The sequence below is a fragment of the Vagococcus allomyrinae genome, from assembly GCF_017829975.1.
GTDB lineage: Bacteria > Bacillota > Bacilli > Lactobacillales > Vagococcaceae > Vagococcus_D > Vagococcus_D allomyrinae.
Genome location: NZ_JAEEGA010000009.1, coordinates 171,777 through 229,447 on the forward strand (window position 1 = coordinate 171,777; position 57,671 = coordinate 229,447).

Genomic DNA, 57,671 nt, shown 5'->3' on the forward strand with positions numbered 1-57,671 from the left:
GCTTAACTGGGGAAGCTTATTAAATTCTGAAGTGTCGTTCAGCCAGTTATTTCCTCAGGTGAACATTGAAAAACAATTAGCAGAGGCTCGGACATTTAAAGAGAAAATCAACCTATGGTTAGCCTTCGCCACAAAATTTTTGTTGAAAAGCACTGAGGCTAATTCCTTGGTAGGGAAATCAGAAGTTCTGATATGTGGGGCGAAAGGACTGATTAAAATTGAGCGAATGTGTCAATTGTCAGGTTATACAGAGCGACATTGCCGCCAAAAATTTAAAGAAGTTCACGGTTTTACAATGAAGAAATACAATGATATCATTCGTTTTCAAAACTCGGTTCGTTTGTTGTTAGCCAGTTCCACATCCGCTGATAGGGACAGCCAGATCACGTTTGATATTATTTTTGCCAATGATTATTACGATCAATCGCATTTTATTAGAGAATTTAAAACCTTTTCTAATTTAACGCCGACCCATTTTAAACGGATTTACAGTATTGACAAATGATCAGAGAAGATACCTTAAAACAAGGCAGATAGCTTGTTTTAAGGTGTTTTTTTTGTAGAAGTGCTCTATCAATTGTTATCCAGTGACAAGCAGAGAGTGATCGATGAGTATTAAACTCGAGTTTATATTCCCCCAGGCTAATTAGCCTGAGGGGTTTTTAGTTTAAGAGATAAAGTTAATAGGCCCCGTTTTGACCAGTAGCTCTCAGGGACAACCTCCCTCAGATGATTGTTTGCATGATTAATCATGCAAAACATCGTGCCGCATGCTGTGAAAAATCCTGTATGCTAAAGGTAGATAGAGAGAGAAAGAAGGATTGAACATGGAATTAGTGAATGGCTTTAAATTGATGGAATACGGAAAGGCAAAAGGAATCGTTTTGCCGGCTTTTAATACAACTAACCTGGAGTTGACCAGTGGGATTATTAGAGGCTATCAAAACATGAATTTAGGCGGATATATCGCCATTTCCTCCAATAACTTGAAATTGTCAACACCTCAGATGATTGCCGATTTAGTCAAAGCAGAAATGACAACTGCTTCGACACCTGTCGCTTTGCATTTAGATCATGGTAAAAGTTTTGAAGATGTAAAAGCTTGCATTGCCGCAGGGTTTACCTCAATTATGATTGATGCCTCTCACTTGCCTTTTGAAGAGAATATTAAAGAGGTTCAACGAACCGTTGACTATTGTCACTTTTTTGGCATACCTGTTGAAGCTGAGCTAGGAGCGATTCAAGGAAAAGAGGACGATCATGTGCTAGCAACAGACGCTAAAACAAAGGTGGCAGATGTTGCTGAATTTGTTGAAAAAACGGGTTGTGATTTATTAGCTGTTTCAATCGGCAACGTTCACGGCATGGATTTAACGCCTAACTTGGACTTTCCCTTGCTAGCAGAAATCGCCCAAGAGTCGACAGTGCCACTTGTTCTCCATGGCGGATCGGGAATACCTTTTGATCAGGTGAGACGGGCAAAGGGGCACAATGTCATCAAAGTCAATTACGGGTCTGATTTAAGACAAGCCTTTATCAGTACTTTTGGACAAGCCTACGAAAAAAATCACAAGACATTTGATCTGATGGCATTGTCAGGGGATGCCATTGCCAATGTCACGGCACGAGTCAAGACCATTATTAATGAGGTTAATATGAGCTAGGAAAGTGGGGATGACAGGTGTTAAATCAGCGACAGTTAGAGATGGTTAGAGAATTTGAAAAAAATAGTCCATCGTACCTTAGTGCCAACGATTTAGTGAAGAAATTTGACGTCAGTATGAGGACGGTGCAATCGGACATAAAAAACATACGAGAGTTTTTCAAAGGAGATAAGTGGGGGGAATTTATTTCCACTGCATCAAAGGGAAGTAAACTCGTGATTTTCGATCAGTCTCAGTTCGACGATCGAATAAAGGAGGCTTGTGGAGACACGATTGTCTCGAAATTAATTGATCAAACAGATCGTGTCCGCAAATTGATTGTGACACTCTTAAATCAAAAAAAATATGTAAGTCGTCAGTTTTTAATGAACAAGATATTTGTTTCTGTTTCGACCCTTACATTGGATTTGAATGAAGCTAATCAATACGTTCAATCATATAATCTGCAGATTGAGCGCAAACCTAAATTGGGCATTAGAATAACGGGGGATGAAAGTGATCGGCGTAGGTGTCTCGTAAAGTTAGGCAACTTGGAACTGATTACTGACGAACATCGCATTCAAGCTCAAGAAAGCGACCGCCAGGAAATCGAAAAGATCTTGGTAGGTGTTTTATTGAAGCAACAGCATCATATTTCTGATACTGTCTTTCAAAATTTAATTGTCCATATTGATATGGCGATTAAACGAATGGGTCGAGGATTTTACTTGCAACATGATCGAAAAGAATTAGGAGAAGAATTTTCAAGTGAATACGGAGCGGCCAAAGAAATTTTTGAAAAACTGAGCCATCGCTTGCACTTTTTGATACGAGAAGATGAAATAAACAACTTGGCCATTTATTTAAAAGGAAAAAGTGACTATGAGGAGAACGGGTATATATCTAAAGAAGTGAATAATTTTATTTTATTGGCTCTTAGAGAAATTAACGATAAGTTTGACATTGATTTCACTCAAGAAATCGATTTGCGAATCGCTTTGGCCCTACATCTGATGCCATTGATGACTCGCTTGGAATACGACATGCAAAATGAAAATCGTTTACTGGATCAGATTAAGCAATCTTTTCCTTTAGCGTTTGACATCGCAGTGTACATGTCCTTGCTATTGCGAGAATTTTACGGAAAACAGATCGAAGAGGGCGAAATAGCATATCTGGCCATTTATTTTAATCAATATTTGGCCAAGTACAATAATATTACCGGGAAACAACGAGTCTTAATTATTACCAGTTTGAAACGCAGTGAAAGCATTCTATTGCGTCAACGCTTTGTCACGTGGTTTGCCAATGAAATATCAGTCTTAACTTTAGCAAATGTCACAGAATTAGCGGAAATTGCGATCGAAGATTACGATGTCCTGTTTACAACCGATCAAAATAAACTGACAGAGAATTTAGGCGCAATCTTAATCAGCTTTTTTCCAAGCGAAAGTGAATATTCAAAGATTAAATTAGCGATTGATGGCTTTAAAGGAAAAATGGAAATCGTCAATTTATTTAAAAAAGAGCTCTTTTACTATGGTCATTTAGCTACTAAAAAGGACGTCCTAACCAAATTGAGCAAGCTTTCCAAAGAACAGGTCAAGGGGGCAGAAATGGAATTATTAACTGCCATTCAATTGAGGGAAGACCACGGCAGTAGTTATTTTGGAAATCATATTGCCTTGCCACACCCCATTAATCCCTTTACAGTGGAGACCTTTGTGTCAGTGGCTTTATTGGATCAAATGATTGACTGGGATCGGGATCAGAACAAAGTACAGCTGGTTATGCTGGTGGTGATCGAAAAAAATAATGCGAAAGTCTTTCAACTTTGGAATTATTTAGCCAAAATTATTCAAGAAAAAGGATTTGCTGAAAGCCTATTGAAAAATCCTAGTTTTGATTATTTTCAGCTGAGGTTAAGCCAAGTGTTGGACGACTACATTTAAGAACTGCGGAATATAGAATAAATAACAGGTGGATAACAGGAGGAAGAGTAGATGGAAATTGTATTAATTTCACATGGTGAGCTGGCAAAGAGTATGCTGGAAAGTGCTCAGATGATCATAGGTGAGCAGGAAAAGGTGGTAGCCTTTGGTTTATATCCTAAAGATGATATCAATCAATTAAAGGAAAAGTTACAGCAGACGTTTAGCCAATTTGAACAAGGGGAAGAGATTGTCTGTTTAACTGATTTATTTAGTGGCAGCCCTTTTAATGCGGCAGTATCTTTGATGGGTGACTTTCCTATCTACCACATGACCGGAATGAACTTAGCCCTTGTTCTAGAGACCCTGATGACGAGAGCGGGAGGGCAATCCATTGAAGAACTGAGGACAAAGTTGCCAAAGCAGATTCCCACGATGATTGTCGACGTTAACAAATATTTAGAACAAGAATTAACAGACTAAGAAAAGAGGAACTAAGGATGAAAAATATTATTTTTGCACGAGTTGATGATCGCCTCATTCATGGAGAAGTTGTGACTGCTTGGGCACCTACTTACAGCATCAATCACATCATCATCATTGATGATGTAGTAGCCCTAGATACCTTTCAAAAGCGAGTATTAAAGGCTTTGGCACCAACAGGAGTCAGAGTGGATGCCTATACGACAGAGGAAGGTATTGCTGAATTGAGTAAAACTTATAACGAAAAAGAACGAGTTCTGTTACTCACTAAAACCCCTATCACTTATGCCAAATTAGTTGAAGGAGGAATCGAATTACCGCAAGTGAACTTAGGGGGCATGGGAATCAGGGGAGAACGTCAAACCTTTATCAAGAATGTGGCCTGTGATGAAGCAGAAATTGCTGCTATTCGCAAGATGGTTGATAAAGGGATTCATGTCTTTTATCAGTTGGTACCGGAGCAGCGTTTAATAGAAATCACGAATCTACTTTAGGAGGAAGGAACATGACAATTTTTCAAGCATTTTTATGTGGTCTGATTTACTTTTTTGCCATTGGCAATTTGCCCTTTGTTGGCCTTTGGACCCTTCAACGTCCCTTAGTCTGTGGCTTTATTACTGGGATTGTCTTAGGCGATCCATTGATGGGAGCTATGACAGGGGCGACGATTAATTTGGTTTATCTAGGGTTCATCTCTGCTGGTGGCAGTATGCCAGCGGATATGGCATTGGCGGGAATTCTTGGAACCGCCTTCGCTATTACTGGCGGACTCGATGCTCAAACCGCTTTGTCGGTTGCGGTGCCGATTGGTTTACTGGGAACCTTTGTCTGGTATGCCCGCATGACCTTTGGTTCGATCTTTGTTCACGTAGCTGATAGCTACATTGAAAAAGGAGAATACAGCAAAATTTGGCGGGCTAATGTCTTGTACCCACAGCTTTTGACAGCCTTAATAACGGTGATTCCGTGTGGCTTAGCTGCTTATTTTGGCGCCAGCTACATTTCTGGTTTAATCGAGGCCTTAAGCGGCAATGTGCTAACCATCTTCACTGTTATCGGTGGCTTGATGCCAGCGCTAGGGGTAGCGATTACCTTGCAATACATTTTTAAAGGGGAAGCCAAAGTCTTCTTATTTTTAGGCTTTATCTTGGCAGTCTATTCTGGTCTTGATTTATTACCGTTAGGCATTATAGCTGGTTTAGTTGCCGTTGTTTACGTGCAGTTAAAAGGAAATAAACAAGAGGAGGAAGATCACTATGAGTACGAATAAACCGGAAGAAAGCGTCATTCGCAAAAAAGATCTCGTTCGTTCATGGTTGATTTGGGAAAACTTGCCTCAGACCTGCTACAACTACGAACGGATGATGGGACAGGCTGTCGCCCACGTTTTTGTTCCTATTGCGAAACGTCTGTATCACGACGAACCCGAAAAGAAGAAAGCCATGATGAAACGGGAAATCGAATTTTTTAATGTCCATATTGAATTTGGTTCGTGTATCATTGGCATGATTATCGCCTTAGAGGAGCAAAAAGCCAAAGGCAAAGAAATACCCGATGAATTTATTACTAGCTTAAAAACCTCTCTGATGGGGCCTTTATCAGGCATCGGCGATACCATTTTCCAAGGTGTATTAATTCCTATTTTGTTGGCAATCTGCATAGACTTAACTTTAAAAGGAACGATTTGGGGGTCAATTATTTTCGCTGTCACAATGATTGCCATTGCTTGGAGTATGAGCTACGCCAACTTTATGTTTGGCTATCGAGCAGGGGCAGAAGCGATTATGGATTTCCTTGAAAAGGGAATTTTAAATAAAATTTTGTTAGGTGCTGAAGTTATGGGATGTATGGTGATGGGAGGCTTGATTTCGAACTACGTCAAGATGCACGTGGCTTTGGAAATAGTCAGCTCTACCACAACGTTTAAGATCCAGGAGCAATTCTTGGATAAGGTCATTCCTAATATTTTACCGTTTGCTTTTACCATGCTAGTCTACTTTTTAATGAAAAAAGGGTGGTCTTCTCTGAAAGTAATTGGAGCGATCATTGTCATCGGGATTATTGGCGGCTTATTTGGTATTTTAGGCGCCTAAATTGAGAGAGGAGAACGTAAGATGAAAGCAATTGTCATTACTGACGTGAAAACAATTGAGATTCAAGAATTACCACTGCCCGTCATAAGAGCCGACGAGGTATTGGTTAAAATACGGGCTAACGGCCTTTGTACTAACGATGTTCGTGACTATCTAGGAGAGACAAAGTGGTCTTATCCGCGGGTCGGTGGTCACGAATTTAGTGGGGAGATTGTTGAAGTGGGAGTTGAGGTTAACCCAGCTCATTTTCAGGTAGGAGACCATGTTGTCAAGTACATCATCCCGGCTTGTGGCGAATGTCATTATTGCAAAACAGGCAGAGAAAACTTGTGCGTGCACATTTATACCAGCCCTACTTTTAAAAATACGGAAGGTCTATCTGGTTTTTTCGGAATGGCAGAGTTTATGGCTGTTAAAAGTCAAGATTTATATAAATACCCGCAAGAGCTTTCTTTTATCACCAGTTCCTTTACAGAACCTTTAGCCTGTGTTGTTAATAGTGTGGAGCGAGCAAAACTGCTTTTAGGACAAGATGTTTTGGTCATGGGGGGCGGTGTGATGGGATTGATGCACGTTATGTTGGCTAAGCTACAGGGGACCCGTGTTATTTTAAGTGAACCAAATCCAGAGCGTCGCCGCTTAGGCCAACAATTAGGGGCAGATCTTACGTTTGACCCAACCGTTGGCGATCCCATTGAATTTCTGAAGGAAAACACCCAAGGAAGAGGGGCAGATGTGGTCTTCAATACAACTGCTCATCCTAAATTGGCCATACAGGCCATGGCTTTTACGAGTAGTGGGGGTCAAACCTATCTCTTTAGTTCCATGCATCCCAATGAGTCAGTCTTAACAGATATGGGGGCTCTTCATTCTTTGGAAAAAGTGGTGACAGGAACAGTCAGTCCAACTATCAGAACTTTTTATCAGGCAGTTCAACTAATTGCCAAAGGGATCGTCGACGTTCAACCACTGTTGGACCAAACCTTTGACTACCGAGAAGCGGTGGCGGCTTTTGAGTATGCTGCTCGAGCAGAAACATTCAAAACGGTGATAACCTTTGATTAACAGTAAGAGAGGATGAGTGACATGCGTCAGAAATACATTGGGATAGATATTGGCACCTCTTCAATTAAATTTGCTGTTGTCACGAATCAACTAAGGTCCCTCTTATCTTTTCAAAAGGCTTATACATACGTAACACCACGAAAAGGTTGGTCGGAAATTGAGCCGGATCAGTGGATCATCATTGTCATGGAGGGAATAAAAGAGATTCTCTCCCAATTTCCTCCACAAGAGATTGCTGGAATTGGGCTAACTGGACAAATGCATACGACAGCCTTTATTGATGGAAAAATGCAATCCATTCGACCGGCAATTATGTGGAATGATATGCGAACCAAGGAATTGATTCCTCAAATAAAATCTGAGTTAGCCCAAAGTAAACAGACGACCTCATTGGCTAAAATCGTCTCAACGGGAAGTCCCTTAGCAAATGTGTTGTGGATGAAGCAAAATGAACCGGAGTCATTTGCTCAATTGAGTCATTTCTTAATCGCGAAAGACTACATTGTGATGAAACTAACTGGGGCGATTTCCACCGATCATTGTGACGCTTCCACAACGTCAATGTATGATGTTGAAGCGGAGAGGTGGTCATCAGCGGTCCAAACGTTATTTGGGTTAAGCCCCTCACTTTTCCCCCCCATTAATGCCAGTTCTCAATTGGTGGGAAGGTTAACGCCAGCCGTTCAAAAGGAATTAGGCATATCCGTCGCTATACCTGTAACAGCTGGCACGGGAGATAATGTGGCGGCCGCCTTAGCCTCGGGAAGCTTTGCCAATGAACAACCCTTATTGTCTTTAGGTACATCTGGTGTTGTGGCAGTTCCAAATAATCGGATGAAGTTAAAACCAGTTGGTAAAAATGTCGTAGTCAAAATTAGGCCTGAAGATCATCAAATTCTCACACAAGGGACCGTACAATCAGGTGCTAATACTAATAGCTGGTGGTTGGCAGATATTTTAAAGACCACTGATTATCAATCAGAGCAAAAAGCCATTTCACAAGGAGCTCTAGGCATCAATAAGGTGATCTTTTTCCCTCATTTGAAAGGGGAAAAAATATTGTTCGCCAATCCCTCACTTCGAGGTGCCTTTGTAGGACTTAGTCTAGAAACCACTCGAGCAGAAATTTATCAGGCATTGCTTGAAGGGGTTGGCTTTGGTTTAAAGCAGTTATTTGCAGTCATGAAAAATGAAGCCCCACCAGATTATTTTACTCTTGTAGGTGGAGGTGCGAAAAGTGAACTGTGGGGACAAATATTGGCTAATATCTTTAATTGCCCGATGAAGCAAGTCAAGGAGTCACAAGATGCCGTCTATGGAGCAGCTATCCTGGCAATTTTGGGTGTCGAAGGAGAGTTTTTGGCCTATGGAAAGAGCCATGTGATGATAGAACCTACAGAAGCATTAGTAAAACGATATGAAGTGAGCTATCAACGCTATTTAAAATTAGTTGAGGCCATGCTCTCTTATACAAAGGAGGTAGCACCATGACATCTTGTTTGATTTGCGATCGCCCAGTGAGATTTTTTAAGTTCAAATGTCAAAATGGATGTGTCTGTAAAAAGTGTTACGAAGTTGTCAGCCTTAATTTTACACAAATTATTACAGATAAAAACGAGGCGGAATTATTGAGGATATACACAGCTGCTCAAGCAGAAGAACATCAAGCGGCTTTCGATATCACGCGTCGAATAAACCAGTTCATTTTATTTGATGATCTGCGCCAGTTGATATGTTTACCCAATCATCCCAACTACGCTCATTCAGCCTTAGGGCCAGAATATTATTCTTTATCTGATGTGAAGAACTGTAAAAAAATAGAAGTGAAAACAAAAAAAGATGACAAGGTTCTGGGAACTATCAAGGTCCTCATCGAATTTGTCGATTCGCAACTTAAGCGGGAAATATGGTTGTTGAAAAAGCCAATTGCTTGTGACAGCCTTCCCTACCAAACCATGAGAGGCTTAGCTGAGAAAATAGTGCAAGAACTGGCTAACACAAATGAACGAGTGAAAGAAAGTGACCGTATCGTAAAATAGCTACAGCTTAGTCAGTAGTATGATTAAATTGATTGCTAAAAAATACTGAGATAGTCGTCGTTTTTTGATCACGATCTCAGTATTTTTTTCAAAAGAATAGCCCCCAGTCGGTAAACTGGAGGCAGGAGGTTTTTCATGAAAAAAGTTTGTTGGGAGGTGTTTGTTGGTATACTTATATACTAAGCAAATTATTTGAAGAAGCTGTGAAAGAGATTCTATAAAAAGAAGACGAATCGATTAAAAAAAAGTGACTATATATATCATGTTAAATAATCAGACCTCAAGAGTGGCACTTTCAGCTTTTTACTAGCCGCAAGTTTAACGGTAAAGAAGGATTATTTAATAGGAACTATCTATATTGAATAATACGTGTACTCAGGGCAACTAAGGCAGGCGAAGAATAATGTCGAGAAAATATAGAAACCACTAAAAAGTCTTTGACAACGCTTTCGACATATGTTAAATTGTAGGTAACAAAGGAATTAAATAGTTCGGATTTGTTACGGGTAAAGCTGGCAAGACCTAAAATACAGTGCATATTTAGTGTGCCTTGTATTTTGGGCCTTTTTTTGCGCTCAAAAATAGGTTCCTAGTGACTAGTGCTATACGTCCCCCCCCCCCACTTCTAAGAGCTAACACTCAAAGAAAGACAGTAGCACTTACCGATAGCAGAGACTTCATTAACATTACGATCACATCAACTTCTAAGAGCTAAAGCGCTAAGAGTTGAAGGTCGGACCCATTAGTAAAAGGAGGCCCTCTATGGTTAGTGCTTTAGCCGTTGTTCTAGCATTTTAATGCGTAGAAGCAAGGGACATCGAAGAGCACTTACCAATAGCGGAGTCTACATTAACATTACGATCACATCAACTTCTAAGAGCTAAATCGCTAAGAGTTGAAGGTCGGACCCATTAGTAAAAGGAGGATATCATGACAAATCGAGAGTTAGCTTTATTAATTTTGAAGGCAATTGGTGGTGAAGAAAATATTATTGATTACACTAATTGTGTCACACGTCTGCGATTTAATTTGAAGAACCTTGATGTGGTGGACAAGGAACAAATCGATCGAACGCCTAGTGTATTAGGGAGTCAATTTAAATCGGGACAGTATCAAGTTATTTTGGGAGGGAAGGTGAGTAATGTTGCTCAGGAATTTGGCAAGCTGGTAAGCTTGTCGGTGACCACTCAAAAATCGAATCAACCGAAAGAAGGGGTCATGAGTCGTTTAATTAATACCTTATCAGCCATTTTGACGCCAGCCCTACCTCCTGTTATTGCTGGGGGAATGCTAAAAGGTTTTATGTTTATGTTCGTCAATTTCGGTTGGATTGACGGTGCCAGTGATACAGCAATCTTTTTTAACATGTTATCTGACACCATGTTTTACTTTTTCCCTTTTCTTCTAGCCGTTAGTTCAGCAAAACGTTTTAAGACCAATGAATTCATGGCATTGACAATGGCTGGGGTATTGATGTATCCCATGGCATTGGCAGATGGACAGTCTTTTATTAAGCTTTTTGGGGTTTTGCCAATTGCTGTAGTGGATTACAGTTCTTCCGTTTTACCGATTATTTTATCGGTGTTATTATTAAAATATATCAGTGACTTTTTTAATCGTGTCATTCCAGAAATGGTAAGTATGGTGTTCTCACCGTTGTTTAGCTTAATAGTCGCTGCTCCGATAGCGATGTTAGTGTTAGCGCCACTGGGGTATTACATAGGAGAATATGTGGCCATTGGGGTCAAAGCCCTAATTACGTTTTCACCTTGGTTGGCAGGCTTAATTGTTGGGGCTTCGCGACCAATTCTAGTATTAGGTGGCATGCATCACGCCATGAATCCTATTTTTCAACAGGAACTTGCTAGTTTTGGTGCCTCTCAATTGAGTGCCATGGTATTGATGAGTACTTTTGCACAAGCCACTGCTGCACTGGTTGCTTATTTTAGAGCCAAAGATTCAGCGGATAAACAAATAGCTTTATCTGCTGTGATTCCAGGCTATATCGGCATCACTGAACCAGCTCTCTATGGCGTCCTATCTAAACAGAAAGAGGCCATGTTTGCCGCTTGTTTAGGGGGAGGAATTGGTGCTGCCGTCACAGCGATGTTGGGGGGACGAGGGTATGCTTTTGTGATGCCAGGGGTTTTGTCCATCCCGTCATTTATGGGAGCAGGATTTAGTGGTGTGGTCATTGGTCTTATCGTGACGATTGTGGCCACAGTTATACTCTATCTGGCTTTTCAGTTGTTCTTAAAAAAATCAACTGATACAGAGACGTCAGCGACGAGTCAAGAGATAACCGTAGAAAAAAAGGAAGCAGCGGTCACGATTGCATCACCAACTGAGGGGCGCATCAGAGAACTTGAAAGTTTGTCGGATGATACGTTTGGGAAAAGCGTTTTAGGTAAAACACTTGCCATCGAATCGTCTTCAGGAAAGATTGTGGCACCTTTTGATGGAACCGTTCAAGCATTGTTTCAGACAAAACATGCGATCGGATTAGCATCAAGTAAAGGGGAGGTTGAACTTTTAATACATGTGGGTCTTGATACCGTTCAACTTCAGGGGGCTCCTTTCGTCAGCCATGTAAGGCAAGGGCAAAAAGTTCAACAAGGTGAACTGCTATTAACATTTGATCAAAAAGCAATCCGTGAAGCCGATTATGACGATGTGGTGATTTTAGCAGTAACCAACAGCGATAAACATTTAAGTATTTTAGAGGTACCAACTAATCAAGACATTAGTTCAGGTCAAGCATTATTAAAAATAATTCACTAAGAGAAAAGAGGAAAAAGTAAAATGAAACTAATTATTACTAAGAACTATGAAGAAATGAGTACAGTAGCGGCCCAGCATGTGTTAGGATATATGTACAAGGAACAGCGAGTTAATCTCGCAATTACCGCAGGAAGCACGCCGATTAGAATGTATGAGCTACTCGTACTACAAGTCAAAGAGAGACGTTATTTTGACAATGTCCATTTCTATAACTTTGATGAAATTCCTTTTGTTGGCGAAACCGGGTACGGCGTCACTATGAAAAATCTGGATCGAATGTTCTTTTCTCCAGCAAAGATTGCGCAACAGAATATTCATGTGTTGACTGGTGATAATTATGCCACGCAGGACCAGCGAATCAAAGCCGATGGTGGTTTAGATATGATTTTACTGGGCTTAGGCGCCGATGGTCATTATTGTGGGAATTTGCCAGGAACCACTGCATTTGGTGATGAAACAGCGGTCGTTTATGAAGATGCCACACCAGAAATGAAGGAGATTCTTTTACAAGAAGTTGGCGGAATACCTGAGAAACGACCTAATTTCTATGTGACAATGGGGCCAAAAAGCGTGATGGCTGCTAGGCAGATAGTCTTATTCGCAACGGGCTCTCATAAGGCAGAGGCTATTAAACGTTTAGTTCAAGGAGGGGTGAGTGAGGCATTTCCAGCTTCTCTTTTAACTACCCATCCTCATTTAACGGTGATTATTGACGAAGAGGCGGCAGCTTTATTGTAAAAAAGTGTGGGTGTTGGTGCTACAGGGGGGATACAGATGTACGTGAAAAAGAGACTGAATAATAATGTGGTCCAAGTAACCGATCATCAAGGGAACAATCTGATTGTAATGGGGAACGGGATAGGCTATCTGGCCTATCCCGGAGATCGAGTGAAAGATTCAAAGATTGAACGAACTTATGTCTTAAAAGATGATGGGGAAAGTGACATCAAAAAAATTGCGATGATGATAGACAGTGTGCCACTTTCAGTTGTTTATACTTGCGAGACTATTTTGAGAGAAGCTGAAAGGCATCTGGAGCAGGCGTTTAGTCTAAGCTTACTGTTTTCCTTGGCCGATCACGTGGATTCTGCTATTCAGCGAGTGGCCCAAGGAATGGCGATTGTCAATCCATTGCATTGGGATATTAAGGAGCTCTATCCTGAAGAAACGGCTGTGGGGAGGCGGGCATTGGAAATTATTGAACAAGAGCAAAATGTCAAGCTTAACAAAGAAGAAGCAACAGCGATTGCGTTGCATTTTCTAGCCCAACAGCAATCCATGCAATCGATCGAGCAAGCGCAAAATTTTACAGAAATTATTTCCAAAATGATCGCTATTATTCAATATCATTTTCAGGTGGAAATCGATCAATCGTCGGTTAATTTTTCGCGTTTTATTACCCATGTTCAATATTTTTTAATTCGTCAGGTAAAAGGACAATCTTCTGGATTTGACGATGACCATTTAATGCGTTTGATTATTCAAAGCTATCAAGAAGAGTTCACTTGTTCTGAAAAAATCATGGTGTATTTAAAAGAAATCAAGCAAATGGAACCGACTATTGGGGAGCAAGTCTACTTAACCTTACATATCAGGCGATTGATAAGCTCTGACTAGGAAAGGCAATGTATCTGTGTAAAAGAAAGAAGAGTTATCAATTTGCCTTGATAACTCTTCTTTCAGTGTGCTGTTTAACTAAAGACAAGGCGGTTTACAGTAAAAATAGACTCATAAGTGTTAGAAAGATAAAAAGAATCGGTTAGCTGTTATAATTGAAGGCAGGACGGGAGAGGAGCAAGCAAGATGACAACAGAGATAATTGATCAAGGCCCTTTTTTTCACGGGACAAAAGCCCAGTTAAAGGTGGGCGAAGAGTTGACGCCTAAGTACCATTCAAATTTCGAAACGGGAAGAATTTCTAACTATGTGTACTTCACAGGCACATTGGAAGCAGCCAAATGGGGAGCAGAACTAGCCGTAGGAGATGGGGCAGAGCGTATCTATGTAGTGGAGCCTTTGGGTGAATTTGAGAATGATCCCAACTTGACAGATAAACGATTTCCCGGCAACCCGACGCGTTCTTTTCGGAGTCAGAAACCATTGAAAATTGTTGCCGAGCTTGCTACTTGGGAGAGGCATTCTGATGAGGTTATCAATCAAATGCTTGCTAATCTGGAGCAGTTGCGAAAAGCGGGAACTGCGGAAATATTGGATTAAATTCTCTACTTAAACTGATTTTTTTTAGTATAGACGATCATTAATTTAAAAAGACTACTTTGCTGATGATAAATCTAACGTAAAGTAGTTTTTTTGTTGTGTGGTAAATAGCAATTAGGGCAATGTAAAGATCTCGCCCTTTCTGTTTTCCTTTTTTTATTCAAAAAATGTAGAGCTAAGCTCTATTTTAGTTTATAATTATTGTAAATTAAAATGGCAACAGAGTAGAAAGTCTTTTTTGAAATATTACAATATATTCAAAACGCGGTAGTTGTTGCCTTCTCTCAGGAACAAAGAAATATTCAGAGGCTTGTTACGAACTATTATCGGAAACCATTAATCAGTTAAGTGGATGGAATCTTATCAAAATATGAGGAGGTAACAATAATTGAAGACAGTGGACAAGGCTAGACAGTTTATCTATAGAAATGCCAGACCCGTGGATTTAGCAATCTGGCGTTATCATTTTGAAAAAGGGGATCGGCAAGAGGTGCTGAAAGCACTGAGTTATTATCAAAATCCGGATGGTGGATTTGGCCATGGCTTGGAGCCAGACCTGTGGAACGTCAATTCCTCTCCATTAGCGACCTCTACCGCTATAGGTCTGCTGAAGGAGATTGACTTTTTTGATTCTTCAGATGACATGATTAGGGGCATATTGACTTATTTAGCCAAGACTCCCTTTCAAATGGAGAATGGCTGGTTCCTAAAAATTCCTACTAATAATGATGCCCCTCACGCCAATTGGTGGGGATATTCAAAGGAAACTGAAATGGGATTTTATGGCGAGGTAGGATATAATCCGACAGCTATACTGGTTGGGTTTATCATTAGAACAGAGGATCATTCATCACCGCTCTATCAGAAAGCGATCAGAATTGTGCAGCAAGTAATCAGAAAGCTTAAAGAGAATGGCAATATAGAGATGCACGAAATCAGCTGTTTTTGTAGCTTATTGGACTTTCTTGAAGGCACAGATAATTTAACAAATGAGATAGATCTGGAGTCGCTGAAGAGCTATGTGCAACGAGCTGTCCGCGATGGGATTGAAAAAGATGTCACCAAGTGGTCCAACTATGTAGCAAAACCATCGCAGTTTTTTAACACCAAAAAAAGTTTGTTTTATTCAGATAACCAGCAATTGGCCGAATACGAATGCGAACTTATCTTGAAGACACAAGAAGAAAGCGGTGCTTGGCCCATCACTTGGTCGTGGGGCCAGTATCCCAGCGAATTTGCCATAAGTATCCTTTGGTCACAGTCTCGTTTTATAATTGAGAACCTCCTGTATCTTCAAGGACTTGAACGAATTTAACAGTTCCAACTTTTAGGGCATTATTTCGTTAGTCAAAAAATGCCCTCAGCAAGGAGACTGAGGGCAAGCGGTTATTTGAGAAATGTCATCTAGACACTGATGATGGTAGCCATAACGCTATCCATCCGATCCATCATCTTACGGATCAGCGATTCTTCCATGGTGTTCTTGGAGTCATCTATTAGCTGTTTTGCCTGAGAACGAGTATGCTTACTTACATATTTTTTTAGTATCTTGCCCTTTTCCAACAAAGTGATCAAGGCAAGCTGTTCATCGGTACAGTCATGAGGAATCGTAATGATATCATTTAGATTGTTTGTTGCGTGAGTTAAGGCAGATTCGGTTACTTCATAAACATCCGATAGTCCTAAAAGTTGCTTTTTCGCCCGTTTTTGGACATAACCGTCAGACATTAGTGACGTTCCCACAAGTTGAAAGGCAGGCGTAAGGTTGTTTTTAAAACTTGTGACAAAATAATCGGTAATGGTAGCTAATTTAACAGGTTCCTTTTTTTTGATGAACTCGTAAACAATGGTCAGATACTCTTTGTTTGCTGGTAAGGATTGGGTAGTGACGATTCGATTTTTAGAATCAAAGGTGATCGTGCTATCGGCGGTTAACTCCAATAGTTGGCTGGCAATAAAGCAAATGCCTTTTTCTGAACTAGTGGAGAACGTCTCCTTTTTATCATGTCCGAGTGCAAGTATAAAGTATTGTTGAGTAATTGAAAGATTTGTCATAATGTATTCCTCCTGTGCTTTCTTGATAAATTAACTATATCAAGAAATGCTGAAGCAAAACATCGAATCAAATGACGATCCCTTACAGTTTTGAAATATTTGGTGTGATGTGATGCAAGAAAGAGTCATCAGTAACGGGGCTAGTTGTCAACGAAAGTCAAAAAAGCTAACACTTGATGATTGAATAAGCTACAATTAATGTTGTAAGAGATTAATGAATAGTGAATTTTTAGTACGAATAGGCCCCTTTTGGAGTAATTCAAAAAGGTAGAGAATAGGAAGTGATGATGATCATTATCGGGATTGACTTAGGCACATCTAATAGTTTAGTAGGAATCTGGCATGAAGGTGGTTATGAACTGATTCCCAATGAATTCGGCGAATTTTTAACACCTTCTGTCGTCAGTATTGACGATAATCAAGAAGTAATTGTTGGAAAAATTGCGAAAGAGCATTTGTTAACAAAACCGAATCAAACCGCGGCGGTGTTCAAGCGGTTTATGGGAACTGAAAAACAGTATCAATTATCCAACCGACAGAGTTATTCGCCAACAGAGTTATCTGCCATGGTCATTAAGCAATTGCATCAATCTGTAGCAGACTTCGTTCAAGAAAGGGTTGATAAAGTTGTGGTAAGTGTCCCTGCCTATTTTAATAATATGCAACGAGAAGACACTATCCAGGCCTGTCAGTTAGCAGGGCTGGAATGTATTGGTTTAATTAGTGAGCCAACAGCTGCCGCCTTAGCGTACGGAATTCATGAAGCGGAAGATGTCACACTTTTAGTTGTAGATTTAGGTGGGGGTACTTATGATGTGTCACTTTTAGAATTGTTTGACGGTGTTTTTCAAGTGAATGGTATAGCTGGAGACAATTATTTAGGCGGTGAAGATTTCACCTATTACTTAATTGACGATTTTTTAACAACAATAAATTTGACACGTGGGCAGCTAAGTGATCAGGATATGGCAGGAATTTACCGCCGTTTTGAGCAATTGAAGCAAACCATTGACTCAAAAGGACAGGTTTTAATAGAAATAGAAATTGAGCAAAAGAGATACGCCTATGAGCTGACAAAAGAAAAAGCTTTTGAGCTGTGGCAACCACTTCTAAGCAAAATGAGTGCGCCAATCTTACGTGTCTTGAGAGACTGTCAACTTGCGTCAACTGAAATTGATCAAGTGATTTTAATTGGCGGGGCAACTAAGCTGAGCTGCGTTAGACAGACCATCGGAAAAATAACGAAGCACTTGCCTTGTATGACGGTTGATCCTGATAAAGCCGTTGGTATTGGCGTAACGATTCAAACTGCTTTAAAAGAGAAACAGCTAGAAGTCTCAGAATTAGTCTTAACAGATGTTTGCGCTTTTACGATGGGAGTCGAGATTACCACAGATGTGGGGCGCATGGAAGTAGAAGGGGTATACTCACCGATCATTGAACGGAATTCGACGATTCCAATCAGCCGAGTTCAACGGTATCAGACGCGACATGATAACCAGACAGAAGTTAAGTTTGGTATTTACCAAGGGGAGCACATGATGGTAAAAGACAATCTCAAAATTGGTGAGCTAGAAGTGGATGTTCCGCCTCGTCCTGCAGGACAAGTATTGGAATGTCGTTTTACTTACGATATTAATGGGGTTTTGGAAGTGGAAATTCTGACGCTGGAAACCAACGAAATGACTAGAGGGATCATCACGAATGAACGAACAACCATGACAAAAAAAGAGATTGCTGCCAGTTTTGCTAAACTGAGTCATTTAAAAATTAAACCACAGGAGAGACCTGAATACCGCTTAATTCTGGCGAAACTTGAGCGACTCTACGTGGAATTGTCTGGTGAAAATCGTCAGCTAATCGTTGAGATGACCACACAATTTAAGTATGTCCTTAGCCAACAACATCAAGAGTCAATTGATGAATTAGCCAAACAGATTACAGAGATGATCAAGCAATTGGAGTGGCAACTGTAATGACAAAAAATTGGGAGATATTGGGGATAGCCCCTACTTTAGATAAAAAAATAATCAAACGGGCCTATGCCAAAAAGCTTAAACAATTGGATTTGGAAAAAGATTTACAAGCCTTTCAGGCCCTTAAAGCGGCCCTTGAAGCTTGTCTAGAGGTGCCAGTTGAATCAGAAAAGCCCGTTAGCAATCTTAATCCACAAAACGTCAGTCACTTAAGTGAGGTTTTTCTTTTTTCATCACCGAAGAGTTCTCAGAAAGAGAACAACTATCATTATCTTGAGCAACGATTACAAAGACTAACCTTGGAGGAGTGCACCCTTCTTTTTTGGCAACAGCTGTTAACCTCCCAAGAGTGGTCAGATACTGATTTACGTGCGAATCGTTTACGGATACAACAGTTTGTCAAAGAACGAGCGTATTGGCTGACAAAGGATATCATCAATTACATTGATCAGAACATTAGCTTATTTGAGTTTGACATGAAATCCTCAGAGGCTGTGGAAACATTGATAGAACTGGAACATTACAAAGAAGTGCTACTCACCTTGCCAAAATTCAATGCCATTTTTCCTACAATTCTTACGTCGAAAACCGTTGATTACTATACTTTTTTACGGTACCGATTGTGGATAATTCTAATCATGGGAAATGAAGACGAACGTTCAGCGAATGACTATTATCAGATCTTACGAAGTATCTATCAAGGTGATTTGGATGTTGAAGTGATATATTCGGCGGTTTATCTCCGTCAGAATCTCAGTCGCCTATTTGATAAAAAATCAGCGCCATTATTTGATAGTTACCGCTTTACCAAATTTGCCCAGAAAGCGACTGATCACCCGCCTTCTTTGTTATTTTATTATTTTAATGAAACCTTGCGTTTAGGTATTTTCCCTGAGGGCGCATTGGCCTTTATTGAGGTCGGGGATTTTGGTTTTTTACCACCTGACCTAAGTGCCTTTTTGGTTGGGATGATGTTTTACCAAATCAAAGATTACCAACAGGCTTTTGATTTCTGGCAAGCGATCGAAGATAGCACACTCATTCATGTCTATTATCGAAAAAGCTTAGATGTACGACGTAAATTAAACCGTCAGGCAAAAGGAAAATTGACCGAACTCAGCGGTATAAGCCGATTTAGACAGGTATGGAACGATGTTAAATATTGGCTTTATCCAGTGTTTATCATGGCTGGATTGGCGCTTATGGGAGGGTTTGTCGGAGAACAACCGACAACTACTGATAGCTCAGTTCCTGCTGAAGTTCTTGAGTTGTTTGGTGGACATGCCGCAGAGACTGATGAGACTGAAAGCCGTGTTGGAGATATTTTGTCTGAGCAGCACACAGAAGGCAGTGTTCACGGTTATGATTTTGCTGAAACTAGCAATGAAAGTTGGGTAAAACTGTTTCCAAAAGTGGGAGACCCGTTGCACAAGTTAGTAACAGAGGTACTGCAAACTGATGACATTAATTGTCATTATGATTTTATTAATCAATACATCAGTGAATCTAAGAGAGCTGATCTGCGACATTATATTTATTATGAAAAGGGCGATTATCCTGATTTGACTAGTGAAGGCCTACTCTTTTTTGAGAAAGAACATGAGATTTATGTTTATTCTGATCAAATCATTGCCGTGGCAACCTTAGATTATCAGGACAGTAGTCAATTTCAACAGTTGCACTTTTATGATCGAAACAAACAGGCATCGAGCTGGCTTGAAACCGAAATTAGCGAGCTTTTAAAGGAGTAGAAGGTCGGAGCTTTTTTGGAAAGGGAAGACAATTTAACATATGTTGCTCCTCCTTTGTTAAATAGTGACGGTGTAGATGTCCATTTAATTAAAGAGTCGAAGAGATATTTCCTATTTTTTGTATAAATGAACAGAAAAATGTGATAAAATTTAAGTTATAAAAAAGGCCTGTTAAAAGGAGGTAGCTATGTCAACTATTAAAAGTGATTTAGGTGATGCCAGCCTAAAAGCAACTGCGCTAAAAAATGCGACAGATAGTATCAGTCAATTGCCTTCAGTCGAAACTGATACGCAAACAACTGTTATGGGGAATGTTTCAGCACAACAAGCTATTCAATCAGCACAAAATACTGCTCAACAAATTGCAGATGCAGTATCATTGGCATCAGCTAATATTCGTAGCGTTGCCGAGCAATTCGAAGCGATGGATAACCAAGTGGAGCAAAATATAAAGAAAAATAGTGGAGGATTTTTCTAGTGGAACAATGGGATGAGTTACATCAAAAAGAGCAAAAGTTGTTGGAAAAAGAAGACAGGTTAAATCGAGAAATTAAACAAGTCAGGCAAATTAAAGATTTATACGAAGCCCACTTTAATGAATCGGGTGATTTTATGTCGGAATTGCACCATACATTTTATAAAAATGATGGGAATTATATTTATGAATCTATTCGCGATGATTATCTCCATGAATCTCGTAAGATTATCAATGGATTAGATGAAGATGAAGAAGCACTGATCTGTGCTAAAAAGCAAGTGCAACAGGAGATCACAACCGTTTTTGAAGAGAAGAAAAAAGTTGCCTTAGAGGAGGCTAGTTATGAGCGTTGATATGTACTTGTCTGCCTCACAAAATCAGTCAAGTAGCGTTAGCCAAATGACTAAACAGCAGGTTCAAAGTTACGAACAACTACAAAAAGCGATAACTGATTTTTCGCTAAACAGCCCTTTTTTAACAGGTGCTGCCTATGAGTCAGCTAAAACGTATTTTGATCAAGTGTTGTACCCATTGGTTCAGGGGGGGGTTTTGTTATCAGAGGCAGTGGAGCAGGCAGTAAAAAAATTACCAGAAGCGTATCTGGCCGATGTCGATAATGGGGATCTCAAGCAATCTGAATTAGAAGAAAAACTCCAGCAGGTCGATCGACTGATATCCCAGGCGGAAGAAATTGGTGGTTTACTACACTCATCTAGTACACCAGAGATGACAAAGGAAGGTCAGTTATCAGCTAATACTAGAATGATTGGGCTTTATCGAACTGTCAAGCAAGAACTGGAAGAAAAACTCTATAAATTGATGGCCTTTAATCAATCCTCAGCGACTATTTTCACTGAAATCGCGGCCTTGGAAGAGGCCGTTATTCAAGGGTTAGCACAGACAAAAACGGCGTTTAGTTCAAATACTGGGGTTTTTAATGTGCCTTGTAAAGCAGATTTGGCTTGGCAAACTGTAATTGTTACCAAATTACAAGAACGGGGACAAGAAAAAGATGAGCATCTTATAAAGACAGTGATCAATGATAAAGCGAGCTTTGAAGAGGAATTAGCAGATTAACTTGCAGGTGATTTTGTAAATGAAGGCATTAAAAGTTTTACTGAATTAATCAACAAAAACTTCAATAGGCCATCATCAGGCAAGCTGCTGACAATAAAATGGTTTTAGCGGTCTTAACAATAAATAAAAAAGCACTAGTTTGAGTCAAATCAGCTAGTGTTTTTTTGTCCTACTTCCTAACTCAAACCTTTGGTTACAATCCCCAACAAATCAGTCCGCCACAGAGGACATAACCTTATTTAATTTGGTGCTTCTTGCGATAAGCAGAGGGCGTTAGCTTCATAATGGCCGTAAAGACATTGGTAAAATAAGAGGCGTTGTTAAAGCCGGAGGCAATTGCCACATCAAGAATAGACCAGCTGGTGGTTACCAGTAAATAGGTGGCTTTGCTCACTCGGAAAGTCGTCAAGTATTCAGAGAAGTTCATCTGAAAATAGTTTTTAAAAAAGCGGCTAAAATGTTCACGACTAGTGCCGATTAATTCCGCCATATCCGCTAATGTAATCTTATTGGAATAATTGGCTTCTAAATAATTGACAATTTTTTTAATCCGCATGTTGATTGTCGGCGTTAAGTGATTGTCCTTTTGAATGGCAGGGACATCCTGTTGTAAAACATGAAAGAAAAAAGCAAAAAGATCACTGCTGACCATCAGTTCATAACCAAAGGGTTGTTCATAGTACAAGCTGATAATGTGGTTAACCAAAGCCAGTACAAGCGGGTTAGCAGGGTGCTGCTGATCAAAACAGTAAATACGTTGAGAGTGACCTAAGGCTCGCAAATATTTATTGTGAATGACCGTAGAATGGGGTGACAGCAGTAGCGAGAGTTGAAAAACCAAGGAGTAAAACTTACAATTTTGTGTGCCACTTTTCGTAAATTCATGGATTTGTTCAGGGGGAATTAACATGATTTCCCCAGCATTAAGAGTCCTTTTCTCGCCAGCAATTTCGATCCTCATTGCCCCACTTTGGACATAGACGATTTCTATTTCTTCGTGCCAATGGCGATGAACCAAGATTTTTCGAGTGTCTGTATTATGAATGCTATACAAAGAAAAATGAAAATCAGCGTCACCGTGATACGCATTTTCTCTGAAAAAAATGTGTTGATTGCCAGTCAATGAAAATTCCTCCCATATCAATATATTGATAGTTTTTAGTCAAGATATCATAAGCAACTTACAGTCAAGTCAATATAATTATAACTGAAAGTGCTTTCGAATACAAAGTGAAGAAAGGAAACATAAATGAATAAGTTAAAAGAGTGGTTCCAAACAATATTTTTAACAAAAATTGCCGAGTTTAGTAATAAAAAGTATTTAGTGGCGTTACGTGACGGAATGGTGATTACCGTACCGTTCACTATCTTAGGTAGTATCTTTTTAATCATTAACAATTTACCTTTTGAAGGCTGGGGTGAGGTAGTCAAACCGATTAGTGGCTTGCTAAATGCCCCCGTAACTGTGACATTTGGTTTGTTGTCGCTGATTGTTGTCTGTGGCTTAAGTTATCAAATGGCTAAACTGAACAAAATTGATGAGATTACCGGCACTGTCATTGGCCTAGTTTCCTTTATTTTGGTGATGTTGACCAATAGTTTAGAAATCGATACGTCTGTCTACGGTTCTGCCGGCATGTTTACCGCTATAATTGTGGCCTTATTATCAGGCGAAATAATGAGTTTCTGTATAAAACGCAACTGGGTGATCAAACTCCCTGATAGTGTCCCGCCAGCCGTGATGAAATCTTTTGCCGCTCTTATTCCCGGCTCAATCACAATTTTATTCTTTTGGCTGATCAGAGTTGTTCTTAAAATTGACATCAACGCACTGGTGACTAAACTCTTTGCGCCTTTAGTGGTCGGGATTAATACTTTCTGGGGTGTGTTATTAGTCTGTTTCCTGATGTGCGCTTTGTGGACGATTGGAATTCACGGCAATAACGTGATTGGCAGTATTTCATCACCGATCTTCTTAACCTATTTGGCCGCCAACATTGAAGCCGTTTCTAATGGTCAGCCGGCGCCGTATATTGCCGCTGATGGCTTCCTCCTTTTTGGGATGAATTTAGGCGGAACAGGGGCGATTATTGGGATTGCTCTATGCATGTTAACAGCCAAAAGCGAACGCTATCGAACTTTGGGAAAAATGAGTATTTTGCCTTCGGTCTTTGGCATTAGTGAGCCGATCATGTTCGGTATGCCGATTGTGCTAAATCCAATTTTTATGTTTCCATTTATCGGCATTCCTATTTTGTTACAAGGGATTACCTATTTATTGATGCAATACGATCTTATCGGCCGCGTCGTGGCTTCGGCACCGTGGACCACGCCACCGATTATTTCCGGTTTTCTGATTACCGGTGGGGATTGGCGGGCAGCTCTTTGGCAAGGGATTGAAGTAATCATTGCGGTGGCGATTTATTACCCATTCTTTAAAATGGCTGATAAACAGGCGCTTAAAGAAGAAACTAACTAACAGTGAGGTGAAAAGATGTTTCATAAAAAATTAGCGCCCTTTCCAAAAGATTTTCTATGGGGAGCGGCTTCTGCCGCTTACCAAGTTGAAGGGGCTTGGAATCAAGATGGGAAAGGTCCGTCTGTTTGGGACGTCTTTTCAAAGATAGAAGGAAAGACTTTCGAAGGAACCAACGGTGATGTGGCTGTGGATCACTACAATCGTTATCAAGAAGATGTGCGTCTGATGGCGGAAATGGGACTAAAAGCCTATCGCTTTTCGATCGCTTGGAGTCGCATTTTGCCTCAAGGGGAAGGAAAGGTCAATGAACAAGGGGTGCAGTTTTACGAAAAGTTGGTAGATGAGCTACTGGCCCATGGTATTGAACCCGTCGTCACCTTGTATCATTGGGACTTGCCCTTGTATTTACAAGAAACATATGGCGGCTGGGAATCAAGGCGGGTGATCGCCGCTTTTAAAGACTACTGTCGGATCTTGTACCAGCGACTTGGTAAAAAAGTGAGGTATTGGGTGACCATGAATGAACAAAATGTTTTCACCGCAATGGGCTATCGCTGGGAACTGCATCCGCCGAATGTTTCCGATTTAAAACGGATGTTTCAAGCCAATCATCACATTAATCTCGCCCAAGCAGAGGCGATTTTACTCTTTAAGGAGCTGGTCCCTACCGGTTTGATTGGCCCAAGTTTTGGCTACGGCCCAGTTTACCCAGCTTCAGCCAATCCAGCCGATGTGCTGGCTGCTGAAAATGGGGAGGCTTTTAACAATGGCTGGTGGTTAGACGTCTATTGTAAAGGCCAGTACCCTAAAGTGATTTGGCAGTATTTGGCCGAACAGGGCTTAACTCCAGTTGTCGAAAAAGGGGATCTCGAGTTGTTAGCAGCGGCGAAACCTGACTTTTTAGGGGTTAATTATTACCATGGTGGAACCGTTGCTCAAAATGAATATGAACAACAGGCAGCATCCCCACAAAGGGAAAAAACATTTTCGGGCATCGATCCGTATCATATTCAACCAGCCGATGAACAACAGGCCAGTCCCGAAAAAGCCTTGTTTACTAATGTGGAAAATCCCTATTTAACAAAAACTGCTTGGAATTGGGAAATTGATCCAGTAGGTTTCCGGATTGCCATGCGTCGCTTGCAAGATAAGTACAACTTACCCTTATTTATTACTGAAAATGGATTAGGTGCTATCGATGTGCTAACGGAAGATGGGACGATTGAAGATGACGAGCGCATTGCTTATTTACAAACCCATATTTTGGAAATTCAAAAAGCCATCAGTGATGGGGTGGAGATTATCGGGTATTGTACTTGGTCATTTACCGATTTGTTGAGTTGGCTAAATGGCTATAAAAAACGGTATGGCTTGGTTTACGTTAACCGCAATGAAGCCAGTGAGTTGGATCTGCGACGGATTCCTAAAAAAAGCTATTATTGGTATCAGCGAGTAATTGCAGCTAATGGTGAACTGCCACTAGATGACAATTAAACAGGAAAGGAAGACCCCTTAATGAAATTTACTAACGGATATTGGTTAAATCGGTCAGACTATCAGCTTCAGCACCCTCAAAGCTATCATTCTCACCGTCAAACCGCAACTAAACTGACAGTCTACGCTCCTTATGAGAAGATCAGCCAACGTGGGAATACCTTAAATACCGGGATGACCACGATGGAATTGAGTTCGCCTTTAGCAGACGTGATCAAGGTTCGCTTAACTCATCATGACATTGACCAACCTGGGCCTCATTTTGAGCTGACAGATTCTTCGCCAGCCATTGAGATCAGCGAAACAGAGGAGACTGTTATCTTTCAGTCAGGAGAGATTCAAGGGCAGATAAGCAAGTCAGGGAAGTTCAACTTGGCATTTTATGGCAACGATCGCTTGCTGACTGAGTCCAAATATGGTGCCCAAGCAGAAATTCAAGAAAGAGATCCCCGTTATTTTCAACCGGGGATCAATGAACTTTATCAAACCCAAGGCCCCCATTACATGCGTGAACAGCTATCATTGGGAGTGGATGAACTGTTATATGGATTAGGCGAACGCTTTACTCCCTTGATTAAGAACGGTCAATCGGTTGACAGTTGGAACGAAGATCCAGGCACGGGAAGTGAACAAGCCTATAAGAACATTCCGTTTTATTTGTCCAACAAAGGATATGGTATTTTAGTCAACCATCCAGAAAAAGTTTCTTTTGAACTGGCCTCAGAAAATGTCTCACGAGCACAGTTCAGTGTTGAAGGCGAAGTTCTTGAATACTTGGTGATCTATGGCCCAAGCACCAAAGAGATCTTGATGAAATATACCGCATTAACGGGAAAACCAGCTTTACCACCTGCTTGGTCCTTTGGTCTATGGTTGTCGACCTCGTTTACAACTGATTACAGTGAAGCGACTGTCATGAGTTTCATTGATGAGATGCAGAGACGTGAATTGCCCTTTGAGGTCTTTCACTTTGATACCTTTTGGATGAAAGAATTTGAGTGGTGCAATTTTGAATGGGATGATCAGCAGTTTCCCGATCCCCAAGGAATGTTGCAACGAATTCATGATAAAGGCGTTAAAATCTGTCTTTGGATCAATCCATATATCGGACAAAAATCCCCTCTTTTCAACGAGTGTCGCCAAAAGGGCTATTTCTTAAAAAGAGCAGATGGTCAAGTTTGGCAATGGGATCTCTGGCAGGGAGGCATGGGCATCATTGACTTTACCAATCCAGCTGCCAAAGAATGGTATCAAGATCATTTACGACGATTATTGGCCATGGGAGTCGACAGTTTTAAAACCGACTTCGGTGAGCGAATCCCTGATAATGCTGTGTATTTTGATCAATCTGATCCGAAAAAAGCTCATAATTATTATAGTTATCTCTACAATGAAGCGGTTTTTGAGGTTCTTGAAGCCAACAAAGGCAAGAACGAAGCGATTGTTTTCGCTCGGTCCGCCTCAGTAGGCTCACAAAAATTCCCCGTTCACTGGGGGGGAGATAATCTTTCTGTTTACAGTTCCATGGCGGAGTCGCTACGTGGTGGACTATCGTTTCTACTATCAGGCTTTGGTTTCTGGAGTCATGATATTGGCGGGTTTGAAGAAAATGCTACAGCAGATATTTACAAACGGTGGACACAATTCGGCTTATTATCAACCCACAGTCGTTATCACGGCAATATAGAGTATCGGGTTCCATGGAATTACGGGGAAGAAGCGGTGGCCGTTACTCGTCAGTTTTCACAGCTAAAAAATAAGTTAATGCCTTATTTATATCGTGAAGCAGTCGCCACGTCTAAGACGGGTGTTCCAATGATGCGCCCAATTTTTATGGAGTTTGAAGAAGACCCAACGACCTTTTATCTCGATAAACAGTACTTTTTAGGTAGTGCACTATTAGTGGCACCGATCTTTAACGAAACAGGTTCAGTGACCTATTATTTACCAAAAGGCAAGTGGACTCATCTATTGACGTCAGAGATCAAGGAGTTGGCTCAAGGCCAGTGGCTGACTGAAACCTATGATTATTTTAGTTTGCCCGTATTTGTCAAAGAAAATTCCTTGATTGTCACTGGGAAAAACGAACAACAGGCGGTATATGACTACTTAGACGAGGTGACCATTTCTTGCTATCAGCTAACTGAAGGAGAACATCATTCTGATTTAGTTAATCAAAAGGGAGAGTTATGCGGCAAGGTAAAAGTTGTCAGAGTTGGTGAAACCTATAGACTTTTAGCCGAAGGAATCACTGGCCAAGCTACCGTCGTCGTTTATCATCATGATAAGATCGAGCGTAATCGGCTAGCCGCTGACACGGAATTAAGCTTAAGCATTCAATAAGTCGCCGCTGAACTAGTCATTCCAGTGAGTTAAGTTAAAGTCAATTTAAACGAGAAGTAAAAAAACGAGAAAAGGGTCTCTTTTCTCGTTTTTTTGACTACCGGAAAATAGAGCCACTTCCACTTTTTTAGTGACTTCTTCGCTCACCTAATCAAACGAAATGGCAGTGACTTGGTAGCCAGCTTTATTTAATAGGTTGACAAGCCCTTCTTCCTCAATTAAATGAGCGGCGCCAACGGCAATAAAGCTGTGATTTCATCCTCTAAATACTGAGGTAAAACTTTCACCCAGCTTTTATTGCGAGAAACATTGATGATGTCATTAGGGGATAACAGTCGTTAGTAATCCGTCGATATAGTGCCTAAACTGCTAGTATATAGTTCCCATTAAATAATCATCCAATGGAACTATCTGTTTGATTATATATAGACTTAGCATCGTCCTCTTTTGTCATTAAGGCATCTACAAATTTCCACAGAAAAATTTTTTCTCAATTCTAAGACAATAAATTAACTAACGGGTCTCATTTTTAAGGGAATATGTATTAAAAAGAGGAGATTTTGATTGCGTGATCAACAATAATCTGAGTGAAACATGTAAAAATGAAATAAAGATAAGCTTAAATGTTATGATAGGTATATCAATCAATGCAATAACAATACTATATTTATGATAAGGAGTTTTCAGTATGTTTAGTTATGAAAGAGGAAATGAGACAGAGGCAGAATTTATTGAAGCGGAATTAGATCTGTTTAACAAGCGAGTGAAAAAGACGACACAAAAAGAAGACCATAAAAAATTTACAGTTATTGTAAAAAAAGATAACGAAATAGTCGGTGGTGGGATAGCCTATTCTTCTTTATATTATATTGGCTATCTCGAGACTTTGTGGGTTAATCCATTTTTTAGAAAACAATCTATAGGTAGTCAAATATTGTTATTACTTGAAAAAAGTTTACTGGAGTATGGTTGTGATATGTGCCATCTCGAAACATTTGATTTTCAGGCCCCTTCATTTTATAAAAAAAATGGGTATGAAGTTTTCGGCGAATTGCATTATCAAAAACAGAATTTGACTGAGTTTTTCTTAAAGAAAAATTTGTCTTAAGTAGTCTCGTTGTGAGTAATGGAGCAGGTGCTATCAGGTAATTTAATACAGTATATTAGCTATTTCCCAACCGGTGCTTCGCATCGGCTTTTTGAGTTGTTCATTAAAAAACCTCTTAAACGTTCGTTACCGTTTAGTCAAGTAAAAATGATAATAGGTAAGGTCAAAAAACTGCCATAACATTCGGCTCGTAATTGTTGCGGCAGCTAAGTCGCGTTAGATGATATTCATTAACAAAATGCTAACGACATATTGCTGGTCGACTACCCATTGTTCGTAAATGCCGTTGTGCTCTTCGATGACTCGTTTAATGTTTTTAAGGCCAATACCTTGAGAGAGTCGCGTTTGACGAGTGGTCAGTTCACTGATATCAAAGTCATTGCTAATGTCAATCAGCAAGTTATCGTTAAATAGTTTAATGGTGAGGGCAATGGTTTTCCCCTGAGGAGAAGGGAGACGTTTGACAGCATTTAGTGAGTTGTCGATTAAGTTTCCCAGAACAACTGCCAGAATATCATTGTTAAGTTTTAACTGTTGCGGCAGTAATGCTTTAACAGTCAAGTGAATACCTGCTTGTTCTGCTAGCCCTTTTTTTTCATTCAGTAAAAAATTTAAGACAGGATTGTTGGTGAAAAAGCTATCACTTCTTTCAACGTCTGTTAGTGACAATTGAAGATAGTTCGTGGCTTCCTGATACCTTTGTTGTTGGAGCATTCCTAACAGGAGGATGTATTGATTTTTTAAATCATGTTTTAGGGAAGCCATTTTTTCCTGAGAATGGATCATCTTTTTGGTATAGGCTAATTCTGATTCAAATAATCTCTGCTGGTTGGCGGCTTCGGCAATCTCGTTGATGTTCTTTTTAAGGGTGAGGTAGAGATAGACAATACAGAGATTGACATAAACAAGACAAATTAAAACGATGGTGACTAGTGCCTCAGGATTAGCCGTCAAGTTAATGTCAGAGACAAGAGCAATGCCAAAAAGAATTACTGATAGTAAAGGAATCGAAATTAGCGCCATTAAAAGGACCGGATTAGTGGAAACGGACTTAGTTTGAGAGGAGGGCTCTCTCTTAAAGTAGCTAAACACCTTAAGCTTGATAAGAAGACTTATCCCGCCAGTTAAACCACTTATCAAGACAAGTACCCTTGGATTGGGAATGGCCATACTGTTGATCAGTCCGATAGGAACCATGTCTGCCAAAGCAAAAAGCAGCATTGGAAGGAGGAAAGTGGTTTCTTTTATTGCTTTTTTTGGCAGAATTGATACGCCTAAAGTGCAGAAAAACAGGGTAACGAGAAAAAAGGATGGCCTAATAAAAGGTGAAAAGGATACAACCAAAAAGAATAACACTGACAAAAGTTTAATTGGTCTGGTGATTTTTCGCTGGGAGCCTATAGTTAAATACAGGAATAAAACAACGTCTGTAAAAAAGTTAACCATCGCCAAGCCAATCATCGTCATCAAATAATTTCCCTCAATTTCATCAAGATTTGTTTTTTCGCACTAGCTTTAAATTTACGACTAACCGGCAAAGATAAACTGTTAGCCTGTGGTAACAGAGTTATGGAATGACTGCTTAATTCTTTGATAAAACGGCTGTTCACAATAAAAGAGGTGTGAATTTGGATAAAGTGATCGTTCACCTTTGCAAGTAGTTGATCTGTTGTAAGTAGGGCTTCGTAGTCATGGTCAATCGTATGGATGAGGACACGTCGCTTATTTTTTTCAAAATAGACGATTTCCTTCAAAGGAAGATGGTAAAAAATTTTGTTAAAGCTAAAGTCAAATCGTTGGGAGTCCAAATCAAGATAATGACAGATTCTATCTAACACAGGAAATAATTTTTGGGCATTAATAGGCTTCAAAAGGTAATCGAAGGTATTCACTTTAAATACCTTTTCCATATATTTTTTATAACTCGTTAAAAAAACAATCGGGCAGCTAACGTCACGTTCACGGATTTTTTCGGCAATAGCAATACCCGAAGAGTCTGGGAATTCAATATCCAAGAAAAAGAGATCGTATGTTGTGGTGGGTAAAGCCTTGATCAAGCTAAAAGGGGTGTGGTAAACATCAACCTCAAACAAATCACTACGGTAATCGAATAAAAGTGATTCAAGAAGGCCGGTAAGTGGCAGTTGATCATCACAAATAGCAACTTTTAATGTCATTGATCTTATCCCTTCTTTCTGTGGCGTTGTCTCGAAATAGTTGTTTAGTTTATTATACCGAATGAGTCGGTTAACACAACCCTTTGTAAAATTAGTTCAATTATGACATATAAATGACCATTTGTTACCTTGGGAGAATCGGTCGTCTATCCATGATACATTAAAGGCATCATGGATAGACAAAGGAGCGAGACGGTAAGGATGGCACAGACTGACAAAACAATTGAGATTTCAAAACTTAACAAAAAACACAAGACAAAACAGATTTTAACTGATATTAGTTTTACCGCCAAAGCAGGGCGGATTACAGCCTTTTTAGGGCCAAATGGCGCGGGGAAAAGCTCCACTCTACGAATTTTATTAGGGCTAGATCAGGATTTATCAGGGAGCGCCACTTTTGGCGGCAAAAAGTATCGCGAGTTTTTTTCACCATTAAAGATGGTTGGTGCCGCCTTTGATGGTGTTGGTGGGGCTCCAAGAAGAAGGGTTAAAACTCATTTAAAAATGATCGCCCAAAGTAATCAGATCAGTCAAAGACGAGTCTCAGAAGTGTTGATACTCGTCGACCTGGTTCATAAAAGTCAGGCTCGATTAGGGGAGCTGTCTTTAGGCGAGGGCCAACGTTTGGGATTAGCTGTTGCCTTATTGGGAGACCCACAATATTTGGTGTTAGATGAACCGACAAATGGATTAGATCCCCTTGGAATTCGCTGGTTTCGCGAATTTATTCACCAACAAGCCCAAGCCGGCAAAACGATTTTATTGTCCTCTCATATACTAGGGGAAATTGAAGCGATGGCAGATGATGTGGTGATGATTAACCGTGGCCAACTAGTTGTTTCAGGAGAGCTTCAAGACGTTATGAAAAATTTATCGTCATTGGAAGAAGTTTTCTTTGCTCTTACGGAAGGGGGGAATGCCGATGATTAGCATGATCAAATTTGAATCGAAAAAAATCTATTTAAGTAAAAGCTGGTGGGTTCTTTGTAGTTTAGTTTTGCTATTTCAGCCACTCCTTGCCTTAATGTCGGCCCAACAGATCGCTAATCTGGGACTAACAGCCACTCCTGAAACACACCCAGAACTTATTCAGGCAATTCCACCAGTTGATTATTTAGGTTTCGATGCAGTCTTATTTGGCCTATTGCCAATGATTGTCTTTGGAGGAATCTATGGGGCAAGTGAGTTTAGCCACCATCAACTGAGAACAACCTTGCTCTGTCAAAATAACCGAGAAAAGGTCTTCTTTAGCAAATTGCTAGCGTTGCTTATTGCCACGTTATGGTTAGGGGCACTCGCCATTTACGGCACGATTGAAATCACACATCTCGGTTTGCAAGAGCAAGGGCTTAATGCCCTGACCTTAAGTAGCATTGCTTGGAAATTTATCGGTTATGCTTTGATTCAATGGCTCTTTTTAACTACATTGTCTTTTTTAATCGGCCATCTTTTTAAAAATGCCATCGTACCACTGGCTTTTTTAATTCCACAAGTCTACAATCTAGGCAATTATTTGGATGAGAAATGGCCGTGGGGAAAGTATCTGCCAGTAGCGGCTAGTAATCAGCTAGTGGCGACACCAACCGATTCCTTTTCTCACCAGCCGATCGAAGGTCTGGTAGTTCTCTCACTTTGGGTAAGCGTAACAGTAGTTTTAGCTAGTTATGTTTTTAGTAAGAGTGATCTAGGAGGAAACTATTGATGTTAATTAGCGTGATCAAAAGCGAAGCCATCAAATTTTTCTCATTTAGCTGGTGTCTTATCGGTGGAGGCGCAACATTGCTGATTCCCCTGATAATCCTTATCATGTCTCCCGATCGTCTCCTGACAAAAGAGTTATTACTTAACCAGAGTTTAAACATGCTCTACATGGGGCAACTAGGGGTGATTGTTTTCAGTGCCGCTTTTTGGGGGCAGGAGTATTTAGGTTCTTCTTTAAGAACGAGCTTATTAGGAACACCTGATAGAAACCAATGGGTTATTGCAAAGTCGCTTTTCTTGCTGTTGGCAGTTGGGATGATGACCATTCTAACAGCCGTTTCATGCTTAGTGATCGGGACGATCAAGTTTAAGCTAACGGTTGACATCAGTTTTCTCATCAGTTATGGCAGACACCTCATCGGCCCAGGAGTCAGTTGGTTGCAGTTGGCGGGAATCAGCGCGGGAATGGCCATTTTGACACAATCAATCATCGTCCCGATTGCTGTGTTGGGCTCGATGAGTTTAGGATTGAGTCAAATGCTCCTAGGGGTCAGTCCTTTAGCTATTTACCTACCCAACTTAGCTAGCTTTAACGCCTTTGTCTTACCAACAAGTCCCTCTTTTTTGGAACCGAGAACAGGATTAGTGGTTCAGTTTTTATGGTTGGCTTGTTTTGGAGGCTTAGGGGCGTATCTACTGCAGCGTCAAGAAGTTTCCTAATAATCATCGAGTTACTAAAGCTCTGATATTGATCACCTAAAAGCTGATTGTTTGTCTTAGACAAGCGATCGGTTTTTTATGAGTTCTAATCAACAATTGACATAAAAATTTAAGTTGCTTATCGTTAGTTTACAGAAGATAACCTTAAAAGAGAGGATATAAAATACGTGTTTATCTACAATGACTTTAGGAGGTGAGAACAGATGAATTGGCTAGAACACCTGAGTCAGGCAATTGCCTATTTGGAAGATAATTTAGCTGGCACCATTAGCTATGAGGAAGCCGCCAAAATCGCCTGTTGTACAGTCGGTTATTTTCAACGAACGTTTTCTTATTTGACGGGCATTACCGTGTCAGCCTATATCCGCCGTCGTCGAATGACCCTTGCTGGTTATGAGTTAAAGGGAACGGATCAAAAGATTATCGAGATCGCGCATAAATATGATTATTCGTCGCCAACTGCCTTTAATCGGGCCTTTACCAGTGTCCATGGCATGTCGCCTAGTCAGGCGCGAAAAAGTCAGAGTCAGCTGCATTCCTACGCTCCCCTAAGTTTTTCAATTCAACTACAAGGAGGTGAAAACATGAGTTATCGCATCATAGAAAAACCTGCCATGAATCTAGTAGGCATCAGCGTTCCCTTATCCTATGACAGGGAGGCAGACATGGCCATCGTTCCTGAATTTTGGCAAAAGACCATAGAGAATCCGCTTTTTGAGCAACTGTCTGACTTGGCCACTGAGCCTGTTGTTTACGGCATTACCGATACCAGCGCTGACCAACACTGTTATTATATCGCGGTTGAGGCAACGGATTGCCCCAAAGGCCTGATTAAGATTATGATACCACCAGCTAAACGGGTGATATTTGAGGCAGAAGGACCTTTGAAGGAGTCTGTCCAAACCATGTTTAAACGCTTTTTATTGGAATGGTTGCCATTCTCTCATTATGATTATAGTGGAGGCCCTGATATCGAGTTCTATCCCTTGGAACCAAAACACAACGAGCATTCAGAAATTTGGATTGCCATTAAGGAGAAAAAACATGACTTATAATGTAAACGAAAAAAATTGCGAAGCAATCAGAGTCGCCTATTTGCCCTTTGAAGGGGACACCCGCCAAGCCCCCAAAAAAATTCCCATGGTTTTTCGGGCAATTAAAGGCCAGACAAATGGAGCCCCATTTTTTAATTTTAGCCAGATGGACCCTGTGACAAAAATCGGCAAAGTGGAGCTGTGTCTGCCAACTAGGGAAGTTTCCTCCAATCCCGCTGTCCAAATCAAAAAAATACCAGCAACGCGAGCATTATCAGTGGTTCATATCGGTTCCTATGACACGCTTCTCAAGGCCTATCAAGCCATCGAAGCTTATGCCCTTGAACAACAATTTCAGCTGGACTCTCACTTTCGAGAAGTTTACCTAAAAGGGCCAGGGATGATTTGGCAAGGCAAGCCTGAAGACTATGTGACAGAAATAATCATACCGATCAAGGAGGGCTAGACCATGTATGCCATCGAAACCGATCAAATCAGTAAAACCTATGCCAGTGGTTTAGTAGCTCTTAAGGATGTGACCATCCAAGTCAAACAAGGAGAAGTCTTTTGTTTGTTGGGGCAAAATGGGGCAGGAAAATCCACCTTGATCAATATCTTGTCCACTTTTTTTAAAGCCACAACAGGAACCGTTAAACTGTTTGGCACCCCGTTAACCGATCAGACCATCATGGCTCTGAGATCCCAAGTGGGAACTGTCTCTCAGCAAATTTCCGTGGATACCCATTTATCCTTAAAAGAAAACATGCTTTTTCAGGCAGCCCTATATGATATCCCCAAGGAAAAAGCCGGTCAACAACTGACAGAACTAATTGACCGCTTTAATTTGACTGACTATTTAAATTACCCCGTTGTCTCCTTTTCAGGCGGCATTAAAAGACGTTTGGACATTGCCTTGGCCTTAATGTCCAGTCCGAAAGTGTTATTTTTAGATGAACCAACCGTTGGCATGGACGTTCAATCGCGGCAAGCCATGTGGCAAATGATTCAACAAATCAAAAGCGAATTAATGACCACGATCTTTTTAACGACTCACTATTTGGAAGAAGCCGAACAATTAAGTGACACGATCTGCATTATGAAAGATGGCCGCATCATCACTCAGGACAGCCAATCCAATCTTAAGGGGTATGTCAGTGACCAGCTGATTGAATTCACCTTTCCCACACCTACTAGAGCCATTAACAGCTTCGAGCATTTTAAGCAACACTTTGGAAAGAAAGTAACACTAAACGCAAGGACTATTCGCTTGTCAAAGCCCGAAAGAGACTTGGATTACTACCTGAACTGGCTGTTGCAAGAAGCGATTGAAGTTAGTGGCATCAACCGTGTTAGTTCGACTTTAGAAGATGTTTTCCTACGGTTAATAACAGAGGAAGGAGCTGAGGGGGATGAAAACCAAGGTCATTTTAAAACGGACCATTAAGTGGCGCTTTCACCATGGCTTTACCATTGTTGTGACGATCTTACAGCCGATGTTGTGGCTCGTCTTATACACCCAAGTAGCAAAAGCCTCTATGGTGGGTCTGGGCATTGACAATTATGTCACCTATGTTTTTTCGGGATTGCTATTTTTAGTCAGCTTTGGCGCTTGTAGCAGTGGTGGTATGATGAATTATTTAATGAAAGGCGATGGCAGTTTTTATCGCATCATTAAATCGCCAGTCAAAAGAAGTGCCATCGTTTTAGGACAAGTGATTGAATCCGTTTTGTGTTCGATGTTGGAAATATTGTTCATGTTTTTTGTGGCTCTTCTTTTAGGCCTACAGTTTCATTTTAGTATGGGGGCCATACTTTTGTCGTTGGTGATTATTTTGCTGGTAAATTTTTGTGTGGCTAATGCGACTTATTTGTTAAGTCTGATACTCCCTAATGAAATCATCTACGAGACGTTGATGAACGCCATTGTGTTGCCACTTTTCTTTTTAAGTCCAGCTTTGTTTCCTGTTGATAATTTATCTGGAATTTTAAAAGGGTTAATTGGACTGAATCCCTTCACTCATGCCATCACAACCATTCGCTCACTAATGTTAACAGGCCAGGTGGATGGGGCAGTATTAGTGGGCTCCATTAGTCTTTTTTTAGTTTTAGGAGTGGCTTTATTTATGTTAGCCTTGAGAAAGTTAAACAATGTGACGAATTATTAAGATGCCTGTGATGTTTGAAAAAAGGAGTAGCCCTCAGTTGGAGGCTGAGGGCTAGGAGATGCTTAGTTATCTGAGATAACTAAACGAATGAAAAAGTTTTGTTAGGGTTGTTTGTTGGCATAGTGATAGCTTAAGGGAAGAGGATGAACATCTTATGAATAAGTTGGTATAAGGATGGGATCAATCTGTTAAGAAAAGTGATAGCTAACGGGCATGACGCTTCAAAGATCATGAATTCTGAAATCGTCAATGGCGGACAATCCATTAGGTTAGTTTACAAATCCATATCCGTTATGCAGAAAGTGATGGTATAATGGGCTTGGGAAAATGATTGGATTGGTAAGAGACAAGATGAAGGAGTGATAAAATGACAGCGTTATCAAATAGTGAGAAAGTCCTCCACTATTTAAAAGAACAAACGTCGATTGATCTGACACATTCCAGAGGGCGAACAACAGCACAGATGTCTCAGATCTGTCAAATTGAGCGTACGCAAATGAGCAAATTATTAAATCAGTTAGTCGGAGCAGGAAAAGTTTGCAAGATCAAAGGTCGTCCAGTACATTATTATTACCTATCAGAAGAATACCAATTGTCACAATTTGAATTTGAATCAGAAAAAGAGCTGATTGACCAGCTGAGCGAGTCTTTGAAGGCGAAAAAGACTCGATCGCTTCAGGCGTTTGACTACTTAATAGGTGCCCAAGATAGTTTAAAAACACAAATGAAATTGGCCAAAGCGGCTATTTTATACCCACCAGCTGGCTTAAACACCTTGATTTTAGGACCAACGGGTGTTGGGAAAAGCTTATTTGCAGAAGTAATGTATCGTTATGCCATTGAAATAGGTCGTTTAGCCGAGTCCTCTCCTTTGGTTGTGCTGAACTGTGCCGACTATGCTGGCAATCCACAACTGTTGCTTTCACTCTTATTTGGTTATCGTCAGGGAGCATTCACTGGTGCGACTCAAGAGAAAGATGGGCTGATTAAAGAAGCGGATGGGGGGATTTTGTTTTTAGATGAGATCCACCGTTTGCCAGCTGAAGGTCAAGAGATGCTGTTTTCATTAATCGACCGAGGGAAATACCGCCGTTTAGGTGATACCAAAGAAACGTGTGAAGCCCGAGTGATGTTAATCGGTGCCACAACCGAAGTTATTAGTGATTCACTTTTGGGAACATTTCTCAGACGGATTCCTAATAAAATCACCTTGCCCACTTTAGAAGAACGCAGTAGCCGAGAGCGTTTGGCATTGTTGGATTTATTTTTGTTGAAAGAGTCAGACAAAGTTCAGTTACCGATTGAAGTCTCAGCGTTCGTTGTGTCATTTTTTCTTGCGTATACTTGTCAGGGAAACATTGGACAATTAAAAAATGATCTTAAAATGCTTTGTGCTACTACTTATGCCGAAGCGGTTTTGACTGATCAAACTCAAATTATCATCGATAAGACGCGATTGATTGAGGAGTACGGAGAGCTCTATCAAATCGCAGAGATAGTAAAGGAATATCAGAACCGAAATGAGGTTGCAGAAGATCGCCGCTATTATAGAGGGGTGTTATTTGCTGATAAAGATCTAAAAGATCAAGGCTTGTCAGATTATTATCATGCAAAGGAAGAAGAATTTTATCAGAAATTATTGAATAAATACACGACTCAAGTTACCGAGAACCGACAGACATTGCAACTTAAAAGCGAGATTCAGGCAGAACTGGAAACTTTTTTTAACTTAAGTTTAACCACAGACTCTCGGGATAATCAGGCTATTGGCAAGGTTGTGTCACAGCAAGTTTTAAGCGTTTTGACCCATTTTTTTGATAGCTGCGAGTATCAGGCCCTACAAGTTGACCAAAAGATGTTAAATAGCCTAGCTTTGCATATAGAAACTCTTTTGATTAAATTGAAAAAGGGCATGACAGTGAGCTCTCAAGTTGATTTTAATGATATTAATGCTCAAGATTATCAATTAGCTGAAAAACTAAAAAGGCAGTTAGAAGATGAATTTGATGTCTTGATTCCTTATCAGGAAGTGGTCGTAATGGCCGTTTTTTTGACAGCTGTCAGCGAACGACGAAAAGGAGAACGGATCGGTATTTTAGTGATTATGCATGGTGATAATGTCGCCTCCGGTATGGCCAAAGTCGCCAATGATTTGCTAGAAGCGGAAAACACTCATTTTATCAATATGCGGTTAACGGATAATGTCTCAGCTATCTATGAAAAAGCCAGTAAAAAAGTTCGGGAAATAGATCGGGGCAAGGGAGTTCTTTTATTGGTTGACATGGGGTCGCTAGTGTTTTTTGCTGAAAAAATCGCCACTGAGACTGGCATTGATGTTCAATATCTAACCATGGTCAATACCCCCATGGTAATTGAAGCGGCGCGTAAATCGCAATACACCAATTTAACACTGAACCAACTGATCGAAGAAATCATTATGGAAAGTCAATACATTGGTCACCGACAAATAAGTGGCAGTGAGGAGCAAGATGATTATTTTGAGATCTTTGATAATCGCGTATTTTCTCAGTATGAGCGGATGCGCCTGATTGGGCTCGTCAAACAATCAGCTGTATTTGTGAATGCCGGTAAAGCGTGTCAGCAACTAGCCAAGTATCTTGCGGCCATCCATCAGGGAGTGCCTTTGACAATTGAGAAAAACTTGCTAATTAAGTTTGTCCTTCATGGGGTGAGCATGATCGAGCGGGCGATTGCCAATGAACAAATCCATTTAAGTCAGTTTAGCTGTCAAAATCCAAGACTTTTTTCTGTGCTTAAAGAGCAAATCTGGGTGTTGGAAGAAAGTTTTAACTGTCAGTTTTCTGAAGGGGAGCTTTATTATTTAGAAGAATTTATCGCCCCTTATGTTAGCATGCACACAATTTCTTGAAACTTGCACAGATTGAAGACAATCACTCTTAGGAGTGCACTGTCTTCTTTTTTTTGTCACAGTTGAGGGGGAAAGTGGCTGAGAAGGGGATTGATTGAATTGGCATGAAAGTTGCTTAATTAAGAAGTGAAAAGAAAGGAGGGACAAGTGATTTATGATTGGAATAATTGTTTTATCTCACGGTGACTTTGCCGAGGAGGCGATTCAATCAGCGGCTTTATTGGCCGGTCAGCAACCGAGCTTAATAGGCATAGGGTTACATCACGGGAAGGCACCAGAACAATTTCGACAAGAATTGCAAGTAGCGATTAAAAAGCTGGACGTTGGCGAAGGAGTTTTAGTTTTGGTCGATTTTTATGGTGGGACGCCAGCCAATGAAGTCATGAAATTAATGAAGACTCAGCCGATTCATGTTGTTTCAGGTCTCAACCTGGGAATGTTGTTGGAAGTGATTTTAAAACGAGACCAGGTTTCGTTGGCCGATTTAGCTGCTATCGCTGTTAACAGTGGCGTGGCGACTATTGTGGACATGAACCAACGTTATCAAGAGCTGACAAAAGAAGGAGAGGACGGTAATGAAGAATGTCGTATTAGCGAGAATTGATGATCGCTTGATTCACGGTCAAGTCATGACCTCTTGGTTAAATGTAACAGGGGCCACGCGCATTATCATTGTAGATGACGAAACTGCTCAGGATGCTTTTTTGAAGATGATCGTCACATCCGTTGCACCGGCTAACGTTAAGACGGAGGTCTATACAATTGAAGAGGCGGTGACCGTTTTTAAGGGATTGGCAGAGCGATCAGAGAAAGTCATCGTTTTGGTAAAATATCCAAGTGTTTTGGTCAATTTGGCTGAGAAGGGGATCGTATTTGCAGAGATTAATATTGGTGGGATGGGGGCTAAAGAAGGGCGGCAAAAGTTTTATAAAAACATTTCAGCTTCTCCCGAAGAATTACAGGCGCTGTCCGTGTTAATTGCGAAAGGAAGTGACATCTTTATTCAAATTATCGCTGAAGATAAAGCGATTGATGTGAAAAAATTGATTAAATAAACAGTGGGTGAGGTGAGTGCTCACTCTTTATGGAAAGGAGTATCATAAAATGGAAATTTCATTACTACAAGCATTTCTCATCGGCCTTGTGTATTATTTGGGGATTACAGGAACCCCTTGGTTATCAACTTTAGGAACGATCTCGTTTATTCAAAAGCCATTAGTCGCAGGAACGGTGGTTGGTTTTATTTTAGGGGATCCGATTCAAGGCGTGATTATCGGTTCCGCTATTCAACTGCCTTATATTGCATTTATCTCAGCTGGCGGAACGGCCCCAGTGGATCCAGGTTTAGCAGGTACTTTGGGAACGGCTCTTGCGATGGCAGCAGGTGTCGATGGGGCGACAGCGATTACCTTGGCGATTCCGATCGGATTGTTGGGAACTATAATTTGGGTCGCTCATATGACAATAGACGTTTTTTTCGTTCATATGGCAGACAAAGCAGCTGAAGAAGGAAACCTTGAGCGAATTAACTTTTTACACGTTGTACCACCACAAATTGTCTTGTTTTTGATGAGTGTCATTCCCGTAACCTTAGCCGGTTATTTCGGAGCGGGCGTGGTCACGAGTTTAATTGGGTATTTAGAAGGCACTCCCTTACATGTTTTGCAAGTTATTGGCGGTTTATTGCCCGCTTTGGGGATTGCCATGAATTTGCGCTCAATTAATCGGCCTAACACGTTATTATTTTTTGTGACAGGCTTTATCATGTTTACGTATTTATCATTGGATATTATCGTGATTGCTATCCTGGGTGGGATTATCGCTTACTTTTATACCACATTAAGCGACACAAAAGGCATGGCATAAGGCAAATGGAATTAGTTAGGGACGTTAATTTGCAGTCAGTAGCGTTTTTACAAGATAAGGAGGATCAAAATGGAAGAAGTTCAAGAAAAAGTTGTCACTAAAAAACTGGAAAAACGAGAAGTAGCTCGCTCATTTTGGCGTTGGACGTTTTTTAGTCATGCTAACTATAATTATGAGCGTTTGGAAGCTACCGGGTTGGTTCACGCCTTAAGCCCGATTATTAAAAAATTGTATCAAGATGACCCAGCAGAATTTAAACAGTCTTTGAAACGGCATATGTCTTTTTTTAATACAGAGCCACACTTCGGCGGGGTGATTGTCGGAATGGTGATTGCCATGGAGGAAGACAGAGCCAATGGGGCACCGATTACTGATGAAGCCATCAATGGTATCAAAACAGGATTAATGGGGCCTTTTGCCGGAATTGGTGATACCTTATGGCAAGGAACTTTGACCCCGATATTATTGGCCTTTGGTATCAGTTTAGGCGCAGAAGGTAATTTGATGGGGCCGGTGGTTTACGGTCTATTAATGTTTGGTATTATGTGGTCAATCGCATATTTTGCTTGGATGAAGGGATATGAATTAGGTAAGGCTGGCATTGAAAAAGTCTTAGGCGGAAATTTTTTACAACAGATTATCACTGGTGCATCAGCCATGGGGGCGATTGTGCTCGGGGCACTATCCGCTAGCTTTGTGTCGGTATCCTCCCCATTTATTATTAAAGTGGGCCAGGTGGAACTGGGGTTACAAGCAGATATCCTGGATAAACTTTTTAAAGGGATTTTGCCATTAGGGATCACGTTATTGACACTCTTTTTACTTAAAAATCGGCAGATGAAATCCACCAAAGTTATGTTGATTTTAGTGGGCATTGGGATTCTATTTGGGGTTTTGAATCTCTTATAATAGTCAGAAAGGAAGGATGTAAAATGGAATTAGCTAGAACAGCTGTTTTTCGCGGCGTTAAGGATTTAAGCATGGAGACTTATCCCAAACCTAAAGCAAGTCCAGGGAAAGTTGTGATGAAGGTTACAGCCTGTGCGATTTGTACTTGGGAGCAGCGGGTGTATTCAGGAGTCAAAGAGGTCGTCTTCCCTTTTATTGGGGGCCATGAGATATCAGGTGAAATCGTGGCAGTGGGAACGGGCGTTAACCCAGAGTATTGGCAAATCGGTGACAAGGTTGTCTATGGTGCGGGGATGGTTTGTGGCGATTGTTATTTCTGTAAGATTGGCCAGGAACAAAATTGTCAGCATTTTGATCACAGCAAACAGTTAGAAGGGCTACCTCATAAAGGCATGGGTGGCTTTTCTGAATACATGGTCTGCGATCCCCGATTTCTTTTTCACTATGAGCGAGTGAGCCCAGAAGAAGCTGCTTTAACAGAGCCCTTATCTTGTGTCATTCACAGTTGTGAGACAGCTAACATCCAATATGGTGACACCGTTGTTATTATTGGCTGTGGCATTATGGGGTTGTTGCACACTCAGTTGGCCATTAAAAGTGGGGCCCGAGTCATCTGTTCTGACATGAATGATCAGCGGTTGGCTTTGGCCAAATCACTGGGTGCCCATCACATTGTCAATCCCCAAAAAGCAGATCTCAAAACGAGTGTTATGGAGCTGACACAAGGCGTTGGCGCGCAAGTTGTTTTTGATACGACGCCAGTTCATCAGGTTGCGGCAGAGGCTGTCACCTTGTTGGCTCAATTAGGGTGTCTCGTCTTGTATTCCTCTTTTTACCCAGATGAACCAATTGGGGTTAGTCCTGATCGGCTGCATAAACGAGGGACTCGGATTGTCGGCACGGCTAATTCCAATAGCCGCGATTTTGTTAGAGCGACCCAATTAATTAGTCAGGGAATTATCGATGTCAGTCCCTTCATCAGTCAAATCTATTCTTTTGATGATATCCATTTGGCCATGGAAAAGGCAATATCAGGAGAAAACTACCGAGTGGTGGTAAACATGCAAGAAAGGAAGGCGTAAAATATGTTAGTCACATTAAAGACATTGTTAACCGATGCTAAAAAGCAACAGCGAGCTGTTGGGGCATTTAACGCCCCCAATCTGGAAACGATTCGTGCTGCAATTGAAGCGGCTGAGGAGTTGCAATCACCCGTTATTTTGCAGCATGCAGAAGGTCATGATAGTTTGATTCCTTTAGCGGAAATTGGCCCAATTATGTTGGATTATGCTAAAAGAGCCACTGTTCCGGTAGCCGTTCATCTGGATCATGGGGCGTCTTTTGACGCATGCCTACAAGCCATTCGCTTAGGTTTTACTTCAATCATGTATGATGCATCAAGTAAAGCGTATCAGGATAATTTGAAAGAAACCAAAGAAATCGTCAAGATTGCTCACAGTGTGGGGGTGTCAGTTGAAGCAGAACTGGGGCATATTTTCACCTCTGCGCTAGGTGGGGGGGAAGGACGCGCTGTTGATCCAGAAGAGGTTTACGATGATGTAGAAGCGATTTACACCGATCCCGAAATAGCCAAAGAATTTGTCCTTGAAACAGAGGTGGATTGTTTGGCGATTGCTTTTGGCACGGTTCATGGCGTGTATCTAAAGGAGCCAAAATTGGACTTACCAAGAATAAAAAAAATCCGTGATGCCACGGCTCTCCCTTTAGTCATGCATGGCGGCTCAGGGGTGTCGGAAGCTGACTACCGGACGGCTATAGCCAATGGCATTTGCAAGATAAATTATTATACTTACGGCAATCAGGCCGGGGGCCGGGCGGTAGCCGATTATATCCGGCAAGTTTCTACTGATGATCAATTATTTTTTGAAGACGTTGTGACCAGCGGAACAGCGGGTATTAAAGCCGATCTTAAAGCTGCTATGGCCATTTTTAAGAATACGATCTAAGGAGGATGTCAATGAAAAAAGTCGTGGCGTCAATTATGTGTGCCAATGCCATGAAGATGCAAACAGAACTAAACGCCTTAGCTGAGGCTGGCATCGATTGGTTGCATTGCGATGTGATGGATGCTGTTTTTGTGGATAATTTGGCAATGGCTCCTTATAATTTACAACCAATCGTTGCTGATCGTCGTTTTACAACAGACATCCATTTGGCGGCTTGTCATCCGGAAACTATAGCCAAGCTCTTTTTCGCGACCCCACCTGATTATCTGACATTTCATATTGAAGCTTGTCGCGACCCTGCTCAATTAATTGAAGCCATTCATTCTCAAGGAATTAAGGCAGGCATTGCCATTAGCCCAGCCACTGATTTAGATCAGTTGCTACCATTTGTGGCAAAGGTTGATCTTGTGCTAGTTATGACGGTTCCACCAGGATTTTCTGGGCAAGCTTTTAGGAATAGGGTCTTGCCGAAACTCAGAGCACTTCAAGATTATCTAAAGACACTCGAAGTTCCTCCTTTAGTTCAAGTTGATGGTAATATCAACTTGCAGACAATCAAGCAAATTAATGCTTATGGCTCAGCTAATTTATTTGTAGTTGGAACGTCAGGATTATTTAATGGGGAGCAGTGGAGTTATCGTGAGAAGGTTGAGGCGTTAAAGAAGGTTATTGGAGTAAGTGGTTAAAAGTGATCAAAGTCTTGTGTCCAAAATTAGCCGAGTTATTTTAGGAAAACCAGAAAAGACTTGTTAATTTTTATGATGGGTCGGCTATTGTTAAAGTTGTTGCCTCTAACTGTAAGTAGTTTAAACAGTTAGAGGCTATTTTCTGTGTGAAAACGTCACAATTGAAATTAACCTCAATTTATGAGGAATTAGTTCAGTTCTTTTAGGATGATTGAGTTAAAAAGCCGTTTCATAGGAAGTGGAAGATCGTGCTCTTTAGTTTTTCACTAGATCTGCTTCAAAGCCAATACGTTCCGATAAGGGGAGAGTGTTCGAAGTCTAAAGGATCGTCTTTCTAGCTGAGCTAGAGCAATTAAAGAGTTTAATCAATCTCTCAAGCCCATTTATTTGGTAAGGGGTTACAAAGATTGAACCAAAAGAAGATACTTTTTGTAAGAATGCTCGCTTATAATGAAAATGTAAGGAGGAGAGAGACATGTTCATAGATTCTCGAGGTCGATTGATATTAGAAGAGTTAGCCCTCTATCAAGGAAGAGTCGTGACGAAGAAAATGATGGAGAAGTACGATTTAAATTCACGTCAGATCGATTACTCACTTGTAAAAATCAATGATTATTTGACTTATCACCAAATGGAAAAGGTTATTAAAGTGAATGGTGAGCTAATTGCCAATTTTGATGTATTAGACGTTCTTTCAAAACTCAAGAAATACAGTAAGAAAGTCTATGTTCTTTCAGAAGAAGAACGGGTTGAATTAAGTTTATTGTTGTTAATCGCTCAAGAGCAGCCACTTTCCTTACAAGATTTTATCATTGACTTAGGAATTAGTAAAAATACCGCCTTAAAAAATATGAAAAATGTGAAGAAAATGTTAGCTCGTTACAAATTGACACTCGTTTATTCACGCAATGCAGGGTATCAGGTAGAAGGAAAAGAAACCGCTATCCGATCGTTACTAAGAGACGTTGTTATTAAGCTTGTGGACGATCAAATTAAAACAGATTACCTACTTTCACTGCTAAAAATTGAACAAGAACTTGAGATTGTTCGTGATAAGATGACTGAATTAGAAAAAAAATTGTCGATCGTTTATACAGATCATCGTCATACAGCTGTTTCATTACTTATTGCTATTTTTCTTCGCAGAATTCAAAGTAGCAAAATAATTGAAGAGCGGATCCCTGATAAGAAAGCTATTTTAGAAACTCAAGAATATCAAGAGATGGCTAATATGTTTGAAAAAGCAGGTATTCCAGATATTGAAATGATTTATTTTACGATCTATGTACTGGCAATTGATATCTCTAAAGTGGAGGATGTCTTGGAAAACGACATTCCTAATTTAAGATTGGCAATCGATGAACTTATTGATCTATTTGAGAAAAAAGCTTGTATTATTTTTTTTGACCGCAGGTTCTTAATTAAAATGTTAACTCAACATTTAAAGCCAGCTTATTATCGCGTTAAATATCGCCTAAATTTAACCAAAGGGTTTGATGAAACTTTGGTGAATGAAGCGACAGGAAAAGAGTTTCATAATATTTATCAAATTGTTGAAACCTGTGTTAGACCAATAGAAAAAGTTTTCGGCAAACCGTTACCTGTAACAGAATTAAGATTGCTGACACTGATTTTTGCAGGAGAAATGACCAGTGAGCGTAATGAACAAAAAGAACAATATCGTGCTGCGGTTGTTTGTTCAGAAGGGATTTCAGTTTCACGTCTCCTATATTTAACATTAGCAAATCTAATTCCGGAACTACATTTTTTGCAACCGATGTCTTATCGTGAATTAGTCAGTATGGATTCAGCTAGCTATGATTTGGTTATCGCTCCTTTTTATGTCGAAACCACTAAAAAATTGATTATTATTGATCCCGTGATCACGCAAAAAAATCGCAATCGTATTAGAGAAAAAGTATTAAGTCAGTTATATGGATTTACTACAACAAGATTAAGCGTTGAGCGAATTATGGAGATCGTTCGTCAGCACACCAATATTCAAAATGAACAGCAACTCGTATCAAATTTAGCCAATTACATGTACGTTCCTGAAAAGAAAGTGAAAAGAAACAATCTGACCTTATCAAGTTCCAGTCCTAATTTATCAGAATTATTCCCGAAAGAACACATTACCAAAGTAAAACAAGTGGCTGATTGGCAAGAAGCATTGAGCGTTGTTGCCGAACCCTTAATTCGTGATGGCTCGATTGTTCCTGAATACATCGAAAAAATTATTGAAAACTATACTAAGGCCATGCCTCATATCGTTTTTGGCAAAGAAATAGCGATTCCCCATGCGAATGCGGAGCCTTTAGTCAAGCAACTTGCCATGAGCATGTTAATTATTGAAGCTGGCGTAACATTTAGTGACACTCAAACGGTTCATATTGTGATCTTACTAGCAACACCAGATAAGCAGTCTCATTTAACGGCGATGCTTCAGCTGTTGGATTTATCTGCTGCTGATGATGATGTAACGAAATTGATAACAAGTTCATCAGTAGACAGTATTATAGATATTCTACAATCTTTTTGTTAAAAACTAGCTAGTTTTTATTCAGGTGACGACCTGAAATTAAAAATATAATGGAGGGTTATTATCAATGAAACAAATTGTTTATTATGGAATTGAGGATATTCGCTTAAAAGAAGTAGCTGTACCAGTGCCTGCTGCAGGTGAAGTAGTCGTGAAAAATAAGGTCACGTTAACATGTGGTACCGATTGTAAAATGTTTATGCGTGGTTATCGCTATAATCCACCACACTTAATTGGTCATGAAGCTGCGGGTGATGTTGTGTCAGTGGGAGAGGGGGTTACTAAATTTAAAATTGGTGATCGCGTCGTGGCTCACAATACAGCACCTTGTCATAAATGTTATTGGTGCAAGAAAGGGCAACATTCAATGTGTGTTGATCTACCTTCTAATTTGGGTTCCTATGCAGAATATCAGCTAATTCCCAAAAATATTGTGGAAGAAACCATGTTTCTAATGCCGGATGACATGGACTATAAACAAGCAGCCTTAACAGAGCCCCTATCATGTGCAGTTTACGGCATTGATCAGGTGGATATCGAACAAGGTGACAGTGTTGTTGTAAATGGTTGCGGACCAATTGGCCTGATGTTTATTCGATTGGCCTATCTTAAAGGGGCGCGAGTCATTGCCTGTGATAATAAGCAAAACCGTTTGGAATTAGCTAAGAAAATGGGGGCATTACATCTAATTAACATTCAAGAACAAGATCAAATCCAAGCAGTGCGTGAATTGATCGAAGACGCAAGGGGTGTTGATGTGGCGATTGAAGCGGCAGGCTTACCAGAAGTATGGGAAATTGCTTTCCAGCAAGTTAGAGCTGGCGGTCAAGTTCTGTGTTTTGGTGGCACCAAAACTGGCACGCAAGTAACTTTTGACTGCACAAGAATGCACTATGAACAAATTACAGTCAAAGGCGTTTTCCACACAACGCCGATACATGTTAATGCCGCCTTTGAATTATTAAAAATGAAGGCAATCTCAGCGGAAGATTTTGTTGAAAATGAGTACACCATTGAGGAAACTGAAATGGCTATTCGTGAACATGCTGCAGGTAAAGTCATTAAGAATTGTATTATTTATAACTAAGACGGCATGGGAGTGTAACCGATGGAAAGTTTAATTTCAAAAGACTATATTTTTGTGAAAAAAACCTATGAAAATAGTGATGAAGTGTTTGAGGATTTAGGCAAATTATTAATCAATCAAGGTTATGCCAAGCCTACCTATATAGACGCACTAAAAACCCGAGAGGAAAAATTTCCAACAGGGCTATTAACCAATGGGTTAGGTGTTGCCATTCCACATACAGAGGCCTCACAAGTAATAAAATCACGGATTGTTGTAGCAAAATTAACCAAACCTGTACATTTTAACGAGATGGGCAAAGTTGCAACGCCGATTGATGTTGACATGATCATTATGTTAGCGTTGAATGATGGAAAAAAACATTTAGAAGCCTTGCAAAAGATAATCTCGATCGTAGGCAATCATGAGTTACTTAAGGCATTAGAAAGTGCTGATACTTGCGATGCAATATATGACGTATTTGACGAAGTGATCAATAGTTAAAAGAGGAGAGAAGAGAAATGAAAACAATTATCGTAGCATGTGGTGGTGGAATCGCCACCTCACAAACTGTGGCAGTAAAATTAGGCAATCTGTTAGAAGAAGCGGGAATTCGCAAAAATGAATTTAACATTGAGGCAATTAATATCAACTCCATTCCCTCATATGAAAATGTAGCCGATTTATATGTGTCTATATCACCAATCGGCGAAAAACAATACTCATTACCTACTTTTAGTGGGGTGCCATTTTTGACCGGGATTGGTGCTAAAGAAGAATTGGAAAAAATTCTTGCAGAATTTAAGAAATAACAACACGCTTGAGGAGGAGAATAAATGGAAATTATTCAAACGATCTTTCAAAGTATCATTGATCTAGGAGCCCCAGTATTTCTGCCAATTATTTTAACCATTATTGGAACACTATTAGGAATGAAGTTTTCAAAAGCCTTTGCAGCAGGTTTAATTTTAGGGGTTGCTCTAGTCGGTATGGGAATGGTCATGGATTTCATGACAGCTAATGTTGGGGCTGCGGCACAAGCGTTTATCAAAAATACAGGGGTGGAACTAAAGGCCCTCGATATGGGATGGGCGCCAGCTTTAGGCTTAGTCTGGACATGGGAGTATGCGTTCCTCATGTTTCCTGTCCAAATCATCATTAACGTGTTGATGTTAGCCTTTAATTTGACTAATTGCTTAAACATGGATATGTGGAATGTGGCAAACAAAGTCTGTACAGCCTTTTTGATCACTTATGTAAGTGGAAATATCTACCTTGGATTTGCGCTAGCCATCCTTCAATGTATATTAGAACTTAAAAACGCTGACTATACTCGTTACCGCTTGGAAAAACTATCCGGTATTCCAGGAGTGTCAATGCCTCATCCAATGTTTTTAGCGGGGATTTGGTTCTACCCCTTCACCCATTTAATGGATGTCCTATTACCAGATAAGGTGAACATTGATGCTCAAAAAATTCGTGACAAAATCGGTGTCTTTGGCGAAAACCATATTATGGGGTTCCTAGTGGGATGTTTTATCGGTATTTTTGGCGGTTATGATATTCCAGCCATTTTAACTTTAGGAGTTCAAGCTGGAACAGCTTTGACATTATTTCCTTTAGTTGCCAAATTATTTACAACATCACTAACCCCTATTAGTGAAGGAGCTACGGAATTTATGAAACGTAAATTTGCTGGCCGTGAATTTACGATTGGCTTAGATTGGCCAATTATGGCTGGGCGCTCTGAACATTGGTTGCTAATGATTCTTGCTATACCTGTTATCTTTATCTACGCCATTTTTTTACCAGGTAATATCGTCTTACCTTTTGGTGGTTTGATGGAGATATGTCTGATCGTTCCGTTATTCTATTTAACGATGGGCAACTTAGTAAAAATGGCCATCGGAACGCTGATAGGTATTCCGATTCACCTTTATGCTGCCTCGTACTTTGCGCCGCATTTTACCAAGCTTGCTGAAACTACAGGGGGTGCCACTGTTCCTAAAGGCCAAATGTTAGCTTGGTTGGGAATGGATATTTCTGAATTGCGTTGGATTTTTGCGACGGCTTCTCAAGGCAATGTTATTGGAATAGTGTTTGCCGTCGTGACCATTCCCCTAGCAATCTATTATTTTAAATCAATAAAAAAGGAAGATCAAAAGTATGCGGCAGAATTAGGTTATGACATTAAACCAAAATAAAATGAGGTGACGAGATGCTTAAAAAAGGACTGTTTATATTCTTTACATTGCTATCTGCGATTTTCTTAGTCATAAGTGTGATATCGTGGAATATCTATCTTGGAGGGTGTGCCTTTGTTATGGCGGTGTCATTGACTCGCTTTTTAGATGCCGATATTAAAAGAAGAGCGCCCCATGAGGCTATTGAAAAAAGTAATTAGTCAGCGTAAACACCGTCTCTCTGACCATTAGGAACCTGATTAACTATCGACAAAATGAAGGGAAGTAGAGGATATTATGACTAAGTTTAGTGATTCTGTACTATTAGAAGAAGCAAAGAAAACCTGTCATTATTTTTGGCAGTCAGGTTGGGGAGAGTTTCATGCAGGCAATCTCAGTTATTTATTAGATGAGGTGGAACTAGCTAAATTCTCTAGTGATTTTACTTTAAAGCGGGAAATACCTGTAACCTTTTCCACCGAAGGGTTAGCTGGTAGAGTATTTCTCGTAACGAGAAGTGGAGCTGTTTTTCGTAAGATTTTACAGAATCCTGAAGAAGATTTTGGGGTTATTCGAGTAAGAAACGGCTATTTGGAAGTCTTGTGGGGGTTCGCCAATGACCAACGACCGACAAGTGAACTCTCAGCACACCTACAATGTCACAGTAAACGCTTGGCTGCTAACGATAAAAATCGCTTAGTTTTGCATTGTCATCCGACTTATACGATCGCGATGACATTTGCTCATCAATTGGATCAACAAAAATTTACTGAAACTCTTTGGCGTTTAAATTCGGAGTGTGTTCTTGTTTTTCCTGATGGCCTGGGTTTATTGCCTTGGATGGTCTGTGGAGACGGCGCGATTGGCGCAGAGACCGCAAAAAAAATGAAGGATCATCGAATTGTGATTTGGCCCTATCATGGAATGTTTGCCTCTGGTGAAAGCTTTGATGAAGTTATTGGCTTAATCGAAACCATTGAAAAGAATGCTCAAATATACATGTTAACGCAACAAGCCCTGAATCCTGGCATTCAGACAGAACAGGTGAGGGAATTGGCTAAAGCATTTGAGGTTGAGATGTATTATTAATAAATACATGATATTAAATAATCAGACAGATAGTTCCATTGGATAATTCGCATAATCAGACCACAAGAGAGGAACTTTCAGATTTTTTCTAGTTGGAAGTTTAACGGTAAAGAGGGATTATTTAATAGGAACCATATAGAACACTAGTTATAACTGGTTACTACAGGAGCCTAACTCAAGGCCATGAAGCTCCTGTAGTAACAATCAGCTACTAAACAACCTATTCCAAATTAGCATGTTGCTTCTTTAAATCCTCAAAAGTCAAACCTTTAATCTCGGCTAATTCTAGAGATAAAATATCATGGTATAACATCAAACCTTGTTCGAAGACGGTTGTCATTGGTTGAATTGAAGTAAAGGCTTGTGAACTTTTCGAAGGACTCTGAAAAGTGACAATACCATCAGCCAACTTGGCAATCGTGCTTTCTGAATTAGAAGTGAGATGCCAAATTTTTGCGCCCAACTCTTTGGCTTTAATGGAAATACCTTTTGGGAATAATGATTCTCCTGAGGCACTGCCAACAACAAGTAGGTCATTTTTTGTAATAGGCGGTTCGTTTAAATCACCGACCATATGACAATTGATGCCTAAATGAGTGAACCGTTTAACGGCAGTTTCTAAAGCCATTTTTACGCGCCCAACACCTATAAAGAATACTTGATCTGCGGCTAAAAGAGCTTTTAGATAGTCATCTGTTTCTACCACAGATACTTTTTCGAGTAAATAGTTAAGTTCTTCGATGACACCTTGTCTATATTCTTGATAATTACTCATTGATCATCAACACCTTACAATAGAATTCTTTTTGTTCATGAATCATGTCAAATGCTGCGGGTAGTTCTTCCAAGGAGACTCTGTGAGTGACTAAAGGTATTAAGTTTAATTTTTTGCTAGCGATGGCCTCAGCAGTAATGGACCATTCATTTTTGGGAAAATGATCCCAGATACTGTTAAACATCCCAATAATAGTGCCTTCTTTGCGCATAAACTGATCGTAGGTTTCTTTTTTTAAGGTCATATCAGAATGCGGATTTCCTAATAGAACAACTTTTCCAAAGGTGCGAATACTTCTTGCACAAGCATCGAAAGCAGCGGAAGAGCCTGTGGCTTCAATGGCGATATCTGCTAAATTTCCTTGAAAAATCTCCAAAAGATAGTCTTCTGGAGCGACCTTTTGACTGTTAAGGACATGGTCAAATCCCAGATTTTTGGCAAAATCAACTTTCATTTGATCAATATCAATTAGAACCACTTTTCCAGCACCATTGATCATAGCCCATTGAGCAACCATTAAGCCGATTGGGCCAGCACCATAAATGACGATTTTATCTCCAAGAGTAACTTTTGCCTTATTAACGACATGTTGGGCAACTGTCGCAGGTTCAACCATCGCCCCTTCCTCGTATGTCACATGATCTTCCAAAAGCACCAGATTTTCAACTGGCACAGCTAGGTATTCCTCAAATCCACCATCTGTTCGCGAGCCAAAATAGTTGTAATTTTTGCATTGAGCATAATAGCCAGATTGACAAAACTCGCATTTTCTACAGGGGATTAAGGGGAAGATTGCCGCTTTTCTGGCTAAGAACCTTTCAGAAACACCAGGTCCTAATGCAATAATTTTTCCAGCAAACTCGTGTCCCAACACAGTTGGAAAATGGTAGGAGCCGGTAACAAACGTCCTTGGAATATCCGACCCACAAATACCGCAAGCAATATTATGAAGTAGCACCTCACCAGATTTAGGGATTGGTTTTTCTTTTTCTACTAAGACTTGTTTGCCAATTGCCTGTAATTCGACAGCTTTCATTATGAATCTTCCTCTCTATTTAACTTGGTAATCCTAAAATGCCTGCGTATGACAGGAGGATTCCGGCCGCAAAAATGATTAAGATGATAATATTGATGTTTACTTTTTTTCGAACTAACCAATAAACAAAAAGTGTGACACCTAAAGGAAGTAATCCTGGCATAAGGGCATCAAGCACTTGACTTTGAATAGCTAACTCCGTTTCACTGAACTTAAGAACTGTCGGAATTGTAACATTTACCCGCGAAGCCGTCATACATCCGACCACCATCAGACCGACCATGCTAAAAATCTCCGTTAAGCGATTGATGGTTCCTTCTCGTAACATGGTTAAAATAAACGATTTTCCCTTTTGATAACCTAAACGATACATGGTCCAACTACAAGCAATCATACAAATTTTGTAGACGATTTCGAAGAAGATCGGCCCCACAAAACTTCCTTCAATGGCAATTGAGCAAGCAATTCCACCTAGTATTGGATATAAAATCCCCTGGCTTACAGTGTCACCTATTCCCGCAATCGGCCCCATTAATCCAGTTCGTAACGAGGTGATAGAGTCTTCAGTAATATCTTCAGCCCCATTTGCTCTTTGTTCTTCCATTGCAGATGCAATGCCTGGAATTACGGTTCCAGCAAAAGAAAACTCTGTGTTGTAAAAAACAAAATATTTTTTTAGTTCCTTGACTTGACGTTCTTTATCATTAGGGTAAAGCTTTCTAATAACTGGAACCATTGCATTGGCTTGGCCTAATGCTTGTAAACGTTCATAGTTATAGCAGGATTCGCTTGAATAGGTTAAGGCGTAATTTTTCAACAATTCTTTTTTTGTTAATTTGACTTCCATTTTTATGCCCCCTTACTTTTAGGTTTGATATCTAAGAAACCAGTATTGTAAAAAACCACACCCATTACGGCAGCTAGACCAGTAATGGCCATTACATCAAATTTCAAGTAAACCGTTAGTAAAAATCCTAAGAAATAGAATGGCATGATTTTTTTCTTGCCCATAAAGCTTAACAACATGGCAATTCCCAATGCTGGCATTAATGCTCCGACAACTTGCAACGCTTCAACAAATGAGTCAGGTATCATGTTTAATAAATTTTGCATAGGTTCTGCTCCGAAATACACTAAAACAAATGCTGGAATACCAACCACTAAGGTATTTAGAATACCTGAGGGCACAAAGTTCATCAATCTCATTCCGGTAATATTCCCTTTGTCTAAAAACTCCTCTGCTTTGTGGACCCAAAGTGCATTGAGTGACATCGTCAATTGATTGGTTAAAATTCCGAATAGACTAAAAGGAACAGCAAAACCAACAGCCAGACTTGGGTCAGCCCCAGAAAGAATCGTCATTGCCGTTCCAAAGACAGCGGCTACAGGCAAATTCCCTGGCATTGTCCCACCAGCAGTAATCCATCCGAGATAAGCCAAGTTGATGTAGGCGGCTGCTTGCATGCCATTTACTGGATCTCCCATAGCCAGCGCGACTAAAGTTCCCGTAACAATCGGATAGTCCCAGGTACGAGTAAGCAAATGAGATGGTTTCCAGCTAGAAAAAACAGCAATAATTCCAACGATAATAGCAGATAGTAACATCTTTGTTCCTCCTTTATAAATATTTATCTAAACGAACTGCTTTTTGATCCGGAATGACGTGGATATCAATCGACATTCCAGCTTTGATTAACTTTTTAAAAATAGCCCTTTCATCGTCAGACGCAGAGATGTTTTTGTAGAGAACACTTCGATTTTCTTTAGCTCCCATCCCACCAACAATCATTTCTGTGATTTGGCAGTCATTTTCCAAAAGGCTTTCGATAACTCTAGGGCCTTTTACTAAAATGATCACTTTTTTATCTGTATTTGGAATATCCCTAACAAATGAAATGGCCTGCGCAACTGATTTCACCTGGATGTCAATGTCTGCGGGAGCGGACATTTTTAAAAGTTCTGACATAAAGTCATCTTTTGCAACATCATCGTCAATAATTAAAATTTGATTTCCTCTTTTTTTCTTGACCCAAGCTGTCATTACTTGACCGTGAATCAAACGATCATCTACTCTGGTTAATACAATTTCACCCATCGTTTACCCTTCCTTTCCCATTGTTTCAAATAGTTCTTTAATGCCATCTTTTCCAACTGCTTGCACATGTTTAGCTAATTCATCAAGTGACATAACATCTCGATTAGCAACCGCTTCGATCACCATCGGTAGATTGACGCCTGTGATAGATCGATAATTCACTTCATCTTTCAGTTCTTTGTAGTTTTGTGCGGTAACGTTGTATGGGCTTGCGCCAAAAATGTCACACAAAACCAAAACGCCATCGTTCATCGCTAACTCACGCATCTTTTCAGCGACTTCTTTTTTATAATCATCAATACTGGTTTCGTGGAAGAGACATAAGCAATCAACATTATCTGCTTCACCATAAATCAAGTTCAATGCTGAAACATAGCCTTTAGCTAGTTCTCCATGAGTTAGAATTAAAATTCCGATCATTTGAACACCTCCTTAGTGGAATAATAGCAATTATCATGCCAAAAAATAAAAACCTTGTTAGACAAGGTTTTATCGTACATATTCGGTTGTGTGCCGAGGGAACTATCAGTGTGCCATGACTAGTGTGCCAACCCAGTGCAATTAACACTGACCAACTCCATTATATAAGTGATCTCGCTGTCGTTGACGCTTATAGCAAATCTATTTTCGAGGGAATCGAACTGTTTTTTCAAAAAAGCATAAAGAACGGGATTGCTTTCCATTATGTCGTGAACGTTTTCTCGTTCAAATTGTTCTTTTCGAATTGCTCGTTCTAACAAGTTGCTGGCATGAAACAAATATTTAATCCAAAAGGCTGGATAGTTATCAATTATAAATTTATTACCGATCGCCATTGCTTGCTTTTCTAGTAAGTCATATACGATTGAGGCATCTAAAAAGTTTAAATTTTCTTCTAGTATACAGATAATTTTTCGTTTGCGATCAATTTCATTGGTCCTACTTTCTTCTAGTTCCGTTATTTCCACGACACTATTCCCAATATAGCCACTTTGCTCGACAATATCTTGCGTTAACCTCTCTAAAGACATTTTAGGAAGTAATGCTTTTCTGTTCGCTTCAATGGCCATTGGGGTTGTCACCATCTTAATCGTTTTAGTCGGGATACCAGTTTTTTTGGTGATGATATCGCCAAATAGATTTAATGATCCCATATCACTTAGAAGGACAACACCTTTGCCTTGATCAATTTGTTGCACAAGAGCTGTTGCCTTTTCCAAGGCCTCGCCAACAGATTGTGCTAAAGGCATGTTCAAGCCTTTAGCATGGTCAACATCTAATATCTGATTAGCAGTTTTGGCCAGATCACTGGCTGCTTGTTCTCCGTGCATCAAAATGAGTACACCAATCTTTTTTTCTGAATATCGCTCATTCATGGCTTTTAAATACAGCGAAATGAAGTAGATCTCACTTTTAGGCAAACGAATATTAAGTTGATCAGATATTTCTTGGTGTATCAGCCGAGCAATCGTCATTTCTCTAGCCAATTCATTTTTAGCGTAGACATTTTCTTCGTTGAAGGAAGCTTCTTTAAACGAGTATCCTTCACCAATTTTTTCAATCAAGGTATCCAAGTGTAAAGCGAGACTTTTGATATTGCTGTCATCAAGCGGATAGTCTTCAGCATCAGAAATCTTTTTCAGGATGGCCATCGTTACCTCGTAATTTTTGCGAGAGACGATTTTGAAAAGAGGTTGTTGATATTTCCGATTGTTTGAGGCCAATTGTGAAGCTTTCCCTTGGATCAGCTCTCTTAAAGAAGAGATGTTCTCTTCTTTATG

The 57,671-nt window shown here is 40.2% G+C and carries 59 protein-coding genes (2 of these 59 cut by a window edge); 47 read left to right on the forward strand and 12 right to left on the reverse strand.

Annotation, left to right across the window (positions count from 1 at the left end):
- The 15 genes from I6N95_RS14640 to I6N95_RS14710 all read left to right on the forward strand — a co-directional run.
- Positions 1 to 505: the 3' portion of a helix-turn-helix domain-containing protein gene (locus I6N95_RS14640; RefSeq protein WP_209529256.1), read on the forward strand. The gene continues 329 nt to the left of window position 1, outside the view; 505 of the gene's 834 nt are visible here — the last part of the coding sequence; the start codon falls outside the window, past its left edge; its stop codon occupies positions 503 to 505.
- Positions 506 to 827: 322 nt separating this feature from the next.
- Positions 828 to 1,664, forward strand: a complete 837-nt coding sequence (locus tag I6N95_RS14645; RefSeq protein WP_209529258.1) for a class II aldolase — start codon at positions 828 to 830, stop codon at positions 1,662 to 1,664.
- A 17-nt stretch (positions 1,665 to 1,681) separates the two neighbouring features.
- Positions 1,682 to 3,595: a BglG family transcription antiterminator gene (locus I6N95_RS14650; RefSeq protein ID WP_209529260.1), complete on the forward strand. Its 1,914-nt coding sequence runs from the start codon at positions 1,682 to 1,684 to the stop codon at positions 3,593 to 3,595.
- 51 nt (positions 3,596 to 3,646) lie between these two features.
- The gene (locus I6N95_RS14655; protein ID WP_209529262.1) at positions 3,647 to 4,057 is read left to right on the forward strand and encodes a PTS sugar transporter subunit IIA; all 411 of its coding nucleotides are present in this window, start codon (positions 3,647 to 3,649) and stop codon (positions 4,055 to 4,057) included.
- 17 nt (positions 4,058 to 4,074) lie between these two features.
- Positions 4,075 to 4,551 (forward strand): PTS sugar transporter subunit IIB, encoded by a 477-nt coding sequence (locus I6N95_RS14660; protein WP_209529264.1) that lies wholly within the window; start codon positions 4,075 to 4,077, stop codon positions 4,549 to 4,551.
- Positions 4,552 to 4,562: 11 nt separating this feature from the next.
- On the forward strand, positions 4,563 to 5,327 hold the full coding sequence (locus tag I6N95_RS14665) for a PTS mannose/fructose/sorbose/N-acetylgalactosamine transporter subunit IIC (RefSeq protein WP_209529266.1): 765 nt from the start codon (positions 4,563 to 4,565) through the stop codon (positions 5,325 to 5,327).
- The gene (locus I6N95_RS14670; protein ID WP_209529267.1) at positions 5,314 to 6,150 is read left to right on the forward strand and encodes a PTS system mannose/fructose/sorbose family transporter subunit IID; all 837 of its coding nucleotides are present in this window, start codon (positions 5,314 to 5,316) and stop codon (positions 6,148 to 6,150) included. Before I6N95_RS14665 ends, I6N95_RS14670 begins: the two co-directional genes overlap by 14 nt.
- A 21-nt stretch (positions 6,151 to 6,171) precedes the next feature.
- Complete coding sequence (locus tag I6N95_RS14675) at positions 6,172 to 7,215, forward strand: zinc-dependent alcohol dehydrogenase (RefSeq protein WP_209529269.1); 1,044 nt, start codon at positions 6,172 to 6,174, stop codon at positions 7,213 to 7,215.
- Positions 7,216 to 7,236: 21 nt separating this feature from the next.
- Entirely contained in the window at positions 7,237 to 8,706 is a 1,470-nt protein-coding gene (locus tag I6N95_RS14680) for a xylulokinase (protein ID WP_209529271.1), read from the forward strand.
- A complete protein-coding gene (locus I6N95_RS14685; protein ID WP_209529273.1) occupies positions 8,703 to 9,254 on the forward strand; it encodes a DUF4428 domain-containing protein in 552 nt (183 codons plus the stop codon). The genes I6N95_RS14680 and I6N95_RS14685 overlap by 4 nt, the downstream gene beginning before the upstream one ends.
- A gap of 930 nt (positions 9,255 to 10,184) precedes the next feature.
- Complete coding sequence (locus I6N95_RS14690; RefSeq protein WP_209529275.1) at positions 10,185 to 12,035, forward strand: glucose PTS transporter subunit IIA; 1,851 nt, start codon at positions 10,185 to 10,187, stop codon at positions 12,033 to 12,035.
- Positions 12,036 to 12,056: 21 nt separating this feature from the next.
- Complete coding sequence (locus I6N95_RS14695; RefSeq protein ID WP_209529277.1) at positions 12,057 to 12,773, forward strand: glucosamine-6-phosphate deaminase; 717 nt, start codon at positions 12,057 to 12,059, stop codon at positions 12,771 to 12,773.
- A 36-nt stretch (positions 12,774 to 12,809) separates the two neighbouring features.
- The gene (locus I6N95_RS14700; RefSeq protein ID WP_209529279.1) at positions 12,810 to 13,652 is read left to right on the forward strand and encodes a PRD domain-containing protein; all 843 of its coding nucleotides are present in this window, start codon (positions 12,810 to 12,812) and stop codon (positions 13,650 to 13,652) included.
- 186 nt (positions 13,653 to 13,838) lie between these two features.
- Positions 13,839 to 14,252 carry an NAD(+)--rifampin ADP-ribosyltransferase gene (gene arr / locus I6N95_RS14705; RefSeq protein WP_209529281.1) on the forward strand — a complete coding sequence of 138 codons (414 nt, stop codon included), beginning with the start codon at positions 13,839 to 13,841 and terminating at the stop codon, positions 14,250 to 14,252.
- A gap of 388 nt (positions 14,253 to 14,640) precedes the next feature.
- Positions 14,641 to 15,567 carry a prenyltransferase/squalene oxidase repeat-containing protein gene (locus I6N95_RS14710; protein WP_209529282.1) on the forward strand — a complete coding sequence of 309 codons (927 nt, stop codon included), beginning with the start codon at positions 14,641 to 14,643 and terminating at the stop codon, positions 15,565 to 15,567.
- A gap of 89 nt (positions 15,568 to 15,656) precedes the next feature.
- On the opposite strand, the gene I6N95_RS14715 is transcribed toward I6N95_RS14710, so the two are convergent.
- A complete protein-coding gene (locus I6N95_RS14715) occupies positions 15,657 to 16,307 on the reverse strand; it encodes a GPP34 family phosphoprotein (RefSeq protein ID WP_209529284.1) in 651 nt (216 codons plus the stop codon).
- Positions 16,308 to 16,594: 287 nt separating this feature from the next.
- Between I6N95_RS14715 and I6N95_RS14720 the strand changes: the two genes are divergently transcribed.
- The 5 genes from I6N95_RS14720 (at position 16,595) to I6N95_RS14740 (ending at position 21,589) form a co-directional block, all read left to right on the forward strand.
- On the forward strand, positions 16,595 to 18,283 hold the full coding sequence (locus tag I6N95_RS14720) for an Hsp70 family protein (RefSeq protein ID WP_209529286.1): 1,689 nt from the start codon (positions 16,595 to 16,597) through the stop codon (positions 18,281 to 18,283).
- Positions 18,283 to 20,034 carry a J domain-containing protein gene (locus tag I6N95_RS14725; protein WP_209529288.1) on the forward strand — a complete coding sequence of 584 codons (1,752 nt, stop codon included), beginning with the start codon at positions 18,283 to 18,285 and terminating at the stop codon, positions 20,032 to 20,034. The genes I6N95_RS14720 and I6N95_RS14725 overlap by 1 nt, the downstream gene beginning before the upstream one ends.
- 187 nt (positions 20,035 to 20,221) lie before the next feature.
- Positions 20,222 to 20,512 (forward strand): TIGR04197 family type VII secretion effector, encoded by a 291-nt coding sequence (locus I6N95_RS14730; RefSeq protein WP_209529290.1) that lies wholly within the window; start codon positions 20,222 to 20,224, stop codon positions 20,510 to 20,512.
- Positions 20,512 to 20,865: a DUF3958 family protein gene (locus tag I6N95_RS14735; RefSeq protein ID WP_209529292.1), complete on the forward strand. Its 354-nt coding sequence runs from the start codon at positions 20,512 to 20,514 to the stop codon at positions 20,863 to 20,865. Before I6N95_RS14730 ends, I6N95_RS14735 begins: the two co-directional genes overlap by 1 nt.
- Entirely contained in the window at positions 20,855 to 21,589 is a 735-nt protein-coding gene (locus tag I6N95_RS14740; protein WP_209529294.1) for a T7SS effector LXG polymorphic toxin, read from the forward strand. The genes I6N95_RS14735 and I6N95_RS14740 overlap by 11 nt, the downstream gene beginning before the upstream one ends.
- 235 nt (positions 21,590 to 21,824) lie before the next feature.
- Here the strand turns inward: I6N95_RS14740 and I6N95_RS14745 are convergent, their stop codons facing one another.
- Positions 21,825 to 22,712, reverse strand: coding sequence for an AraC family transcriptional regulator (locus I6N95_RS14745; protein WP_209529296.1), 888 nt, complete (start codon positions 22,710 to 22,712; stop codon positions 21,825 to 21,827).
- A gap of 126 nt (positions 22,713 to 22,838) precedes the next feature.
- Between I6N95_RS14745 and I6N95_RS14750 the strand changes: the two genes are divergently transcribed.
- From I6N95_RS14750 to yicI, 3 genes are read left to right on the forward strand one after another with little or no spacing between them, the layout of a single operon-like run.
- Positions 22,839 to 24,068: a PTS sugar transporter subunit IIC gene (locus I6N95_RS14750; protein WP_209529298.1), complete on the forward strand. Its 1,230-nt coding sequence runs from the start codon at positions 22,839 to 22,841 to the stop codon at positions 24,066 to 24,068.
- 15 nt (positions 24,069 to 24,083) lie between these two features.
- Complete coding sequence (locus I6N95_RS14755) at positions 24,084 to 25,562, forward strand: glycoside hydrolase family 1 protein (RefSeq protein ID WP_209529299.1); 1,479 nt, start codon at positions 24,084 to 24,086, stop codon at positions 25,560 to 25,562.
- A gap of 21 nt (positions 25,563 to 25,583) precedes the next feature.
- Positions 25,584 to 27,905, forward strand: a complete 2,322-nt coding sequence (yicI, locus tag I6N95_RS14760) for an alpha-xylosidase (RefSeq protein WP_209529302.1) — start codon at positions 25,584 to 25,586, stop codon at positions 27,903 to 27,905.
- A gap of 147 nt (positions 27,906 to 28,052) precedes the next feature.
- Here the strand turns inward: yicI and I6N95_RS27840 are convergent, their stop codons facing one another.
- Entirely contained in the window at positions 28,053 to 28,148 is a 96-nt protein-coding gene (locus I6N95_RS27840; RefSeq protein WP_209529413.1) for a TraB/GumN family protein, read from the reverse strand.
- A gap of 445 nt (positions 28,149 to 28,593) precedes the next feature.
- Here I6N95_RS27840 and I6N95_RS14770 point away from each other — a divergent pair, with 445 nt between their 5' ends.
- Positions 28,594 to 29,013 carry a GNAT family N-acetyltransferase gene (locus I6N95_RS14770; RefSeq protein ID WP_209529304.1) on the forward strand — a complete coding sequence of 140 codons (420 nt, stop codon included), beginning with the start codon at positions 28,594 to 28,596 and terminating at the stop codon, positions 29,011 to 29,013.
- A gap of 216 nt (positions 29,014 to 29,229) precedes the next feature.
- Here I6N95_RS14770 and I6N95_RS14775 read toward each other — a convergent pair whose 3' ends face one another.
- Positions 29,230 to 30,036, reverse strand: coding sequence for a sensor histidine kinase (locus tag I6N95_RS14775; RefSeq protein ID WP_209529306.1), 807 nt, complete (start codon positions 30,034 to 30,036; stop codon positions 29,230 to 29,232).
- A gap of 139 nt (positions 30,037 to 30,175) precedes the next feature.
- On the opposite strand from I6N95_RS14775, the gene I6N95_RS14780 reads away from it, so the two are divergent.
- Positions 30,176 to 30,487, forward strand: coding sequence for a hypothetical protein (locus tag I6N95_RS14780; RefSeq protein ID WP_209529308.1), 312 nt, complete (start codon positions 30,176 to 30,178; stop codon positions 30,485 to 30,487).
- Here I6N95_RS14780 and I6N95_RS14785 read toward each other — a convergent pair.
- The gene (locus I6N95_RS14785) at positions 30,480 to 31,190 is read right to left on the reverse strand and encodes a LytR/AlgR family response regulator transcription factor (RefSeq protein ID WP_209529310.1); all 711 of its coding nucleotides are present in this window, start codon (positions 31,188 to 31,190) and stop codon (positions 30,480 to 30,482) included. The genes I6N95_RS14780 and I6N95_RS14785 overlap by 8 nt on opposite strands.
- Positions 31,191 to 31,391: 201 nt before the next feature.
- On the opposite strand from I6N95_RS14785, the gene I6N95_RS14790 reads away from it, so the two are divergent.
- The 22 genes from I6N95_RS14790 (at position 31,392) to rhaD (ending at position 52,005) form a co-directional block, all read left to right on the forward strand.
- Complete coding sequence (locus I6N95_RS14790; RefSeq protein WP_209529311.1) at positions 31,392 to 32,120, forward strand: ABC transporter ATP-binding protein; 729 nt, start codon at positions 31,392 to 31,394, stop codon at positions 32,118 to 32,120.
- Positions 32,113 to 32,892: a DUF2705 family protein gene (locus tag I6N95_RS14795; protein ID WP_245249537.1), complete on the forward strand. Its 780-nt coding sequence runs from the start codon at positions 32,113 to 32,115 to the stop codon at positions 32,890 to 32,892. Before I6N95_RS14790 ends, I6N95_RS14795 begins: the two co-directional genes overlap by 8 nt.
- Positions 32,892 to 33,611, forward strand: a complete 720-nt coding sequence (locus I6N95_RS14800) for a hypothetical protein (RefSeq protein ID WP_209529316.1) — start codon at positions 32,892 to 32,894, stop codon at positions 33,609 to 33,611. Before I6N95_RS14795 ends, I6N95_RS14800 begins: the two co-directional genes overlap by 1 nt.
- A 203-nt stretch (positions 33,612 to 33,814) precedes the next feature.
- Positions 33,815 to 34,666, forward strand: coding sequence for an AraC family transcriptional regulator (locus I6N95_RS14805; protein WP_209529318.1), 852 nt, complete (start codon positions 33,815 to 33,817; stop codon positions 34,664 to 34,666).
- A complete protein-coding gene (locus I6N95_RS14810) occupies positions 34,656 to 35,111 on the forward strand; it encodes a GyrI-like domain-containing protein (RefSeq protein WP_209529320.1) in 456 nt (151 codons plus the stop codon). The genes I6N95_RS14805 and I6N95_RS14810 overlap by 11 nt, the downstream gene beginning before the upstream one ends.
- 3 nt (positions 35,112 to 35,114) lie before the next feature.
- Complete coding sequence (locus I6N95_RS14815) at positions 35,115 to 36,089, forward strand: ABC transporter ATP-binding protein (RefSeq protein ID WP_209529322.1); 975 nt, start codon at positions 35,115 to 35,117, stop codon at positions 36,087 to 36,089.
- Positions 36,055 to 36,810 (forward strand): ABC transporter permease, encoded by a 756-nt coding sequence (locus I6N95_RS14820; RefSeq protein ID WP_209529324.1) that lies wholly within the window; start codon positions 36,055 to 36,057, stop codon positions 36,808 to 36,810. Before I6N95_RS14815 ends, I6N95_RS14820 begins: the two co-directional genes overlap by 35 nt.
- 367 nt (positions 36,811 to 37,177) lie before the next feature.
- A complete protein-coding gene (locus I6N95_RS14825) occupies positions 37,178 to 39,700 on the forward strand; it encodes a sigma 54-interacting transcriptional regulator (RefSeq protein WP_209529326.1) in 2,523 nt (840 codons plus the stop codon).
- Between the two features lie 154 nt (positions 39,701 to 39,854).
- Positions 39,855 to 40,304, forward strand: coding sequence for a PTS sugar transporter subunit IIA (locus I6N95_RS14830; RefSeq protein WP_209529327.1), 450 nt, complete (start codon positions 39,855 to 39,857; stop codon positions 40,302 to 40,304).
- Entirely contained in the window at positions 40,276 to 40,755 is a 480-nt protein-coding gene (locus I6N95_RS14835; protein WP_209529329.1) for a PTS sugar transporter subunit IIB, read from the forward strand. Before I6N95_RS14830 ends, I6N95_RS14835 begins: the two co-directional genes overlap by 29 nt.
- 49 nt (positions 40,756 to 40,804) lie before the next feature.
- Positions 40,805 to 41,566, forward strand: coding sequence for a PTS mannose/fructose/sorbose/N-acetylgalactosamine transporter subunit IIC (locus tag I6N95_RS14840; protein WP_209529331.1), 762 nt, complete (start codon positions 40,805 to 40,807; stop codon positions 41,564 to 41,566).
- Positions 41,567 to 41,635: 69 nt separating this feature from the next.
- Entirely contained in the window at positions 41,636 to 42,475 is an 840-nt protein-coding gene (locus tag I6N95_RS14845; protein WP_209529333.1) for a PTS system mannose/fructose/sorbose family transporter subunit IID, read from the forward strand.
- Positions 42,476 to 42,498: 23 nt separating this feature from the next.
- A complete protein-coding gene (locus I6N95_RS14850; protein ID WP_209529335.1) occupies positions 42,499 to 43,557 on the forward strand; it encodes a zinc-dependent alcohol dehydrogenase in 1,059 nt (352 codons plus the stop codon).
- Between the two features lie 3 nt (positions 43,558 to 43,560).
- On the forward strand, positions 43,561 to 44,442 hold the full coding sequence (locus I6N95_RS14855; protein WP_209529337.1) for a class II fructose-bisphosphate aldolase: 882 nt from the start codon (positions 43,561 to 43,563) through the stop codon (positions 44,440 to 44,442).
- Between the two features lie 11 nt (positions 44,443 to 44,453).
- On the forward strand, positions 44,454 to 45,128 hold the full coding sequence (locus I6N95_RS14860; protein ID WP_209529339.1) for a ribulose-phosphate 3-epimerase: 675 nt from the start codon (positions 44,454 to 44,456) through the stop codon (positions 45,126 to 45,128).
- A gap of 475 nt (positions 45,129 to 45,603) precedes the next feature.
- Positions 45,604 to 47,670: a BglG family transcription antiterminator gene (locus I6N95_RS14865; protein WP_209529341.1), complete on the forward strand. Its 2,067-nt coding sequence runs from the start codon at positions 45,604 to 45,606 to the stop codon at positions 47,668 to 47,670.
- A gap of 64 nt (positions 47,671 to 47,734) precedes the next feature.
- Complete coding sequence (locus tag I6N95_RS14870) at positions 47,735 to 48,754, forward strand: zinc-dependent alcohol dehydrogenase (protein WP_209529342.1); 1,020 nt, start codon at positions 47,735 to 47,737, stop codon at positions 48,752 to 48,754.
- A 21-nt stretch (positions 48,755 to 48,775) separates the two neighbouring features.
- A complete protein-coding gene (locus I6N95_RS14875; protein WP_209529345.1) occupies positions 48,776 to 49,237 on the forward strand; it encodes a PTS sugar transporter subunit IIA in 462 nt (153 codons plus the stop codon).
- 17 nt (positions 49,238 to 49,254) lie between these two features.
- A complete protein-coding gene (locus I6N95_RS14880) occupies positions 49,255 to 49,545 on the forward strand; it encodes a PTS sugar transporter subunit IIB (RefSeq protein WP_209529347.1) in 291 nt (96 codons plus the stop codon).
- 24 nt (positions 49,546 to 49,569) lie between these two features.
- A complete protein-coding gene (locus tag I6N95_RS14885) occupies positions 49,570 to 50,937 on the forward strand; it encodes a PTS galactitol transporter subunit IIC (protein WP_209529349.1) in 1,368 nt (455 codons plus the stop codon).
- Between the two features lie 14 nt (positions 50,938 to 50,951).
- Entirely contained in the window at positions 50,952 to 51,137 is a 186-nt protein-coding gene (locus tag I6N95_RS14890) for a hypothetical protein (RefSeq protein ID WP_209529351.1), read from the forward strand.
- A gap of 76 nt (positions 51,138 to 51,213) precedes the next feature.
- Entirely contained in the window at positions 51,214 to 52,005 is a 792-nt protein-coding gene (rhaD, locus tag I6N95_RS14895; protein WP_209529353.1) for a rhamnulose-1-phosphate aldolase, read from the forward strand.
- A 220-nt stretch (positions 52,006 to 52,225) separates the two neighbouring features.
- Here the strand turns inward: rhaD and I6N95_RS14900 are convergent, their stop codons facing one another.
- From I6N95_RS14900 to I6N95_RS14930, 7 genes are all read right to left on the reverse strand, one after another.
- Positions 52,226 to 52,780 carry an SIS domain-containing protein gene (locus I6N95_RS14900; protein WP_209529355.1) on the reverse strand — a complete coding sequence of 185 codons (555 nt, stop codon included), beginning with the start codon at positions 52,778 to 52,780 and terminating at the stop codon, positions 52,226 to 52,228.
- The gene (locus tag I6N95_RS14905; RefSeq protein ID WP_209529357.1) at positions 52,773 to 53,816 is read right to left on the reverse strand and encodes a galactitol-1-phosphate 5-dehydrogenase; all 1,044 of its coding nucleotides are present in this window, start codon (positions 53,814 to 53,816) and stop codon (positions 52,773 to 52,775) included. Before I6N95_RS14905 ends, I6N95_RS14900 begins: the two co-directional genes overlap by 8 nt.
- 19 nt (positions 53,817 to 53,835) lie before the next feature.
- On the reverse strand, positions 53,836 to 54,663 hold the full coding sequence (locus I6N95_RS14910; RefSeq protein ID WP_209529359.1) for a PTS system mannose/fructose/sorbose family transporter subunit IID: 828 nt from the start codon (positions 54,661 to 54,663) through the stop codon (positions 53,836 to 53,838).
- A 2-nt stretch (positions 54,664 to 54,665) separates the two neighbouring features.
- Entirely contained in the window at positions 54,666 to 55,421 is a 756-nt protein-coding gene (locus I6N95_RS14915) for a PTS mannose/fructose/sorbose/N-acetylgalactosamine transporter subunit IIC (protein ID WP_209529361.1), read from the reverse strand.
- A 13-nt stretch (positions 55,422 to 55,434) separates the two neighbouring features.
- Positions 55,435 to 55,911, reverse strand: coding sequence for a PTS sugar transporter subunit IIB (locus I6N95_RS14920; RefSeq protein WP_209529363.1), 477 nt, complete (start codon positions 55,909 to 55,911; stop codon positions 55,435 to 55,437).
- A gap of 3 nt (positions 55,912 to 55,914) precedes the next feature.
- The gene (locus tag I6N95_RS14925; protein ID WP_209529364.1) at positions 55,915 to 56,331 is read right to left on the reverse strand and encodes a PTS sugar transporter subunit IIA; all 417 of its coding nucleotides are present in this window, start codon (positions 56,329 to 56,331) and stop codon (positions 55,915 to 55,917) included.
- Positions 56,332 to 56,450: 119 nt separating this feature from the next.
- Positions 56,451 to 57,671, reverse strand: the 3' portion of a protein-coding gene (locus I6N95_RS14930; protein WP_245249539.1) for a sigma-54-dependent transcriptional regulator. 1,296 nt of this gene lie beyond the right edge of the window; only the last 1,221 of its 2,517 coding nucleotides appear in the window; the start codon falls outside the window, past its right edge; it ends in the stop codon at positions 56,451 to 56,453.

Bases quoted from the DNA above. Each gene is read 5' to 3' on its own strand.
- I6N95_RS14870 (WP_209529342.1), top strand. From the start codon at position 47,735: ATGAAACAAATTGTTTATTATGGAATTGAGGATATTCGCTTAAAAGAA.
- I6N95_RS14915 (WP_209529361.1), bottom strand. From the start codon at position 55,421: ATGTTACTATCTGCTATTATCGTTGGAATTATTGCTGTTTTTTCTAGC.
- I6N95_RS14835 (WP_209529329.1), top strand. From the start codon at position 40,276: ATGAAGAATGTCGTATTAGCGAGAATTGATGATCGCTTGATTCACGGT.
- I6N95_RS14885 (WP_209529349.1), top strand. From the start codon at position 49,570: ATGGAAATTATTCAAACGATCTTTCAAAGTATCATTGATCTAGGAGCC.
- rhaD (WP_209529353.1), top strand. From the start codon at position 51,214: ATGACTAAGTTTAGTGATTCTGTACTATTAGAAGAAGCAAAGAAAACC.
- I6N95_RS14665 (WP_209529266.1), top strand. From the start codon at position 4,563: ATGACAATTTTTCAAGCATTTTTATGTGGTCTGATTTACTTTTTTGCC.
- I6N95_RS14795 (WP_245249537.1), top strand. From the start codon at position 32,113: ATGATTAGCATGATCAAATTTGAATCGAAAAAAATCTATTTAAGTAAA.
- I6N95_RS14850 (WP_209529335.1), top strand. From the start codon at position 42,499: ATGGAATTAGCTAGAACAGCTGTTTTTCGCGGCGTTAAGGATTTAAGC.
- I6N95_RS14675 (WP_209529269.1), top strand. From the start codon at position 6,172: ATGAAAGCAATTGTCATTACTGACGTGAAAACAATTGAGATTCAAGAA.
- I6N95_RS14715 (WP_209529284.1), bottom strand. From the start codon at position 16,307: ATGACAAATCTTTCAATTACTCAACAATACTTTATACTTGCACTCGGA.
- I6N95_RS14800 (WP_209529316.1), top strand. From the start codon at position 32,892: ATGTTAATTAGCGTGATCAAAAGCGAAGCCATCAAATTTTTCTCATTT.
- I6N95_RS14910 (WP_209529359.1), bottom strand. From the start codon at position 54,663: ATGGAAGTCAAATTAACAAAAAAAGAATTGTTGAAAAATTACGCCTTA.
- I6N95_RS14740 (WP_209529294.1), top strand. From the start codon at position 20,855: ATGAGCGTTGATATGTACTTGTCTGCCTCACAAAATCAGTCAAGTAGC.
- I6N95_RS14845 (WP_209529333.1), top strand. From the start codon at position 41,636: ATGGAAGAAGTTCAAGAAAAAGTTGTCACTAAAAAACTGGAAAAACGA.
- I6N95_RS14920 (WP_209529363.1), bottom strand. From the start codon at position 55,911: ATGGGTGAAATTGTATTAACCAGAGTAGATGATCGTTTGATTCACGGT.
- I6N95_RS14830 (WP_209529327.1), top strand. From the start codon at position 39,855: ATGATTGGAATAATTGTTTTATCTCACGGTGACTTTGCCGAGGAGGCG.
- I6N95_RS14720 (WP_209529286.1), top strand. From the start codon at position 16,595: ATGATCATTATCGGGATTGACTTAGGCACATCTAATAGTTTAGTAGGA.
- arr (WP_209529281.1), top strand. From the start codon at position 13,839: ATGACAACAGAGATAATTGATCAAGGCCCTTTTTTTCACGGGACAAAA.
- I6N95_RS14890 (WP_209529351.1), top strand. From the start codon at position 50,952: ATGCTTAAAAAAGGACTGTTTATATTCTTTACATTGCTATCTGCGATT.
- I6N95_RS14775 (WP_209529306.1), bottom strand. From the start codon at position 30,036: ATGGCGCTAATTTCGATTCCTTTACTATCAGTAATTCTTTTTGGCATT.
- I6N95_RS14840 (WP_209529331.1), top strand. From the start codon at position 40,805: ATGGAAATTTCATTACTACAAGCATTTCTCATCGGCCTTGTGTATTAT.
- I6N95_RS14725 (WP_209529288.1), top strand. From the start codon at position 18,283: ATGACAAAAAATTGGGAGATATTGGGGATAGCCCCTACTTTAGATAAA.
- yicI (WP_209529302.1), top strand. From the start codon at position 25,584: ATGAAATTTACTAACGGATATTGGTTAAATCGGTCAGACTATCAGCTT.
- I6N95_RS14670 (WP_209529267.1), top strand. From the start codon at position 5,314: ATGAGTACGAATAAACCGGAAGAAAGCGTCATTCGCAAAAAAGATCTC.
- I6N95_RS14880 (WP_209529347.1), top strand. From the start codon at position 49,255: ATGAAAACAATTATCGTAGCATGTGGTGGTGGAATCGCCACCTCACAA.
- I6N95_RS14695 (WP_209529277.1), top strand. From the start codon at position 12,057: ATGAAACTAATTATTACTAAGAACTATGAAGAAATGAGTACAGTAGCG.
- I6N95_RS14900 (WP_209529355.1), bottom strand. From the start codon at position 52,780: ATGAGTAATTATCAAGAATATAGACAAGGTGTCATCGAAGAACTTAAC.
- I6N95_RS14825 (WP_209529326.1), top strand. From the start codon at position 37,178: ATGACAGCGTTATCAAATAGTGAGAAAGTCCTCCACTATTTAAAAGAA.
- I6N95_RS14645 (WP_209529258.1), top strand. From the start codon at position 828: ATGGAATTAGTGAATGGCTTTAAATTGATGGAATACGGAAAGGCAAAA.
- I6N95_RS14810 (WP_209529320.1), top strand. From the start codon at position 34,656: ATGACTTATAATGTAAACGAAAAAAATTGCGAAGCAATCAGAGTCGCC.
- I6N95_RS14660 (WP_209529264.1), top strand. From the start codon at position 4,075: ATGAAAAATATTATTTTTGCACGAGTTGATGATCGCCTCATTCATGGA.
- I6N95_RS14755 (WP_209529299.1), top strand. From the start codon at position 24,084: ATGTTTCATAAAAAATTAGCGCCCTTTCCAAAAGATTTTCTATGGGGA.
- I6N95_RS14785 (WP_209529310.1), bottom strand. From the start codon at position 31,190: ATGACATTAAAAGTTGCTATTTGTGATGATCAACTGCCACTTACCGGC.
- I6N95_RS14730 (WP_209529290.1), top strand. From the start codon at position 20,222: ATGTCAACTATTAAAAGTGATTTAGGTGATGCCAGCCTAAAAGCAACT.
- I6N95_RS14805 (WP_209529318.1), top strand. From the start codon at position 33,815: ATGAATTGGCTAGAACACCTGAGTCAGGCAATTGCCTATTTGGAAGAT.
- I6N95_RS14655 (WP_209529262.1), top strand. From the start codon at position 3,647: ATGGAAATTGTATTAATTTCACATGGTGAGCTGGCAAAGAGTATGCTG.
- I6N95_RS14815 (WP_209529322.1), top strand. From the start codon at position 35,115: ATGTATGCCATCGAAACCGATCAAATCAGTAAAACCTATGCCAGTGGT.
- I6N95_RS14680 (WP_209529271.1), top strand. From the start codon at position 7,237: ATGCGTCAGAAATACATTGGGATAGATATTGGCACCTCTTCAATTAAA.
- I6N95_RS14925 (WP_209529364.1), bottom strand. From the start codon at position 56,331: ATGATCGGAATTTTAATTCTAACTCATGGAGAACTAGCTAAAGGCTAT.
- I6N95_RS14750 (WP_209529298.1), top strand. From the start codon at position 22,839: ATGAATAAGTTAAAAGAGTGGTTCCAAACAATATTTTTAACAAAAATT.
- I6N95_RS14690 (WP_209529275.1), top strand. From the start codon at position 10,185: ATGACAAATCGAGAGTTAGCTTTATTAATTTTGAAGGCAATTGGTGGT.
- I6N95_RS14820 (WP_209529324.1), top strand. From the start codon at position 36,055: ATGAAAACCAAGGTCATTTTAAAACGGACCATTAAGTGGCGCTTTCAC.
- I6N95_RS14790 (WP_209529311.1), top strand. From the start codon at position 31,392: ATGGCACAGACTGACAAAACAATTGAGATTTCAAAACTTAACAAAAAA.
- I6N95_RS14855 (WP_209529337.1), top strand. From the start codon at position 43,561: ATGTTAGTCACATTAAAGACATTGTTAACCGATGCTAAAAAGCAACAG.
- I6N95_RS14685 (WP_209529273.1), top strand. From the start codon at position 8,703: ATGACATCTTGTTTGATTTGCGATCGCCCAGTGAGATTTTTTAAGTTC.
- I6N95_RS14875 (WP_209529345.1), top strand. From the start codon at position 48,776: ATGGAAAGTTTAATTTCAAAAGACTATATTTTTGTGAAAAAAACCTAT.
- I6N95_RS14780 (WP_209529308.1), top strand. From the start codon at position 30,176: ATGGCCATACTGTTGATCAGTCCGATAGGAACCATGTCTGCCAAAGCA.
- I6N95_RS14860 (WP_209529339.1), top strand. From the start codon at position 44,454: ATGAAAAAAGTCGTGGCGTCAATTATGTGTGCCAATGCCATGAAGATG.
- I6N95_RS14700 (WP_209529279.1), top strand. From the start codon at position 12,810: ATGTACGTGAAAAAGAGACTGAATAATAATGTGGTCCAAGTAACCGAT.
- I6N95_RS14770 (WP_209529304.1), top strand. From the start codon at position 28,594: ATGTTTAGTTATGAAAGAGGAAATGAGACAGAGGCAGAATTTATTGAA.
- I6N95_RS14865 (WP_209529341.1), top strand. From the start codon at position 45,604: ATGTTCATAGATTCTCGAGGTCGATTGATATTAGAAGAGTTAGCCCTC.
- I6N95_RS14905 (WP_209529357.1), bottom strand. From the start codon at position 53,816: ATGAAAGCTGTCGAATTACAGGCAATTGGCAAACAAGTCTTAGTAGAA.